The sequence below is a fragment of the Pseudoduganella sp. RAF19 genome (assembly GCF_052114165.1).
Taxonomy (GTDB): domain Bacteria; phylum Pseudomonadota; class Gammaproteobacteria; order Burkholderiales; family Burkholderiaceae_D; genus Rugamonas.
Genome location: NZ_JBFREF010000002.1, coordinates 511529 through 569199, shown reverse-complemented (window position 1 = coordinate 569199; position 57671 = coordinate 511529). Strand labels below are relative to the sequence as shown.

The 57671-nt window shown below is 59.5% G+C and carries 45 protein-coding genes and 1 pseudogene (2 of these 46 running past the window's edge); 30 read left to right on the top strand and 16 right to left on the bottom strand.

Going from position 1 to position 57671, the window contains the following annotated elements:
* From AB4Z19_RS07170 to AB4Z19_RS07150, 5 genes are all read left to right on the top strand, one after another.
* Window positions 1–20: the end of a diiron oxygenase gene (locus tag AB4Z19_RS07170; RefSeq protein WP_442027187.1), read on the top strand. The gene continues 916 nt to the left of window position 1, outside the view; 20 of the gene's 936 nt are visible here — the last part of the coding sequence; the start codon falls outside the window, past its left edge; its stop codon occupies window positions 18–20.
* Window positions 17–793 carry an enoyl-CoA hydratase/isomerase family protein gene (locus AB4Z19_RS07165; protein WP_442027185.1) on the top strand — a complete coding sequence of 259 codons (777 nt, stop codon included), beginning with the start codon at window positions 17–19 and terminating at the stop codon, window positions 791–793. The genes AB4Z19_RS07170 and AB4Z19_RS07165 overlap by 4 nt, the downstream gene beginning before the upstream one ends.
* Window positions 790–1308, top strand: coding sequence for a thioesterase family protein (locus AB4Z19_RS07160; protein ID WP_442027184.1), 519 nt, complete (start codon window positions 790–792; stop codon window positions 1306–1308). Before AB4Z19_RS07165 ends, AB4Z19_RS07160 begins: the two co-directional genes overlap by 4 nt.
* 12 nt (window positions 1309–1320) lie before the next feature.
* Window positions 1321–2583 (top strand): flavin monoamine oxidase family protein, encoded by a 1263-nt coding sequence (locus tag AB4Z19_RS07155; RefSeq protein ID WP_442027183.1) that lies wholly within the window; start codon window positions 1321–1323, stop codon window positions 2581–2583.
* Between the two features lie 76 nt (window positions 2584–2659).
* A complete protein-coding gene (locus tag AB4Z19_RS07150) occupies window positions 2660–5494 on the top strand; it encodes an ATP-binding protein (protein ID WP_442034805.1) in 2835 nt (944 codons plus the stop codon).
* Here AB4Z19_RS07150 and AB4Z19_RS07145 read toward each other — a convergent pair whose 3' ends face one another.
* Window positions 5495–6946: an efflux transporter outer membrane subunit gene (locus AB4Z19_RS07145; RefSeq protein WP_442028985.1), complete on the bottom strand. Its 1452-nt coding sequence runs from the start codon at window positions 6944–6946 to the stop codon at window positions 5495–5497. It lies immediately after the preceding gene.
* Between the two features lie 100 nt (window positions 6947–7046).
* Here AB4Z19_RS07145 and AB4Z19_RS07140 point away from each other — a divergent pair, with 100 nt between their 5' ends.
* The 3 genes from AB4Z19_RS07140 to AB4Z19_RS07130 are packed head-to-tail and all read left to right on the top strand — an operon-like array spanning window position 7047 to window position 10291.
* Entirely contained in the window at window positions 7047–7562 is a 516-nt protein-coding gene (locus AB4Z19_RS07140; protein ID WP_442034803.1) for a winged helix-turn-helix transcriptional regulator, read from the top strand.
* Window positions 7563–7588: 26 nt separating this feature from the next.
* Window positions 7589–8677 (top strand): HlyD family secretion protein, encoded by a 1089-nt coding sequence (locus tag AB4Z19_RS07135; RefSeq protein WP_442026846.1) that lies wholly within the window; start codon window positions 7589–7591, stop codon window positions 8675–8677.
* Window positions 8678–10291, top strand: a complete 1614-nt coding sequence (locus AB4Z19_RS07130; RefSeq protein WP_442026844.1) for a DHA2 family efflux MFS transporter permease subunit — start codon at window positions 8678–8680, stop codon at window positions 10289–10291.
* On the opposite strand, the gene AB4Z19_RS07125 is transcribed toward AB4Z19_RS07130, so the two are convergent.
* Window positions 10292–11287 (bottom strand): alginate lyase family protein, encoded by a 996-nt coding sequence (locus AB4Z19_RS07125; RefSeq protein WP_442026843.1) that lies wholly within the window; start codon window positions 11285–11287, stop codon window positions 10292–10294.
* 96 nt (window positions 11288–11383) lie between these two features.
* Between AB4Z19_RS07125 and AB4Z19_RS07120 the strand changes: the two genes are divergently transcribed.
* The 3 genes from AB4Z19_RS07120 to AB4Z19_RS07110 all read left to right on the top strand — a co-directional run bounded on the left by AB4Z19_RS07120 (window position 11384) and on the right by AB4Z19_RS07110 (window position 15660).
* The gene (locus AB4Z19_RS07120; protein WP_442026841.1) at window positions 11384–12376 is read left to right on the top strand and encodes a LacI family DNA-binding transcriptional regulator; all 993 of its coding nucleotides are present in this window, start codon (window positions 11384–11386) and stop codon (window positions 12374–12376) included.
* 188 nt (window positions 12377–12564) lie between these two features.
* The gene (locus AB4Z19_RS07115; RefSeq protein WP_442034801.1) at window positions 12565–15051 is read left to right on the top strand and encodes a TonB-dependent receptor; all 2487 of its coding nucleotides are present in this window, start codon (window positions 12565–12567) and stop codon (window positions 15049–15051) included.
* Between the two features lie 102 nt (window positions 15052–15153).
* On the top strand, window positions 15154–15660 hold the full coding sequence (locus tag AB4Z19_RS07110) for a DUF4124 domain-containing protein (protein WP_442028003.1): 507 nt from the start codon (window positions 15154–15156) through the stop codon (window positions 15658–15660).
* A gap of 68 nt (window positions 15661–15728) precedes the next feature.
* On the opposite strand, the gene AB4Z19_RS07105 is transcribed toward AB4Z19_RS07110, so the two are convergent.
* A complete protein-coding gene (locus AB4Z19_RS07105) occupies window positions 15729–16778 on the bottom strand; it encodes a hypothetical protein (protein ID WP_442028001.1) in 1050 nt (349 codons plus the stop codon).
* A gap of 140 nt (window positions 16779–16918) precedes the next feature.
* Entirely contained in the window at window positions 16919–17305 is a 387-nt protein-coding gene (locus AB4Z19_RS07100) for a helix-turn-helix domain-containing protein (protein WP_442027999.1), read from the bottom strand.
* A 543-nt stretch (window positions 17306–17848) separates the two neighbouring features.
* Here AB4Z19_RS07100 and AB4Z19_RS07095 point away from each other — a divergent pair.
* The 10 genes from AB4Z19_RS07095 (at window position 17849) to AB4Z19_RS07050 (ending at window position 27987) form a co-directional block, all read left to right on the top strand.
* Window positions 17849–19270, top strand: a complete 1422-nt coding sequence (locus AB4Z19_RS07095) for a replication initiation factor domain-containing protein (protein ID WP_442034800.1) — start codon at window positions 17849–17851, stop codon at window positions 19268–19270.
* Between the two features lie 11 nt (window positions 19271–19281).
* Window positions 19282–19608: a hypothetical protein gene (locus AB4Z19_RS07090; protein WP_442027993.1), complete on the top strand. Its 327-nt coding sequence runs from the start codon at window positions 19282–19284 to the stop codon at window positions 19606–19608.
* The gene (locus tag AB4Z19_RS07085; RefSeq protein ID WP_442027991.1) at window positions 19595–19807 is read left to right on the top strand and encodes a hypothetical protein; all 213 of its coding nucleotides are present in this window, start codon (window positions 19595–19597) and stop codon (window positions 19805–19807) included. The genes AB4Z19_RS07090 and AB4Z19_RS07085 overlap by 14 nt, the downstream gene beginning before the upstream one ends.
* 360 nt (window positions 19808–20167) lie before the next feature.
* The gene (locus tag AB4Z19_RS07080; RefSeq protein ID WP_442027990.1) at window positions 20168–20380 is read left to right on the top strand and encodes a major coat protein; all 213 of its coding nucleotides are present in this window, start codon (window positions 20168–20170) and stop codon (window positions 20378–20380) included.
* Between the two features lie 64 nt (window positions 20381–20444).
* Window positions 20445–21698 carry a hypothetical protein gene (locus AB4Z19_RS07075; protein ID WP_442034798.1) on the top strand — a complete coding sequence of 418 codons (1254 nt, stop codon included), beginning with the start codon at window positions 20445–20447 and terminating at the stop codon, window positions 21696–21698.
* A 12-nt stretch (window positions 21699–21710) separates the two neighbouring features.
* A complete protein-coding gene (locus AB4Z19_RS07070) occupies window positions 21711–22040 on the top strand; it encodes a DUF5455 family protein (RefSeq protein WP_442034796.1) in 330 nt (109 codons plus the stop codon).
* A 132-nt stretch (window positions 22041–22172) separates the two neighbouring features.
* A complete protein-coding gene (locus tag AB4Z19_RS07065; protein WP_442034794.1) occupies window positions 22173–23315 on the top strand; it encodes a zonular occludens toxin domain-containing protein in 1143 nt (380 codons plus the stop codon).
* Entirely contained in the window at window positions 23312–24541 is a 1230-nt protein-coding gene (locus tag AB4Z19_RS07060) for a type II secretion system protein GspD (protein ID WP_442034792.1), read from the top strand. The genes AB4Z19_RS07065 and AB4Z19_RS07060 overlap by 4 nt, the downstream gene beginning before the upstream one ends.
* Before the next feature lie 864 nt (window positions 24542–25405).
* Entirely contained in the window at window positions 25406–26602 is a 1197-nt protein-coding gene (locus tag AB4Z19_RS07055; RefSeq protein WP_442034791.1) for a tyrosine-type recombinase/integrase, read from the top strand.
* Window positions 26599–27987: a tyrosine-type recombinase/integrase gene (locus AB4Z19_RS07050; protein ID WP_442026645.1), complete on the top strand. Its 1389-nt coding sequence runs from the start codon at window positions 26599–26601 to the stop codon at window positions 27985–27987. Before AB4Z19_RS07055 ends, AB4Z19_RS07050 begins: the two co-directional genes overlap by 4 nt.
* Before the next feature lie 19 nt (window positions 27988–28006).
* Here AB4Z19_RS07050 and AB4Z19_RS07045 read toward each other — a convergent pair.
* Together AB4Z19_RS07045 and AB4Z19_RS07040 are read right to left on the bottom strand one after the other, a co-directional pair.
* Window positions 28007–28333: pseudogene (locus AB4Z19_RS07045) on the bottom strand (helix-turn-helix domain-containing protein); the annotation flags it as partial.
* 262 nt (window positions 28334–28595) lie between these two features.
* Entirely contained in the window at window positions 28596–30800 is a 2205-nt protein-coding gene (locus AB4Z19_RS07040; protein WP_442026646.1) for an OsmC domain/YcaO domain-containing protein, read from the bottom strand.
* A 126-nt stretch (window positions 30801–30926) separates the two neighbouring features.
* Between AB4Z19_RS07040 and AB4Z19_RS07035 the strand changes: the two genes are divergently transcribed.
* Together AB4Z19_RS07035 and AB4Z19_RS07030 are read left to right on the top strand one after the other, a co-directional pair.
* Window positions 30927–31292 (top strand): hypothetical protein, encoded by a 366-nt coding sequence (locus tag AB4Z19_RS07035; protein ID WP_442026647.1) that lies wholly within the window; start codon window positions 30927–30929, stop codon window positions 31290–31292.
* Window positions 31293–31474: 182 nt separating this feature from the next.
* The gene (locus tag AB4Z19_RS07030) at window positions 31475–31663 is read left to right on the top strand and encodes a hypothetical protein (RefSeq protein WP_442026648.1); all 189 of its coding nucleotides are present in this window, start codon (window positions 31475–31477) and stop codon (window positions 31661–31663) included.
* A 42-nt stretch (window positions 31664–31705) separates the two neighbouring features.
* Here the strand turns inward: AB4Z19_RS07030 and AB4Z19_RS07025 are convergent, their stop codons facing one another.
* Both AB4Z19_RS07025 and AB4Z19_RS07020 read right to left on the bottom strand, forming a co-directional pair.
* Window positions 31706–32041, bottom strand: coding sequence for a hypothetical protein (locus AB4Z19_RS07025; protein WP_442026649.1), 336 nt, complete (start codon window positions 32039–32041; stop codon window positions 31706–31708).
* A 100-nt stretch (window positions 32042–32141) separates the two neighbouring features.
* Entirely contained in the window at window positions 32142–32426 is a 285-nt protein-coding gene (locus tag AB4Z19_RS07020; protein WP_442026650.1) for a DUF6130 family protein, read from the bottom strand.
* Window positions 32427–32774: 348 nt separating this feature from the next.
* On the opposite strand from AB4Z19_RS07020, the gene AB4Z19_RS07015 reads away from it, so the two are divergent.
* A complete protein-coding gene (locus tag AB4Z19_RS07015) occupies window positions 32775–35990 on the top strand; it encodes a di-heme oxidoredictase family protein (RefSeq protein WP_442034789.1) in 3216 nt (1071 codons plus the stop codon).
* A 148-nt stretch (window positions 35991–36138) separates the two neighbouring features.
* Here AB4Z19_RS07015 and AB4Z19_RS07010 read toward each other — a convergent pair whose 3' ends face one another.
* Together AB4Z19_RS07010 and AB4Z19_RS07005 are read right to left on the bottom strand one after the other, a co-directional pair.
* Window positions 36139–37305: a tetratricopeptide repeat protein gene (locus AB4Z19_RS07010; protein WP_442034787.1), complete on the bottom strand. Its 1167-nt coding sequence runs from the start codon at window positions 37303–37305 to the stop codon at window positions 36139–36141.
* 3 nt (window positions 37306–37308) lie between these two features.
* Complete coding sequence (locus AB4Z19_RS07005) at window positions 37309–39459, bottom strand: TonB-dependent receptor plug domain-containing protein (RefSeq protein ID WP_442034785.1); 2151 nt, start codon at window positions 39457–39459, stop codon at window positions 37309–37311.
* A 128-nt stretch (window positions 39460–39587) separates the two neighbouring features.
* Between AB4Z19_RS07005 and AB4Z19_RS07000 the strand changes: the two genes are divergently transcribed.
* The 6 genes from AB4Z19_RS07000 (at window position 39588) to AB4Z19_RS06975 (ending at window position 51838) form a co-directional block, all read left to right on the top strand.
* Complete coding sequence (locus AB4Z19_RS07000) at window positions 39588–41558, top strand: peptidase U32 family protein (RefSeq protein WP_442034784.1); 1971 nt, start codon at window positions 39588–39590, stop codon at window positions 41556–41558.
* 81 nt (window positions 41559–41639) lie between these two features.
* Window positions 41640–45890, top strand: a complete 4251-nt coding sequence (locus AB4Z19_RS06995) for a CHASE domain-containing protein (RefSeq protein ID WP_442034782.1) — start codon at window positions 41640–41642, stop codon at window positions 45888–45890.
* 10 nt (window positions 45891–45900) lie between these two features.
* On the top strand, window positions 45901–46812 hold the full coding sequence (locus tag AB4Z19_RS06990; protein WP_442026945.1) for a diguanylate cyclase domain-containing protein: 912 nt from the start codon (window positions 45901–45903) through the stop codon (window positions 46810–46812).
* A 6-nt stretch (window positions 46813–46818) separates the two neighbouring features.
* A complete protein-coding gene (locus AB4Z19_RS06985) occupies window positions 46819–48864 on the top strand; it encodes a cache domain-containing protein (RefSeq protein WP_442026943.1) in 2046 nt (681 codons plus the stop codon).
* An 88-nt stretch (window positions 48865–48952) separates the two neighbouring features.
* Window positions 48953–49438: a hypothetical protein gene (locus AB4Z19_RS06980; protein WP_442026942.1), complete on the top strand. Its 486-nt coding sequence runs from the start codon at window positions 48953–48955 to the stop codon at window positions 49436–49438.
* 33 nt (window positions 49439–49471) lie between these two features.
* Entirely contained in the window at window positions 49472–51838 is a 2367-nt protein-coding gene (locus tag AB4Z19_RS06975) for a sensor domain-containing protein (RefSeq protein WP_442034780.1), read from the top strand.
* Window positions 51839–51901: 63 nt separating this feature from the next.
* Here the strand turns inward: AB4Z19_RS06975 and fusA are convergent, their stop codons facing one another.
* From fusA to AB4Z19_RS06945, 6 genes are all read right to left on the bottom strand, one after another.
* Window positions 51902–54019: an elongation factor G gene (fusA, locus tag AB4Z19_RS06970; protein WP_442034778.1), complete on the bottom strand. Its 2118-nt coding sequence runs from the start codon at window positions 54017–54019 to the stop codon at window positions 51902–51904.
* Window positions 54020–54114: 95 nt separating this feature from the next.
* Window positions 54115–55488 (bottom strand): DUF2799 domain-containing protein, encoded by a 1374-nt coding sequence (locus AB4Z19_RS06965; protein WP_442034777.1) that lies wholly within the window; start codon window positions 55486–55488, stop codon window positions 54115–54117.
* A 19-nt stretch (window positions 55489–55507) separates the two neighbouring features.
* Window positions 55508–55702: a hypothetical protein gene (locus AB4Z19_RS06960; RefSeq protein WP_442029148.1), complete on the bottom strand. Its 195-nt coding sequence runs from the start codon at window positions 55700–55702 to the stop codon at window positions 55508–55510.
* A 179-nt stretch (window positions 55703–55881) separates the two neighbouring features.
* Window positions 55882–56784, bottom strand: coding sequence for a methyltransferase domain-containing protein (locus tag AB4Z19_RS06955; RefSeq protein ID WP_442034775.1), 903 nt, complete (start codon window positions 56782–56784; stop codon window positions 55882–55884).
* Between the two features lie 88 nt (window positions 56785–56872).
* Window positions 56873–57583 (bottom strand): ankyrin repeat domain-containing protein, encoded by a 711-nt coding sequence (locus AB4Z19_RS06950; protein ID WP_442027586.1) that lies wholly within the window; start codon window positions 57581–57583, stop codon window positions 56873–56875.
* A protein-coding gene (locus AB4Z19_RS06945) for a TatD family hydrolase (protein ID WP_442027585.1) crosses the window boundary here: on the bottom strand, window positions 57584–57671 show its final stretch. The gene runs 692 nt beyond the window's last position; the window shows 88 of its 780 coding nt (coding positions 693–780); its start codon lies beyond the right edge, outside the window; it ends in the stop codon at window positions 57584–57586.

The following is a 57671-nucleotide window of genomic DNA, read 5'->3' as shown; positions in this document are numbered from 1 at the left end:
TCATCAAGGCATCAGCATGATCGACATCATCCCGCACGAAGGGGACATTACCGAGCTGCGCATCGCCCGGCCTCCCATCAATCTGATCGGCGTGGAGGTGCTGAAGTCGGTACGCGCCGCGCTGGCGGAGGCCAACCGAAGCGGACAACGCGGCATCATTCTGTCAGGCGTACCGGGTGTGTTCTCATCCGGCGTAGACATTCCGGCGCTGCTGGACGGTCCGCGCGCTCAAGTGCGCGAATACTGGGAGCAGGTGTTCCTGCTGGCTTCCGAGATGGCCATGTCGCGCCAGCCGATTTTTGCTGCGATTACCGGCCATTGCATGGCGGCCGGCGCGCTGCTGGCGGCGTTCTGCGACTACCGCATCATAGCGCAGGGGCCGTGGCAGATTGGCCTGAACGAGGTGCGCGTGGGCGTGGCGCTGCCGGAATGCTTCCAGTACGCGGTGCGCCGTGTGGTGGGCGCGTTGAATGCGGAGCGCATGCTGGTGTTCGGCCGCCTGTTGTCGCCGGAACAGGCAATGGACATCAACCTGGTGGACGAGCTGACGGCGCAGGACCAGGTGGTCACCCTGGCGCACGCACGGCTGAAGGAACTGCTGGCGATGCCGTCCCATGCGCTGGTAAGCACGCGCGCAATCGCCCGGCGCGATCTGCGGGATGTCTTTGCCGACGTGGATGCGCTGCCGATCGACGAGTTTGTCGATGCTTTCCTCGAACCGGCCACCCAGCAAGTGCTGCGTCACGTGGCGAGCCGTATTCGCCAGCGCGTAGCGCCCGCCGTTGCGCAATGAATCTGTACTTCCGCCTGTTCTACGTTTGGCTGTCCGCGCTCTTCAAGCCCGTGATCCGCATCGGCGACACAATCGACCTGCGGCTCACGGTGCTGCCCAATGATCTCGATCTGAACGGTCATATGAACAATGGGCGCTACATGACCATCATCGACCTGGCGCTGGTGGAGTACATGACAAGGGCCGGTTTCATGGGGCCAGCCATGCGGCGAGGCTGGCGTCCCATGCTGGGCGGCTCGATCATTGCGTTCCGGCGTGGGTTGAAGCCATTCCGCCGCTACACCCTGCGTTTTCGAGCCGAGTGCTGGGACGCACGCTGGACTTACATCCGGTTTGAGTTTCTGCGCGATGGTGAGGTGATGGCCGTCGGGCATACCAAGGGCGGCATCGTGGGGAGCAAAGGCATTGTCGGCAGTGAGGAGATGTGCGAGGTACTTGGCGTCGACCCATCCTCGCCGGCGTTCCCTGCAGCCGTCAGTGCATGGATCGAAGCCGATCGTCTGATGCGCGCCTGATTTGGAGAAGAAATGAATCGATCGATCGCGATCATCGGCGCGGGCCCGGCCGGGCTGTGTGCGGCGGATACCTTGCGCCAGCTGGGCTACCGCCACATCACCGTATTCGAGCAGGCCGCCCGCGTTGGCGGCAAAGTCTGTTCGATGCGGACACCGGCAGGCATCGTTGAAATGGGCGCCGTCATTGCGGCCGCCGAATGCGAGCTGGTGCTGGGCCTGGCCGATCGCTTGCGCGTGCCTGTTGCCCCGTATCCGGTGGAGCAGCGGTTTCTGGACGAGGAGGGCGTGCGGCATGATGCGATGTCCTTCCTCGCCAGCCGTTACAGCCGCGAAGAAATCCGGGAAGCCATCGCCAATTATGCCGACACGCTGGAGCGCTTTGCGGTCATCAACTACGATACGCTGGCCGGCATGCCGGAAGAGCTGCATTTGCCGTTCGACCGCTTCGCTGCGCTGCACGGCTTCACACCCATCGCGGAACTGGCGCGCGGCGCTTTGATCGGCTTCGGCTACGGTTACTACGAAACGGTGCCGGCGCTGTACTTCATGAAACTGATGCCATGGCTGTTCCTGCCCGACGGAGCGGGAGGTCTGCAAGCGGGCAAGTTCTTCGTCTTCCCGCAAGGCTTCCAATCATTATGGGAAGCGCTGGCGCGCCAGCACGATGTGAGACTTAATGCCGGCGTCACCGCGCTGGAACGGCAAGACGATGGATCGGTCGCGCTGACGATCAATGGCGCTGACCGGCATCGGTTCGATGCCGTCGTTGTGGCGGCGCCGCTGCACACGGTGCGCAACTTCATGTCGCTGGGTGAGGATGGCGACGCACTGTTGCAGCAACTGCGCAGTAAGCGATACTTCGTCAACGCTTTCGCCGCGACTGGCTTGGCCACGGCCGAATTCCTCTTCCTGCATGAGAACGAATTCCCCGAACGCATTGGCCATATGAATGCCTGGGCCAACCGCAATCCCGAGCCGCCGATGTATCTCGGCTGGCAACTGGCAGAACAAGGAACCAGCATCGACGAACTCGAAGCCTTGCTGGTGGACGATGTTGCTGCGCAAGGCGGGCAGCTGCTGCGTGTGGCGCTGCGGCAGGAATGGGATTATTTCCCGCATGTCGATAGCGTAGCCCTCGGCGACGGTTTCTTTGATCGTCTTGATGCGCTGCAGGGCCGCGACAACGTTTATTTCGTGGGCGGAGCGCTGAATTTTGAAACGGTCGAGCACAGCGCACGTCAGGCGAGGGCGCTGATACGGCGTTTCTTCGGCTAAATAAGCCAGGCTTCTTGTTGTGTTATGTGCGGTATCGCGCTTCGCCGGATCGTGATACCGCCTAAGATGTTCCGTCATGAGGAACGAAAACCACGCCATTCCGGCCGGCGAGCCGGGCCAGGGCGGGGCAATTCCGGACAATGAACCGGCGCGGACCCTGTCCGAATACGAAGCCAGTCCAGCCTCGCGCCGTCTTGCGCTGGTCGTTCTGGCGCTGTCGGCGGGGATGTTCCTGGCGCTGTTGCCATTTGCCGGGGCGCCGGTCGGCGTCGCCAACTGGTTCATTCCGCTCTACCAACCCGTCGTCGCCCTCAACGACATCATCACCGCCACACTGCTGTTCGGCTATTTGCGTTTGACACGCAAGTACGCGCTACTCGCGCTGGCCTGCGGCTATCTGTTCTCGGCGGTCATGGCCGTGGTCCACCTTCTGACCTTCCCCGGCATCTTTGCGCCGCAAGGCTTGCTTGGTGGCGGACCGCAAACCACCGGCTATATGCACGTGTTCTGGCATTGCGGATTTCCGATCGCCGTCATTACCTACGCCAGATTGAAGGACCGCGAGCAGCGCATCGAACGCTTTGCGCTCGATGCCGGCAAGGCGGTCCTGATCACGCTGGCCTGCGCGGCAGCGCTCGTTATGCTCAGCACTTATGGACAGAATATCCTGCCGCAAATGCTCAATGGCGCTCACTATTCGTCCAGTTTCAACATCGGACGTTATGGTCAATGGATAATCACGGGTGTGGCGCTGGCGTATCTATTCACGCGACGGTCCACGTCGACCCTGGACTTGTGGATGGTGGTGGTGCTGGCAGCCTGGTTCTTCGAAATCGGTTTGGTTTCGATATTCAACGCCGGCCGCTGGGACGTGGGATTTTATGCGGGGCGCGGCTATGCGCTGGTGGCGTCCAGCTTCGTGCTGGTCATGCTGCTGCTGGAACACGTGCGCATGTATCGCGACCTTGCCGAAGCCCAGAGTACAGCGCGGCTGGCGCGCAAGCTGACGGAAACGCGCGAAGTGCTGCGGCTGGCACTGGTGGCGGGCCGCATGGGAGTCTTCAGCTGGGACCTGCGCACCAATCGGGCATGGTGGAGCCAGGAACTCGAACACATGGTCGGCATGCTGCCAGGGACCATGTCCACCGAGCCGGAAGACTTCTTGCGGTATGTGTATCCCGAAGATCATCAAGCAGTCAACGCGCAGCTGCGCGAATGCATCAAGAGCCAGGGCGAGTGCGAGCTTGAATTCCGCATGAAGGACGCCAAAGGTGAGTTGCTGTGGGCCTTCGCCCGCGCTGAGGCGGATCATGGTGATGATGGCCGCGTGAAGTCTGTGTTCGGCATCATCGGCGACATCACTGAGCGCAAACGTTCGGAAGAGGCGGCAACTGAGCTGGAAGCCCAGTTCCAGACACTGGCCAATGAAATCCCCCAGATCGCATGGATGTCGCGTCCTGATGGCTGGATCTACTGGTTCAATCGCCGCTTGTTCGAGTACACAGGCCTCAGCCAGGCACAGGTGGAGGGCTGGTCTTGGGAACAGGCGATCGATCCAAAGGCATATCGCGAAGTGGAGCAGAACTGGCGCCGCTCGCTGGCCACTGGCGAGCCGTTTGAAATGGTGCTGCCGATACGTGGCGCCGATGGCGTGTATCGTCCTTTCCTGACACGCGCTGTCCCGATGAAGAATTCCGAAGGCCGTATCGTCCACTGGTTTGGGACCAATACCGACATCACGGCGCAGAGCGAAGCCGAGCAGGCACTGAAGCGGGCCGACCAGCTTAAGGACGAGTTCCTGGCCACGCTCGCACACGAGTTGCGCAATCCGCTGGCGCCAATTCGCAATGCCACCGAACTGCTGTCGCGCCTCAAGGATTTGCCGGCGAATGTGGAGCGGGTGCTGGCCATCATCGACCGGCAATCGCGTCATCTCGCTCGTCTGGTTGACGATCTGCTGGAAGTCTCGCGGATCACGCAGGGCAAGGTGGAGCTGCGCAGGAAGACGGTATCGGTGGTGGACTGCCTGTCAGATGCGCTGCACGCGGTTGACGCTGCCCTCAAGTCAGCAGGCCTGGAGGTCACCATTCACCTTCCGGAGGAACCGCTGTACGCGAACGCGGACGCTACGCGCATCGTGCAGTGCTTCGTGAACTTATTGAATAACGCGATCAAGTTTACGCCGCGTGCGGGCTTCATCACCGTGTCGGCAGAACGCACCGGCAGCCAGGCACAAATTATCATCGCCGACAGCGGCATCGGTATCGCGCCGGAAAACCTCGACAAGATCTTCGGGCTGTTCGCCCAGCTCACACCGGCGCTGGAGCGCAGCCACGGTGGCTTGGGTATCGGGCTATCGCTGGTGAAAGGCTTCGTGGAGCTGCATGGTGGCACGGTCAGCGCCAGCAGCGAAGGCTTGGGCAAAGGCAGCTCTTTCACCGTCGAGCTGCCGCTGATGGAAGCTCAAGCCGTGGCGCCCTCGGAGAGGCGTTTTGCCGGTCCGGTTCATAGCCTGGAGCCGCGCCGCGTGCTGGTCGTCGACGACAATCTGGACGCGGCGGCATGCCTGGTGCAACTGCTTGTCTCAGCGGGGCACGACGTGCGAGAAGCGCATGATGGGCCGGAAGGCTTGCGGATGGCCTTCGACTTCGAGCCTGAAGTGATCCTGCTGGACATCGGCATGCCCGGCATGTCCGGACTGGACGTGGCGCGCGAACTGCGGCGCCGCGCCGGCCACCCGCCGCCACGTATCATCGCCGTCACCGGCTGGGGTCAGGAGCGCGACCGCAAGCTTACGCGTGACGCCGGCTTCGACTTCCATCTGACGAAGCCGGTCAATCACACGGAACTCGATGTGCTGATGTCGCTGGGCGCGGAGGCGCCCGGCACAGCGCCTCCGTTACGCCACTAATTACCAGCCACCACCGAGAGCGCGGAAAGTCGCAACGGCTGCGCGGCCATTGTCCGCATGCACGCGTTCCAGCTGATCGCGCGCCGCCAGCAATTGGCGCTCCTCCTCCAGTGCTTCGAACAGACTGACAACGCCGCCTTTGTACGCTTCCTGCGCCGAATCGCGCGCCTGCACGCGGGCCGCGACTTCCTTGCTCAATTCACGGTGCTGCTGTTCGAGCTGGGTCAGATTGATGATCGCATTTTCCACGTCCTCCGTTGCACGAAGCATGGACTGGCGATAGAGCGCCAGCTGTTCCGCTTCGCCGCCTTTGGCTTGCGCGACTTCAGCGTCCACACGGCCAAAGTCGAACAAGCGCCAGCGCAGGCCAGCGCCGACTTGCGGCTGGAAGGCACTGGCGGTGAGCAGGCTGCCGCCGCCCAGGCTGGAAAGTCCAAGCAGCGCGGACAAAGTCAGGTGCGGGTAATACTCGGCGGTCGCCACGCCTATCTTCGCGTGCGATGCGGCCAGGCGGCGTTCGGCGGCAATCACGTCGGGACGGCGGCGCAGCAAGTCCGCCGGGCCGTGATCGACGGCGATGGCAGGCAGCAGTTTATCCACGCCTGGCGCGGACAGTTCCGCCGCGTAGGTCCCCGGTTGCGCGCCCATCAACACGTCCAGGCGATTCAGCTGGGTTTCGCGTTCGATTTTCAGGGGCGGCAACGTGGCATTGGTCTGGTACAGCAGTGCTTCGGCCTGCGCCGCTTCGCGCGCGGTGGCCAGGCCGTCTTTCTGGCGGATGCGCACAAGTTCCAGCAGCCTGGTATCGGTCTTGATTTCCTCTTCAGCCAGTGCGATGCGGCGCTGCGCGCCACGCACACGGAAGTAGGCGTCGGCGGCTTCGGCGGCAATCGAGATGCGCACGCCCATCTGATCCGCTTCGGCCGCTTGTGCCTCCGCGTCCGCTTGCTGCGTGCCGGCTTTCAGACCGCCCGCGAGATCCAGCTCCCAGCTTGCACCGGCGCCGGCATTGAACAAGGATTGATTGCGGTCGTAGCCGGGCAGGTTGCTGGCGATACGGCCGGCCGGGCTGGCCGTTGACTGGCGCTGGCGCGTGGCATCCGCCGTGAAGGTACCGGAAGGCAGTTCGCGCGTGGCTGTGGCGCGTGCCGCTGCACGGGCCTGGTCGACGCGCGCCATTGCCGCCGCCAGATTCAGGTTCTGGTCCAGCGCGCGGCGCACGATGCGTTCCAAAGCGGGATCTTCAAAACCCAGCCACCACTGATCCAGCGACGGCGCCGGCAGCACATTTTGCCGGCCCGCCAGGGCAGGGGCGTTGTGGAAAGCCTCGGGCATGGTGGATGCCGGGCGCTCATAGGCTGGAGTCACCGCACATCCCGCCAGGACCAATGCGGCCAACAGACCAGAAAGGCGCAGCAGCACCGGACGTTTTGTCGAAATTGCCTGTTTCATATCGAATTCTCCTGCACTGGAAAAGTATCTTGCAAATTTGAAGTTACCAGTATATAGTCACTTCAAATTCTGAATCAACCTATTTTTGCGGAGTGATCTAATGCAAAGCAAACAAGTACCTGGAGCGAACTGTCCTATCCTGCGCAGCGTGGAACGAGTCGGCGACTGGTGGACTTTGATGGTTCTGCGCGACTCCCTGTTCTATGGACTCAGCCGTTTTGATGAGTTCCAGAAGAGCCTGAATGTGTCGTCGAACATGCTGACGACGCGCCTGAATCAGCTGGTGGAAGACGGGCTGATGGAAAAGCGGCAATACAACACGCATCCGCCGCGCTATGAATATGTTCCGACAGCGATCGGCCAGGATTTTCGTCCCGTGCTGATTGGCATGCTGGCCTGGGCCAACCGCCATTTCACGCCGGATGGCCTGAGCGTCGTGCTGCAGGATCGCGAAACCGGCGCGCCGGTCGAGCCAATGCTGGTGGATCGCAATAGCGGCATCCCGATTACACCGGAACGCCACCGCTATGTGGCGGGTCCGACGGCGACGGACGCCATGCGCGCCCGCCTCGATCTCATCGAAAGCCGTACGAATCTGAACGACGGCGCCAACTGAATTCCATATCTCGCTGAAAGACCATCATGACTGCACAAGCCACGGCCACCGGCCTTCATTCCGTCCCCGCGCAAGGCCCATCGGGCCGGAAGCGCCTGATTACTACTGCCGTGCTGGCCGCTATTGTGGTTGGCGCGGCAGCTTATAGTGCGCACTGGTGGAACACGGGCCGCTTTATCGAAACCACCGATGACGCCTATGTCGGCGCCAATATCACCCTGATCGCGCCGAAAGTGGCGGGCTACCTGACCGAAGTTGCCGTCACCGATAACCAGGTTGTTCACGCAGGCGACGTGCTGGCCCGCATCGACGACCGCGACTACCGGGCGGCGCTGAACAAGGCGGAAGGCGCAGTCGCTGCGGCCCGTGCGCAGATCGCCAACCTGGATGCGCTGCGTGAGCAGCAGGGCGCTGTTATTAATCAGGCCCGTGCCGGCGTGGCAGCCAGCGATGCCGAGAAATTCCGTGCGCGCGACGACCAGCAGCGCTATCGCGACCTGGTTGCCAAGTCGGCGGTGTCCGTGCAGAGCGAACAAAAGGCCGATACTGCCTTCAAACAGGCCCAGGCCGAAGACCAGAAGGCGCAGGCACAATTGACGGCGGCCCAGCGTGAACTGGACGTGATCGGCACCCGCAAGCAGCAAACTGAAGCCGCCTTGCAGCAGGCGGAAGCCGAGCGCGATCTGGCGAAACTGAATCTCGAATACACGGTGCTGCGCGCCCCGATCGACGGCGTGGTCGGCAATCGGCGCGCACGTACCGGAGCCTATGCGACCGTGGGCAACCAGCTGCTTTCGGTCGTGCCGTCGCAAGGCCTGTGGGTCGATGCCAACTTCAAGGAAGATCAGCTGGCGCATTTCCACGAAGGCCAGCGCGTGACCGTTCGCGCTGACGTGCTGCCAGGCCGTGAGTTTCATGGCCGTCTGGCCAGCCTGGCGCCGGCAACGGGTGCGCAATTCAGTGTGCTGCCGCCGGAAAATGCCACTGGTAACTTCACCAAGATCGTGCAGCGCGTACCGGTGCGTATTCTGCTCGACGAGGCGGATGCCAAACTGGGATTGCTCCGTCCGGGTCTTTCCGTGTTTGCCAGCGTTAATACGCAAGGCGAGAAGTAAATGAGCACCGTTGCCAAGGCCTTACCGGCCGCACCCGCACCAGCAGCAGCCGTTAATCCGGCCGACCTTCTGACGCCAAAGCAGAAGATGCTGGCCTTCGCCACCATGTGCGTGGGCATGTTCATCGCGCTGCTCGATATCCAGATTGTGTCCGCCTCGCTGCGCGACATCGGCGGCGGCCTGTCGGCCGGCGCGGACGATACGGTCTGGGTGCAGACCAGCTATCTGATCGCTGAAATTATCGTCATTCCGCTTTCCGGCTGGCTGGCGCGGGTGATGTCAACGCGCTGGCTGTTTGCAGCCTCCGCGGCCGGCTTCACGATTTCCAGCATGCTGTGCGGCCTGGCGTGGAATATCCAGAGCATGATCGCGTTCCGTGCGCTGCAAGGCTTTCTTGGCGGTTCCATGATTCCCATGGTGTTCACCACGGCGTTCGTGTTCTATCAAGGGAAGCAGCGTGTGATTGCGGCGGCCACGGTCGGCGCGCTGGCCTCGCTGGCGCCGACGCTTGGCCCGACGGTCGGCGGCTGGATCACCGATCACTTTAACTGGCACTGGCTCTTCTACATCAATCTGCTGCCGGGAATCTTCGTCACCTTTACCGTGCCGATGCTGGTGAAGGTCGATCAGCCTAACTGGAAGCTGGTGCGCAATGCCGACTATCTGGGCATGCTGCTGATGGCGCTGTTCCTTGGCTGTCTCGAATACACGCTGGAAGAAGGCCCGCGTCTGGATTGGTTTGGCGACAGCGTTATTTTGTCGACTGCCTGGATTTCCGGCCTGTCTGCGATAGGCTTCATCTGGCGCTCGATGACTTATGCGCATCCTGTGGTCGACCTGCGCGCCCTGAAGGACCGCAACTTCGCGCTGGGCTGCTTCTTTTCCTTCATGACCGGTGTCGGCATCTTTGCGACGATTTATCTGACGCCGCTGTTCCTTGGCCGCGTGCGTGGTTTCAGTGCGCTGGATATCGGCCTGGCCGTGTTTTCGACCGGCGTATTCCAGGTCATGTCCATTCCGTTCTATTCGGCGCTGGCCAACCGCGTCGACCTGCGCTGGCTGATGATGTTTGGTCTGGCGTGCTTCGGCGTGTCGATGTGGTTTTTCTCGCCAATCACCCACGATTGGGGCGCATCGCAGCTGATGCTGCCGCAAGCCTTGCGTGGCATCGGCCAGCAATTCGCCGTGGCGCCGACAGTTACACTCACGCTGGGCAATCTGCCGCCGGAGCGATTGAAGCTGGCATCCGGTTTGTTCAACCTGATGCGCAACCTGGGTGGTGCAATCGGCATCGCGGTGTGCGCCACAATCCTGAACGACCGCACCAACCAGCACTTCATGCGCCTTGCCGAGCACCTGAACACCAGCAATGAAGCCATGAATGATTTGCTGGCCAGTGCCGGCAGCCAGATTTCAGCCTGGGGTGGCGACGCCATTGCGGCGCAGGGCGGGGCGTTGAAGCAGTTATGGGGGCTGACTTTGCGAGAAGCGCAGACCCAGACGTTCTCGGACATCTTCATCGTCATCCTGGTCGCCTTCATGATCACGACCGCGATGGCGCCGCTCATGCGCAAGGTCGCGCCACCACAGGCCCCATCGGCTGACGCGCACTAATCAGGAATTGCCGCCGCAAGCCGCCGGCAGCGGGGTCTGCGGCTTGCCCTGCATGAGCGGGTGCTCCAGCGGATTGGCAAGGTTCAAATCGCCACCGAGCCGCGGCTGCCAGTTGGTCGGCTCGGCTGGCGACCTGGGGCCGCAGGTGTGGCGATCGTAAATGGCTTTCCAGCTGTTCGGCTCGTGCGGACGCTCCTGTTCAAAGCCGGTCTTCGTCTGAATGTAGGACGGATCGGCAATACCATTGAGCGTGAACTTCACCAGCTGGTCCAGCCTGGGAGACTGGATGTCGAGGATGGACGCCATCATCACCAATGGCGTCACCGCGAACAGGTGGTAGTGCAACGCCTTCACTGCCCGGTCCATTTCGCGAGGCAGGGAGCCGTCGGCCGCGACCTGGGACATCGCCTCGTCGAACACTTTGCGCCCCCATGCCAGAAAACGCGCGTCGCCGGTTACTGCACCCGTGGCCGTCACTGCAAGTCCTTCCCAATAGTAGTGATTATTGCGCTCGCCTTTGTAGGCATCGGAGTGGGCAACGGTTTCCTCGGCCAGCAACTTCAGCCAGCTTTCGACGCTGCGCTTCTGCGCTTCGCTTGCCGCTGGTTTCAGTTTTGCGTAGCTCATGGCGAGGCCGCCAAGCGTCCATTTGCGTGTGTAATAGGCCTGGTTGCTCGACATTTTTCCCAGTAAGGCCTTCTGATCGGCCCAGCTCTCCATCCACTTCAGGCCGCACTGCGCGTCCGCCAGCGCTTTGCCTGACGCCGCCTGGTAATTGCTGGCGTCGTGCGCGACGGCGTCCAGGAAGTTGTCGATCGGTTTGACGGAGGCGATGTTTTTCGCCCGCAGCACCGGATCGATGATGGAGTTGTGTTTATCGGTGTAATAGCGGTTGGCTTCGATATCGATGACGGCGGCGGGTGGCGCGCTGCAGGCAAGGGCGTTTCCAGTGCTCAAGGCGAACAACAGGGTCGAAATCCAGTGAGAAGTATTCATAGCCTTATTTTAGGTAATCGTTTAACCTCAGTGTACTGCAATTTGTTAGCAAGTCAACTTGGCAAGTAAAACGCTTTCCCAACTCGCTGGAGCAAAATGACCATCAAGCCACCCACCATCCGCGATGTAGCAAGTACGGCAGGCGTATCGACTTCCACGGTTTCCAAGTACATGAACGGCATTCAGCGCTTCTCGCCGGAGGTGGAGGCGGCGCTGAAATCGGCCATCGAGAAGCTTGGCTACCGCTCCAATCCGCAGGCGCAGGCGATGATCACCGGCCGCACCGGCTCGATCGGGCTGGCCGTGCTGGATATCAGCAACCCGCACTTTACCAGCATTGTGAAAGGCGCCAATCGCGTCGCGCTCGCCCATGGCTATACCCTGCTGCTGGCTGATGTGGATGAGAATCCCAATCGCGAACGGTCCTTGCTCGAAGCGCTTAGCCGGCGGGTGGACGGACTGCTGGTGTACTCACGTCTGCCGGAACAGGAGATGTCGTGGATGATCGCGCTTGGCAAGCCGCTCGTGTTTTTCGGACGGCTGGAGCAGGCCAGGCTGCCCTGCGTGAGCGGCGACGACCGCCGCGCCGGCTTCATGCTGGCGCAGCATCTGGTGGCGACAGGACACAAGCGGATCGCCTATCTCGGCTTCTCCAAGTCAAACCGCAACAGGGAGCGGCTGGACGGCATTCAGAGCTGCCTGGCGTCGCACGAATTCAATCTGGCGATCTTCGACTGTGATGCGCCGACCGCCAAGGCAAGTGAGCTCGCAAGCTCCCTGATCATGCTCGGTGAGCAGCATCCGGACGCCATCGTTTGCTACAACGACCTGATGGCAGTGGGGCTTATGGCGGGAATTCAAAGCCTGGGCTTCAAGGTGCCGCTGCATGTCTCAGTGGCCGGCTTTGACAATATTCCATTCGCCCGCTACACCAGCCCGCCATTGACCACGGTCGACCAGCAGAGCGAGCGGATGGGCGAGGCCGGCATGCACAAGCTGCTGTCCGCCATCGGCGGCGACAACTCCTGCGATGTCACGACGCTGGCGCCTCAGTTGATTGTGCGCTCATCGGTTCTGTCTCGTCGGTAGGTGGTTAAACGCTTACCTTATGGAGCGTTTTAAGCACTCAAAGTGTGGCCTGTTTGCAACTTGAAAGCTAAACTGAACACGATTCTAGTTAAACGCTTACCTAAAATTTGAGTTTCCTGTACTATCCAATAAACAAAGGCTAACTATTCAATCGGAGCAACATTAAACAAATAAGAGGGGAGACAGCAGTGCTTAACGATAACAAACGCATCAATAGCCCGTTAAAGCCAATCACAGCAGTAGTAGCGCTGGCCTTGCTAGGTATGACCGGCATCGCATTGGCCCAGGAAGACGCAACGAAAGCAGGGCAGCTGGAAACGGTGGTTGTGACCGCCAACAAACGTGTTGAAAAGCTCGAATCCGTACCGATGGCAATTTCGGTGCTGAGCGAGGCAGAAATCACCCGTAACAATATCCGCGAAATCGAAGACGTGATCGCGCTGACGCCGTCGCTGACGATGGCAGCGGGCACCACGGCCGCCAACAACGCGCTGTTCATGCGCGGTATCGGTACCGTGTCGGTCGGCATCGGCGTCGAATCCGACGTTTCGGTGATCATCGACGATATTCCGATTGCGGTGCAGTTCCAGGCCTTCCGCGACCTCGCTGACGTGTCGCGCATCGAGGTGCTGAAAGGGCCGCAAAGTACGCTGTTCGGTAAATCGGCAGTTGCCGGCGCGATCAACATCGTGACCAAGCCGATTGGCGGACCAATGGTGTATCGCGGCACCGCTTACTACACGGACGATGGTGAGTGGCGTGCAGGCCTGTCGGCTGGCGGCATGGTGTCGGATACTTTCGGCATCCGCGTGGCAGGCAGCAAGACCCGCATGCCCGGCAACTTCCACAATCTGACCACCGGCCAGGATGTGAACGGCTCGTCCGGCACCACCTTCATGGCCAAGCTGTCCTGGCATCCGATTCCGGACCTGGGTATCGATCTGCTGCCGCACTATAACGACCAGGCCAACTCGCGCGGCGTGACCGCTGTGAATGGCTTCCGCCTGGCTGATGGTTCGCCGGCCAACGTCAGCACCGCCTATTTGAACGGCAATCCGCTGTTGCCTGCATCCGTGGTTTTGGCGGGCATTGATCCGCACGATCAGGGTAACCGCAATGTGCGCCGCGATTTCCCGACCGGTATCGATTCGCGCACCGTCGGCAGCGGCCTGAAGTTCGCATACACCTTGCCGAACGATGCGCAGCTGATGTCGATTACCTCGTACGAGCGCTACACGGCGAACGACTACCGCGACCAGGACTTTACCGATGTGCCAACCCTTGCGCGTCCAGGCGTGCCGGGTCTGACAGTGGGGAATAACCAGTTCGGTACTTACAAGATTCGCGCCAAGACTCAGGAATTCCGCCTGGTGTCGCCGGATCAGGGCAACTTCCGTTATGTGGCAGGCCTGTGGTGGGCGCGCAATGACATCGACCGTCACTTCATTCGCGGCTTCTGCGTGGCGCCGACCGTTTGCAGTGCTTCGTCGACGTCGAGCCCAACCAACTACTACACGGACATCTACAACATCAACAAGGCGGTGTTCGGTCAGGCATCGTGGGAATTCATCCCGAGCTATACGCTGGTGGCCGGCCTGCGCTGGAACCATGAAGAATCGGGCTTCCACTACGCCCGCAACTTCTACACCGACCAACTTGACCCAGCCAGCTTCAAACCTGGTCCGGTGGGCGTCGATCAATTCTCCAGCACCGGTAATACCGACAAGGCCGTCACCGGCAAGTTGAGTATCCAGAAGCAGATCAATCCTGAATGGATGGTCTACGCGATGACCGCGACCGGCCATAAGGGCAAGGCATACGACGTGACCAGCGGCCTGCAGGCAGCGGCGGCATTCCCGGTCGATCCGGAGCGCAGCGAGACTTACGAGCTGGGCGCCAAAGGGAACCTGCTGAATAACCGCATGTCCGTCGCGGCGACTGTGTTCAACACCCGGTTCTATGGCTATCAGCAGAACGTGTCCTTTGTTCTGCCGAATAATCCGACCATCTTCACGCAGCTGAACTCGATCCCGTTCATCCGCACGCATGGTTTCGAGCTGGATACTCACTTCCTGGTCACGCCTGGCTTTGTGCTGAACGGCTCGCTGGCGTACACCCGTCCGACGATCGAACAGTGGGCTAACGGTCCGTGCTACAACGACGCCACCAACGTCGCGATCGGCAATACCGGCCTGGGCGAAAATGGCTCTCTGCCAGGACGCAACCGTACCTGCTTCCCGATCAAGCCAGGTTCGACCACCGGCATCCAGGACCTGAGCGGCGCCGTGTTCCCCGGTACTCCGAAGCTGAAGGCCAATGTCGGCGGCCAGTATGACTTCAAGATTCCGGGCATGTCCTTCGACGCCTTCGTCAACGGCAATGTGCGTTATCAGAGCGATTACCAGACCAATATCGCGAACGATCCGCGCGCCGTGAACACCGCCTACACCATCGCCGATCTGGGCTTCGGTATTCGCGACAACAAGGACCGCTACAAGCTGAGCTTCCGCATCAACAACCTGTTCGATCGCTTCTACATTCCGAACGCGAACGCCAGCGGTCCTTCATTCCGCGCCGGCCCGTCCGGCTCTGCACCGAACATCACGGTTGACAGCTGGGTGCCGCCACGCGATGTGTTCCGCTACTTCAGCGTCCGCCTGGATGTGAAGTATTGATGTCAGAAGGCTGGGTCCCGCAGGGCAGGGGACTCAGCCCTTTTTACGGCAACCGTGACAAAGTGTGAGCCTTTCGCGTCCGCGCTGAAGTATAGTTGCCGTATGAAAACTCTAATTTCCCTTGTGCTTGCATTGACGGCTATCTCAGCGCATGCGCAGCTCTACAAATGGACCGACGCCAATGGCAAGGTCCAATATTCAGACCATCCCCAGGATGGTTCCAATGCCACCGCGCTCGCAACTCCGCGCGCGCAATCGGCTGTGGCGCCAGCAAACGATAACTGGCGAGAACGGGAAATTGCATCACGCGAGAGCCGCATAAAATTGGCTGAAGCCGAACGCCGCCGGGCTGCGGTAGCCGCGGAAGCAGAAAAAAATGCGCCCGAACCATTCAATCCGAGCATGCATCGCTCTGGCAAGGTCATGTCGGAAGACGAACTGTGCACGCGCGATCAGCAGCAGCTTGAATACGCTCAAAAGACCAAAAATCTGGCAATCGGACACGGCGGCGGCCCTGCGGTGACGCTCACCGAAGCCCAACGCCAGCAAGTCATCGCTGAACGTAAAGCCAACCACCAACTGGCCTGCGGCAGCGCGTCGAGACGCTGAAATTTTTCGCACGATCTTTTCGTGGATGCCCAGCCAGGAGCGTCATTTCATGATCGTGCGTACAGTTACTACAGCTTGCAGTGCTTGCCGCCGGACTCGTAACCGCCGCCGTACGGTTCGACGGCATGAGGGTCGAGTGCGAAAGTGCGGTTAATGAGTTCCTCGCGCACGCCATTTTCCCAAGGTACATTCAGCATCGCGCTGCGAACAAACCAGGCCCCCCACGCAATGGCGGGCTTCACGTGGATGTCACTCGCATCGATCCAAACCGTGTCTTCATCCGCGCCTTTGTGACAGCCAGGGTCTTGGGCGGCGTAATCAAGCCACGCATGAACCCCAGTGTTTACCCGTTCCGCGTGGGCGTGCGAGAAGGAATCCTGAACCGTATGAAGAAGGGCGCCTAACGCCAGATTACGAATTTGCGCATCGTCCGTTGGCAGCGAATCACAGGCGGCCGTGCACAAGATATCTGACACATTAGTGAACAGATGGCGGACAGTCCAATTGCGGCGGCGCGAGCCCTCGAAATACTTCGCGAACGCGTAGTTGCCCTGCAAGGTGTAGAGCTGCGCGGATGGATCAATGCGTCCGGTTGCGACGTCATAAGCAAAATGGACCCATTCCACGACGTTGTCGCGTACCTTTACAGGATCGTCGCCACGCCGGCCCATCCCATGCAGGAATTGCATATCGCCGTAGTGGCTACGGTACTCCAGAGGATAAGTTGGATTGATCAAACGCGGATAAGCGCCGGCGGCCTTGAGCCAAAAGAACCAGGTAAATTCCTGGTCGACGCGGAAGAAGTTATTGGGATCGTCGTTCCAGCGCACACCAAACTTCAGGACGTCAATGTCGAAGTGTTTGGCGTTCGTCAGGTCTGTCGCAGGCAGATCGCACCAATCATATTGCTTAGAGGCTTCCGCGCACGCCAGCGTCAATTCGGTAATGCGCTCGTGTGTTGGCGAAGTAAGGCGGGAGAGATAGCGCTGATATTCCGACTTCAGTGAGCGCGTGACAGCGGCAGCATCGTGGCTTGCCGGGTTGATCTCAAAACCCATTGCAAGACCCGAATGCAGGGCAGTCAGCAAAGTAGCTGCAATGATCGTACGCTTGAACATATCCACCTCGGTTTATTGTTGTTCATCAACTATAAACCGTATGGTGACCATGAAAATGCGTGGAAAGTCACGGACATGCCGACTTCGTGAAAGCCGACGCGCTGCACAGCCCAAAGAGGGTTCGGCGCCAATATCGCATTTTACATAATATAAATTGGTTCAACCTGCGGCGCGGAAGAGGGGCTGTAGGTATGGGCTTCGGCGTTGCCGGGTGTCAAAAATCCCGTGACACCTACAGCCAGAACGGCGCTAGCGGCTGCTGCTGCCATCCTCTGTGAAAAGACCGACCATAGAGAGCTTTGCCCAGACCTTTCGGCGCGATCAATATCGGCCGCCATGATGACCCGGAGAGGGTCCACTTCAAGGATAAGCGCGACGGCGAGACACATCTCGTTGTCCATGATGCGCTGACCGCTTTTGTACTGGCTGATTGCGGCTTTGGTGACGTGGAAATGCTCGGCCAGGTCTTTGTCTTGGTGAAGCCCTAGCTTGTCTTTCACTTGGTCGAGATACAGTCCGCTTTTCATTTGCGTTTCCCTATGATTCGTTGCATTTCGGCGTCGCGGCGCTGTTGTGCGCGGCTTCCTTTGTCGCTACTGGTTCTGGCTTGCGTGTCCGGTAGCACTTCGGTCTGTTTGTACGGTGCTTTGCACGGTTCGTTGGTTACCGTCTTATGACCATCGGGTGTTCGACACACTCGTGTTTCAGCGTATGCATCAGTCGATGCAGCAACGATAAGTAGCAAAGCAACTATTTTTCCGCTTGACAATTCACGCTCCGTTAACTATGGTTCACACATCGTGAACTTCACAGTGTGTGAACTGAATGAATCGTATTGGTTTACCGTCAACGGGTCAACAGGGAAATCTCTCCAATTCCCACATTTGCGCTGCCTTTGCGCTCTTTTTTTCCGTCTTGTGGTTTTTGGTGCTATCGGATCAAGTTGAAGCGCACTTTCCGGCAAGCGGTTTCGGCGTTCGCGATCTGCCCGACTGGGTTGAGCTTCAACTCGCTGCGTCTGTCTTACTGATGCTGTACGTGCCTGTTCGAGTTGTCGTCTGGAGCCGCGCATGAAGCTGTCGATCGCTGCTCGTCGTCAGCTCGCTCAGGGCGATGCAGAGACCTATGCCGCTAAATCGGGCGGCTCGCCGTCCCGGCAGGTCAAATCCCAAATTTATGGCCGCGCGAAGGTCGCGGCAGAAGCGGCAGGACGTGCCGCGCAGGCGGCGCGGCCCGCCGCGACAGGCCCGAAGGGCGGGTTTGTGCCGAAAAAGCCGGAGGTAAGCAGCGACCAGCTGCCCCCCATTAATAACATGGGGGAAAACTTGCACAGTGCCGAGGCGTCCGAAATCGGCGGCCATTGGACAAGCCTGTGTGATGAGCATATCGGTGAGGTGAAGCTCGTTTTGTCGGACTCTGGTGAGACGAAAACCGTGATGGTGCGTCGTCCTTCGGATAGCCAAGCGGCCATCATCGACTGGATCAATTTTACGGTCCTCGAAGATACCTTCTTCCGCACGGCTCGGCAGATGCTTGTCAGTGACGATCAGATCATTGAGGAGGCATCCCGCCAGCTTGAAAAAGTGTTCGGCTTTGGCATCACGGAAAAGCGTGATCGCGGTATGAATTTTTATCGTGAGTCGTGGGTTTTGGGCGACAAGATGGGGTTCGTGTGCTTTGGTGGGCAGCGTCAGACCATGCTCATTACGCTGACAGGGCAGGGATGCACGCATGCTTTGCCGGGTTGGGAGCATCGCCTTTACCGCTGGCTCATTGACATTGCGGTTCGTCCATCGATCTCGCGTATCGACATTGCGCATGATGATCTGGAAGGCCAATACCTGTCGGTAGATTGGGCTGATGACCAATGGGCGGCGGGTGGCTTCTCGTTTCAGGCTGGCGGGCGTCCTCCGGAAATTCAGCACCTTGGAAATTGGCGCCGGCCGAGTGGGAAGGGGCGCACGCTGACTATCGGTACGCGGGCTTCTAGCAAGTTCATGCGTTGTTACGAGAAGGGTCGTAAAGAGGGCGATAAGCAAAGTAACTGGTGCCGTGTTGAGGTTGAGTTTAAGAACACGAACATGGTTATCGAGCCTGAGGTTTTGCTCAATCCGTCCAAGTATTTCGTGGGCGCGTATCCGTGCTTGGTGAAGCTGGAAAAAACTATTCAGCCGGAGCGTTTGAAGCTTAAAGAGCGTGCTGCGCAGATTAATCATGACGCAGGTGTCGAAATCACCAAGCGCCAGTACGGTAGGTGGTTGCGCATGCTGCGCGAACTTCACGGCGATCAAGCCACGCTGGATATGGTTTGCTTTGAGGGCGATGACTACTGGCCTAAGCGCCTTCTGCCGATTACTGCGGACGCAACCAGCGGCCCGACTCCAATTCACAAATTAGAGCCTGTCATCGTTCCTTCGATGATGCGTTTCGTTACCGCCGTCCCGTCGTATGGCCTCAACGGGGAAAACGGTTTTAGTAGGCCGCGTGTATAGGAAACCAGCAAATGAAATTCAAATCGACCGTCAAAGTAACCGGCATGAAGTTCAGCAAAGGCCAGATGGACAACGGCACCACTTTCGATAGCACGAAGGTGTACGTCGAAACGGATCTGGACAGCAGCAAGGGAACCGCCATGGGCACCGCGACCGCTGAATACAACCTAGGCAAGGCTGAGGAGTACAAGAAATTTGAGCACTTGGCTGGCGCGTTCCCATTCATGGCCGAAGTGGATATGGAGATCGTCACGAACGGTAACACGCAAAAGACGATCATTTCCGCGCTGCGTCCGCTTGAGGCCGCAAAAGGCGGTGCGAAGAATGCCGCCGCATAACGCAGGCGTCAAGTACATCGTGCAGGACGCGGAAACCGGTCTGTTTTTGATGCCTTACGAGGGTGATGTTGGCTTCACTCCCTGGGTACATGAAGCGGGTCGGTTTGACCTGTACGGCGAAGCTCATGATACGGCTACGTTCAATTGCCATCAGGGCTTCTTCGTTACGGGAGTGGTTGCAGCAGGGGTCATGCAGTGACGGAGGTGACGCCCGAAATGTGGCTTGGTCTGGCGGTTGTTGTGTGCTTCGCGTTGGGTTGGATTGCGGGTGCGCAGCGATGATTCAGTTGCTCAGGGCCCTTTCGCCGATTCTGTTCTTGACTGGCTTATTTGTCGGTGCAGTGTACTTGGTGAAGTACATCATTCATCGCTTGGTAGATCACAAATGAACACGCTCCAAACCATCGCATGCCTGTTGGCAGCTTGGGGGATCGGATACGCCGCAGGGGCGACTCAGCGGATTATCCGGCGCTCAATCGAGATTCTGGATTAGTAGCATTTTGCGCGCTGGCCGCACGCAATCTTATGTAGGCCGTAAACCATGTAAGGGTATAGAGAAATGAAAAACATCTTCAAAAAAGGTCTGGTAGCTGGTGGTGCTGTCGTTGCTTCGGCATCTGCATTCGCTGCTGATCCTGGCATTGACGCCATCACTGCGCTGTCCGGCACGGCACAGGAATACATCACTGCGGCATTCGGCGTGGCCGTGCTGGTGGCTGGTGGCTTCTGGGGTATCAAGATGATGAAGAAAGCCTTCTCGAAGGCTGGCTAATCCTCGCGTAGCTGGCGGGTTAGGGGGCGCGTGCTGTGCCCCCTTTTTTGTTTACGGGGATTGTATGCGCTATTTGCTCATTTTGATTGTTCTGCATCTGCTGCCGCTTGACGTGTTCGCCGCTCGCTATCAGTTGGAGGGGCAAGCATGGTTTTCAAAGCAGGGGATAGATTCGCTTAGCTGCTCCGCGGTGTTGGCACTGTATCCGGACCCGAGCGCTAAAGTGTCGTACTGCAAGGTGCGCGGCGGTGGTCAGGTGTCGGAGCTAACGCCGGACCCAAATATCACTTACGACTATTACACAGAGAAGGATATCAATTACGGGTCGTTTCAGGTTCACTATTGGCCTGATGATTGCCCCACTCCGCGTTATACAGGAAGCGCAGACGTATCGAAGCCGCCTGGGCAGCAATGTCGTCGTGTTGCCTGTCCTGCGGGCGATGATGCTGGCACTTGGAGGATACCCACCGCGTATTACGACAAGACCACTAACAAGGTGGTGCAAGCCATTATCGCTGATGGTGCGCTTATGACTACGAATTTTTGTCCTGATGGATGCTGGGCTAATGCGGATAGTGTCAGCAGCTGCAATGATACCGATACAGGCACTCCCAATATTGCGCTCACAAAGTGCAGTGTGCATATGGTTCAGAACAATGCCGGTCAGTGTTCTTCTAGTCAGGACTTCGCGAACGCTCCGCCATACACCGGTACCGGTACGGGCGGTGGCACCGATCCAGGTTCTGGTACTGATCCTGGCTCTGGTACTGATCCCGGTTCAGGTGGCACTGGTGGTACTGGCGGCACTGGTGGTACTGGTGGCACTGGTGGCACGGGTGGTACTGGTGGTACTGGTGGTACTGGTGGTACTGGTGGTACTGGCGGAGGCACTGATCCCGGCACAGGTACGGGTGGGACAGGTGGTACTGGCGGGACTGGTTCCGGTGGTCAGAACTGCGGTGCGCCGGGTGAGCCTGCTTGCAAGATCGATGAGAGTGGTACACCAAGTTCCGTTGGCACGATGCTTGATGCATTGAACAAGCTGGTTGACGGATTGGGGCCAGGGCGTGATACCGGGCTTGACGACGCGAAGTCTGACGCAGGTAAAGATACGTCGATAGGTTTTGGTCTTAGTTTGCCGGGTGGCGCGTGCACGAATCCAACGGTTGGCCTTCCGCTAATTGGGGGACGTTGGGTCGTAGATATATGTCGATACGTGCCTATTGTTGCTGGCTTCTTTGAATTTTTGTGGGTATTTTTCTTTTGTTTTGCGGTGATGCAGCTTGTAGCCCGCGCCACCTCAAAGCCTGTCGCTTAAGGAGGTCGCACGATGCCTTTACTTGGAACTTTTCTCTTCAATGTCTTCGCTGCGTTTGCCGCGTGGCTTGCGAAATACCTGACGCAGAAAGTCGCTGTGACAGTTGCGATGGCTGGCATTTTGACGGCAATGTTCGCCGCACTTTATCTGGCCGCACGTACCGCGATTGGTCAGGCGCTGTCTGTTGCCGCTGGTTTTGATCCGATGTTCGGCGCTGGCGTAGGTATGGTGATTTCGCCGCATAGTGCTGCGCTTATTTCGGGCTATATCACGTTTTGGTCGCTTGCCGAACTATACAAGTGGAAGGTCAACATTCTTCAATTGTGGAGCCGAACTATATGAGCGCTGGTATTAGGGAGTTGTTGTTGCTACTGACGATCTTTGGCGGCGCTGTCTGGTTCTTGGTCACGAAAATTACATCGGATTTGCCGGACGATTTTCTGGACTTTGTGCGCAAACGCAAGGAGGGCGACGATGGCCGTTTACGCGATCACCGGTAAGCTTGGGAGTGGCAAAGGCAAGGCGGCGATTGACCAGATTCGGCGCTATCTGCGCGCTGGTAAACGTGTTGCTACCAATTGCGATTTGTTCCTTGAGCACCTGATGCCGGAGCGCGATAGATCAAGTGTGATCCGCATTCCTGACAAGCCAAGTGCTGTCGATCTTTACATGATCGGCAGCGGCAATAGGTTCGTGCAGTTTGAGCCGGTGTTGAAGTATGGTCGCGATGCAATCACTGCTACTGCACCATCACCGCTTTTGCTCGATGGATTTGATGAGGCGCATAACGGCGCGCTGGTGCTTGATGAATGCGGCTCCTGGTTGAACACTCGGAATTTTCAGGACAAGGGCAGGGCGGACTTGCTTGAGTGGGCGATTCATGCGCGTAAGTACGGTTGGGATGTGTTTTTCTTGATGCAGAACATCACCCAGGTCGACAAGCAGCTACGGGATAGCCTGCTGGAATATGTTGTGCGATTGAATCGGCTTGATCGCATGAAGGTGCCTGTTGTCAGTGGCGCACTCAAGCTGCTTACCGCTAGTGCTACTGATGGCAATTTGCCGCGCCTGCATATCGGCGTCGTGCGCCTTGGTGCTGGTCCTGATGGTCTTGTTGCTGACCGCTGGGTGTTCCGTGGTGATGACCTAAACCGGGCGTACAGCACCACGCAGGTGTTTTCTGAGAGCTACCCACACGGTACGCATTCGCTGCTGTCGGCGTGGCATTTGTCTGCCAAGGTCGCCGTGCCTTCGGACTTTGTAGGCCCGATCCGGCCCGGAAATCTTGACGCTCAGCTTGTGCGGCCGCGTGCCCTTCCTCCTAAACCGGTTTCGAAACATATGCCTAAATTTCTTACTTTCTCCGTGTTGCTTGGTGCTGTGCTCGGCGCATTCGGTATGAAGTTCTTCGGGCCTGCAGTTGGTGCCGTTGTAGCAGCGGAGCCTGCGCCTGTCTTTTCCGACAAGCTAAAAATAGTCGGGATCATCGAGCAGGGCGCACGGCCAACTTTGGTGTTGTCTGATGGGCGTGTCGTGGTTCCGCTGCGCTTCCGCGTTGGCGTCAACGGCCGTGAGGCTCAGATCAACGCTACTACTTGGGTTCGGGAGGCAGAGTGAAACGATTTATATCAATTCTTTTTCTGGTAGCGGCTCCTGCGTTTGCCAAGTCGCCGGTGAGCTTCGATTTCAATGGAGTGCCGGTGTCCACGTTTGCCCAGGCTACATTTAGGACATTGCTGCATCGTGACTATGTGATGGCGCCGGAATTGGTCGGTGCGGAAAAGCGGATCACAGTGAATGTAGGGGCGCTTGACGAGGCTGAAGTGCCAGCGTTCGTTGAGGGCGTGCTGGCGCAGCAAGGCATTGCTGTCTCTGAAAAGAAGGGCATTTATTACTTGTCCGCTGCAAAGACGGAGCTTCGTACTGGTGACGAATCCACGCCACAGGAGGTAGTAAAGCCAGACGTTGACAGGGTCGAACGTCCACCGTTGGTTGAGGCTGCGCCTGATGCTAAATCGGTGGTCTATAACCCGCAGAATCGATCCAGTGATTTTCTGGTCACCGTGTTGACAAGCGCTTTTGGCACGCGGTCTGCGCATGCTGCTGGTGCCGCTGTTCTGTTGGTCGGGTCGGAAAAGGATCTGGGCAAGATGGTTGAGTTGGTGACTGCTTTGGATTCTATGCCGAAGCGTGTGGACGTCTCGGCGTCTTGGGTCGAGGTCACTGATAGTGGTTCTAGTGGCCGCGGGATTTCTGTGCTTGCATCCGTTTTGGGCGCTAAGTTCGGGGCGCAGTTGGGGCCTGTTTCATCGCCCTCCGCGATTACTCTTAAAAACGCGAATTTCCAGTTGGTGCTCGACGTGCTCAATACTGATTCGCGCTTCAAACAGGTGTCTAATAGCCGTGTTGGTGGCGACGATTACGAGAAATTGACCTTGAGTGTTGGTGATGAGACGCCGACCATTTCCAGCACGGGGAAGGATAACGCGGGCAACGCTGTTCAAAACGTCACTTACAGGCCGTCCGGGGTGATTGTGGACGTTACCCCTAAAGTGTTGGGCAATGGCCGTATACGGCTCGTCGTGGACGGTCAGATCAGCAATTTCAAGGCTACCGTTACTGGCGTGTCGTCTTCGCCGACGCTCATTAAGCGCCAGGTCAAAACTACGGTGACGGTTGGTGATGGTGAGGTGCTGTTGATCGGTGGCCTGAACGACTCCCAGAAAGCGGACACGGTGAATCGCTTGCCGTTTCTTCCTGCTAGCTGGACTGGCAGTTCCGCTTCGTCTTCCAATTCGGATTTGGTTCTGGTGTTGAGCGCAAAGGTTGCCGTCACCGAGTAGCGCGGAATCAGGGGACTTCTGTGATCCCCAAGACTCTGAGTCCCGATAATGATGCATGTCCACGGAAATACTGAGTGTTGCTTCCCTCTAGCGCGCGGATTTGCTCTCGAAGAATCGAAACGGCTTCTGTTTCGTCGGGCTTGTCTTTTTGCTCGCGAAAAATCGCACGTTCAACGTTGTTGCGATCTGCATAGCGGATGCACCAGATGGTCATTTTGTGTCGGGGTATTCAGGCAATCAATGTGTTTATTCTATAACACGCCGATATGCGCACGATTGACAGTGGCGGGGTCTGGGCTGCAAGGCCCAGGTAGACAATGTGAGCATGTCTGGCCTGTGGCGTTTGGACGCGGCCTCGGGGGCGGTGCTGTGTTGGCTGTGCGTGCGCCATGCCAAACAGTCCGGCGCTGGCGAAGTGGTGTCGTCTGCATAAGAACGTTGCAGTCGATATAATTGCCTGAATGCAATTAGAGTTATTTCCCTTTGATGTTCTTACGCAACAGGAGCGGAAGACAATTTACGGCACGATTCGGCAGGCGTATTGGCATCTGCGGAATCAACGGGGCGGGAGGTTCGGTCAGGCCAAGGCTCGTCGGTTGTATCGCGCTGTGGCCGAGCAGAAAAAACGCCTGCAATTAGCAGGCGTATCGAAGCGTGAAATTCTCGACTTTTTAGCTTGTTGCAGGCTCCAGTGTCCGGCGCGAAAACAGCCGTTCAAACCATGCATTTATTGCGGCGCGTAGGGCAGTTTTCCTCCGGCGACGATTTGACATAATATAAATTATGCGATCTTAGTGCAGTTTCCTATCTGTTGCATTATCCGTTTGAACTTACGCAACACGTGCACAGATTTTGTGCAGTAACATGTTGCGTATCATGCTGATTAAAGTTCCGCACTACGGCTATGTACTTACCGATGCCCAGAACCTTCCGCGATTCTGGGCAGCTGCATGGGCTTTGCTTATCGGCGGATCCTTGGCGCCTTCGACGCTTAAGCAACGATTGCAACACATCGAGGCCTTCTACAGACACGCTGAGGACGGACGCCCCCTTGGCATGCTCGACGACGCGATTGCTGACCAGAATTTGGGGATCCTTGAGGAATTTCTTGAGTCCTACTTCATCACACTGAGAAACGTTCCTGACGTCAGTTCGGGAGCTGAACAACGATGGCGCGATGCGGTTGAGTTTGTCCGTGCGATCTCCGAGCGGCTTTTGAGGACCCCCGACGTGAGTGCCAGACTCACGGATATCACTCTCCGGCTCGAGCGATTAGATCGGCTGTATGGCCAGCTGAGGGTTGGCAAGAATAACGCGCCTCATTTCGTTCGTGCGCTGCCCGCAGCCGTATTGTCTGAGCTCTTCGAGTTGGTTGTACCTGGTGCCGAGACTAACCCGTTCAAGGCACCGGCCACACAGTGGCGAGTGTATTGCACATTCCTGCTTCTGCTTAACGTAGGTCTACGACGCGGAGAGACGTTGACCTTACGGGCAGATTTCTTGAAAACTGAGAATTCTCCCTCTGGTCGGCAATTTTGGCTTAATGTTCAAACTAGCCAGGATGAAAGTGAGGATCCACGACATTCGAGCCCGAGCATCAAAACCGTGTCGTCAATTCGTCAAATCCCAATTAGTCGAGTTGTGGCGGAGGCCTTTTACACCTACTCTGAAAACTATCGCGGGCGCCAAAAACACCCGTATTTTTTGAGCAGCATGCGAGGTCAACCGTTGTCCGCCGAGGGGGTAAATCATTTCTTTAAGATTCTGACCGCGTCGCTTTCATCAACCACAATCAAGACCTTGCACGACCGGACAGGCATGTCGGCGATATCTCCGCACGACTTGCGCCATACTGCGGCGGTGATAAGGATGAAACAGCTTCTGACGCGCGGCGATCCAATGCCAGAAGTAATGCAGAAGATGCGCAGCTATTTTGGTTGGGCGGCGACCTCGTCTATGCCGCTACTTTATGCGAAAGCGGCTTTTGAGGAGAGATTGAACGCTGTCTGGGGTGATCAATTCGATGATCGCGTTGCTATGCTTATGGAGTTACCACAATGACTCAGCATCTCTCTCCGTCTATCCCTGCCCATAGGCCTCGCGCTCTTCTAGTAGACGTCCCTCCTCTGCCTTCCATAGTCAGATACGTCGATGATTATACCGACGAAGATTACAGTGTCACTGATCTGTCGGCGCTAAGATGGATCATTTCAATAAATGGTACAAAACGTAGGTTGCGATTCGACCGTTACGAGCGCGACTGGGCGCTGAAGGGCCTACTGCAAGCTTTTATCGCCGATCGATTGACGCGTGGCGCACCTTCAACTGCACAGAAGAACCTTAGTAGCCTTGTTCATGTTGAACTTGATGACCTGATCACGATAATCGAATGCTCGCCCGTTGATGCAAGGTCGATTTGGGATAGGCTGAGATCTAAGATTGAGTACGTTGATGTTTTTACTGGGCTTAAAGCCCTGCTGGTTTTTCTTGCAGAGCGAAAAATCGGCAAATGGAGACCGGCGTATCTACCTTTCATTTCCTCCGCCCTTCCATTGCCGCCGGCGGACAAATTTTCACGCGTCCGCAGAAGAGATGTTTTCATATCGATAGAAGACGAAGCCCGGCTGGTTCGGTGGATAGAAGAACATGCGGTTGCAGCAAAAAAAGAGTCCCTGGCATCCCTGGTCGACACGGCGCTCATAATTTGCAGCTACCAGTTTGCGATGCGCCCGAAACAGATTGGGATACTTCGACGTCGCGATTGCCGAATTATTTCGCCACCAGGTGGTAGTTGCTCTGTCCATTTGACCTTTCGGATGATCAAGCAGCGTGATGACTCCATGAAGCGGATGCCGCTGGTACGGCGGGTCAAGCGCGAATGGGCGATTATTTTTAGCGAGATTTTTACCAGAACTGAGCACCGCCCGGGAAGTGACTATTTTCTAGGCTACACCGACGCGGCCTCGATTTCTGTTCGCATCCGAGAGTTGCTGCTTGAGGTGACTGGCGTCGCGTGGTCCGCAAGAGACCTACGACACTCTGGTGCCATGCGCATGGTTGATGCTGGTGCCAGCGCCGAAGAACTCGCCGAATACATGGGCCATTCCAGCCTGGAGTCAGGGCAGGTTTACTACGCTACATCGGCCACGCAAGTTGAGCGAGTTAATCAAGCACTGGGCATTTCAGATACATATCGCCAAGTGGCACATATGGGTACGACGGGCTTTATTCATCCTGAGGAACTGAGAAAGCTGAAGGGAGAGCAGCAGGTCGCGGGTGTCCCGCACGGCATACCAATCGCAGGAATAGGTGCGTGCACTACGGGGCAGCCTTCCTGCCCATTCAATCCGGTGACCGCATGCTACGGATGCCCGAAATTTCTTCCCATCTCCGATCAGTCAATACATCAAGAAGTACTGCGTGTGTTCGTTTGCTCGCCGAATTGACCCTGTCCGATTGACCCGCCTTCCACTGCCTGGCGAACGCCGCCACGCGGTCGTATGACCCCTCGTAACCCAGCTCTTTCAGGTCTTCGTGGATCTGCTTCAAATTGCGTCGCTGCTTGCGCGGCTTGACCGTCTCAGCCTTGAGCCAGCCCGACAATTGCAAAGAGTATTTGTCCAGCGCGCTGGACGCTCGCCGCTCCGCATAGGAGGGCTCTGTGATTTCCGAGCGCAGATAGCGTCGGACGGTGTTCCTCGAGATGCCCAGTCGCCTGGCGATCTCCCTGAGGGGGACCTGGTCACGCAAGTGCCAGCGTCGAATTATGCCTAGCAATGCCACGTCTATCACTCCGTTCTCCTGCCGATGAGACAGGTGGATTGTGCTTCAAACGTGGGTCAGATTCATTTGCAAATTACTGGGGGAAACGGGTCAATTTTCGGCGCAAATCAACAAAAAGATGCTTTAGAGATTGCGCAGCCGTTCCGCTGTCGCGGCCACGTCACGGACTACCCCGGGAGTTCGAAAACTAGGGAAAACGGACATTTCAACTTTGCCCGGGACCGGACATTTCAACTTGGCCTTGACATACGCATATCGGCGCCACAGTGCCTTAGCTGGCCTTGGCGGCGGCTTTGGCGCGGGCTGCGTGTAGTTTCCTGTAGCTGTCGATCTTGCGCTGGTGCCGGTCGATGCCTTCCAGTTTCATGCTGGTTGGCGTCAGGCCATGGAATCGCACGCTGCCGTTCACGGAGCCCAGGACGGCGTCCATTCTTTCGCCGCCGAACATGCGGCGGAAATTGGCTTCGTAATCTCCCATTTCCAGATCGTCGTCGAGGATCACTTCCAGGACCACGTTCATGGCCTGATAGAACAGTCCACGCTCAACCGAGTTGTCGTTGTACTGCAGGAAGGCTTCAACCAGTTCCTTCGCCTCTTCAAACTGCTCCAGTGCCAGATGAATCAGCAGCTTCAGCTCAAGGATCGTTAGCAGCGCCCAGACCGTGTTCTCGTCGAACTCGATACCGATCAAAGAACCGATTTCGGTGTAATCGTCCGAGTCGCTGTCTTCCAGGCGCTCCAGCAGCGCCTCCAGGTGCTCGTCGTCCAGTTGGTGAATGTTCAGGATGTCTTCACGGAACGCCAGTGCCTTGTTGCTGTTATCCCAGATCAGGTCTTCCACCAGATAGATTTCGGAGTAACCGGGCACCAGAATCCGGCATGCCGTCGCGCCCAATTCGTCGTACACAGCCACATAGACTTCTTTGCCCATGTCTTTGAGGATGCCGAACAAAGTGGCAGCTTCCTGAGCATTGGAGTTTTCACCGTGGCCGGAAAAGTCCCACTCAACGAAGTCGTAATCGGCTTTGGCGCTGAAGAAGCGCCACGACACGACGCCGCTGGAGTCGATGAAGTGTTCAACGAAGTTATTTGGCTCGGTGACGGCGTTGCTGACGAAGGTCGGCCGAGGCAGATCGTTCAGGCCTTCAAAACTGCGTCCCTGCAGAAGTTCCGTCAGGCTGCGTTCCAATGCCACTTCCAGGCTTGGATGAGCGCCAAACGAGGCAAACACGCCACCGGTTCTCGGATTCATCAAAGTGACACACATGACAGGGTACTTACCACCCAGCGACGCATCTTTCACCAGCACCGGGAAACCCTGTTCTTCCAGGCCCTTGATGCCGGCCACAATGCCCGGATATTTCGCGATCACTTCCTGCGGCACATCCGGCAGTGCGATTTCGCCTTCCAGAATTTCGCGTTTAACCGCCCTTTCGAAAATCTCCGACAAACATTGGACCTGGGCTTCAGCCAGCGTGTTACCGGCGCTCATGCCGTTGCTAACGAACAGGTTTTCGATCAGGTTGGATGGGAAATACACCGTCTGGCCGTCCGACTGGCGCACAAACGGCAGCGAACAGATGCCGCGTGCGACGTTGCCGGAATTAGTGTCGTACAGATGCGATCCACGCAGTTCGCCGTCAGGATCGTAGATATTGCGGCTGTACTCGTCCAGAATTTCGGCCGGCAGCGCGTCTTTGCGGCCCGGCTTGAACCAGCGCTCGTTCGGGTAATGCACGAACGGTGCGTTGGCGAGTTCTTCGCCCCAGAATTGGCCTGCGTAGAAGTGATTGCAGCTTACGCGTTCAATGTACTCGCCCAAGGCAGACGCCAGCGCGCTTTCTTTGGTCGCGCCTTTGCCGTTGGTGAAGCACATTGGCGAGTGCGCGTCGCGGATGTGCAGCGACCAGACATTCGGAACGATATTGCGCCAGGACGCGATTTCGATCTTGATGCCGAGGTCCGCCAGCAGTCCGGACATATTGGCGATGGTCTGCTCCAGCGGCAGGTCCTTGCCCAGGATATAAGTGCTTGCCTCGGAATCCGCCTTCAGCGTCAGCAATGCCTGCGCATCAGCGTCCAGATTTTCGACTTCTTCAATGACGAAGTCCGGGCCGGCCTGAACTACTTTCTTCACTGTGCAGCGGTCGATGGAGCGCAGGATGCCTTCGCGGTCTTTGGCGGAAATATCCGGCGGCAGCTCGACCTGGATCTTGAAGATCTGCTGATAGCGGTTTTCCGGATCGACGATATTGTTCTGCGACAGGCGGATATTTTCGGTCGGAATATTGCGCGTATTGCAGTACAACTTCACGAAGTAAGCGGCGCACAAGGCCGATGAAGCCAAAAAGTAGTCGAACGGACCCGGCGCCGAGCCGTCGCCCTTATAGCGAATCGGCTGATCGGCGATCACCGTGAAGTCGTCGAACTTGGCTTCCAGGCGAAGCTTGTCGAGGAAGTTGACCTTAATTTCCATGAGAGTTCCAAATAGTGCTCAAAATGATTTGGCCGCTATTATCGGCTCTTTTGCGCTCACGGCATAGGCTGTGCGCCGCCAATCTTGGCAGTTCGATATCATTATCATCAATGATAAGGAGCTGCTATGAGCAAGTCTGTCAGGTGGCGAAAGAAGCCCAGAAAGAAGGATTATCTGTCAGCGCAGTCCTACCTGAGCCTCTTGTTTGGCTCACGCTCGGCAATCCGGCTGGTCAAGGGCCTGCGTCGGGCGCACATCAGGGAAATCCCGGCGCGGGACATTCTGCGGGCCTCGCATACACCCATGGCCGAGGTGCACGCCTTTGACTGGGCTAGCCAACATAAGGATATCAAGAAAGGCCGCCCGTTCTCGCCCATCCTGCTGGTGTGCGGCAAACACGGCGACGAACTCGTGATCGCGGACGGCTTCCATCGCCTGTGCGCAGCTTTTGCCAAAGACCAGGACGCCATCGTTTCCTTTAAATTGGCCTGATGTCGCTCGGCGCCAAACAGTCTCAGCCCGAAGTTGGACGCGAACCGACAAGTTTGGCTGCGCGCGCGGCTGGATCGCCTCTGTGAGCAGGATTTTTGATGCCTGGCATCGGTTTTGCTGAATGGAGATCGGGAAGTTGAAAAACATCTCGTCCATCCAAACCCGACCCGAAAGGAAGCATCATGAACATCCAAAAACATATGGAAGCGATCTTCATCTCTGTGCTGACGATTATTGGCCTCGGCACGCTCGCGACTGAAAACCTGCCCAAGGTCTTTGAAAAGGCACCGGTTGCCGCCAGCACCATGGCGTCGCCGTCCAATGTGGCAGTGGTCGTGATTCGCGCGCCCCGTCCATCGGGTCGTACTTGAACGCGCTGCGATGGCCCGGCGCTACTGCCGGGCCACGGCTTTTCAGAAGCTGCTGATTTCGTAGCGCTCCGGCGAACGCGGCAGCATGCCGATCGCCTCGCAACGTCCAAAGAATGCATTTCGCACCAGCTTGCTCAGCGACGGCCGAGCGCGCGTGCGGCGCAAGAAATCGTATTGACAGCGGAATACGAAGCCATCCTGGAAAGCGATCTCGAAACTGAATTCCGTGTGCTCCTTGGGCGCCCCTTCCATCCAGCGCTGCAGCAGACGGTCCGCTTCGCGAAACTCCCCTACCCTGGCGACATGGCTGCCCGATTGCATTCGGATGTGGGCCACGTCAATTCGTTCCACCTCACAGACATCGCATTTGCTTGCCATGATTCCCTCGCTGACTGCCGGACTTCGTTAATCTGTGTCTCGATTCTAGTCAGCAAGCACGCTTTCGTAACTTATACTTCGGTATGAAAGCGCCCTGCTTTCAATGGTCGTGCGGCTTCCCTGCCCTGGTATCCGGCACCGTCACCGTAACCGTAACCGCTTCGCCGGTCAGAATCTTGTGGCTCGGATCGGCCAGCTTCAGCAGGACTTTGTGTGGACCTGGGTCCAGGCTCACGATAATCACTGGATTACCGCTGGTATGCGGCCCGGCCGGCTCGGAAGCGACCGGAATTACGGCGGGCGGACTATCGGCCCGGGCCATGGCAAGAGCGCTAAGTAAGGCGCCCGCGCCGCCTGCTGCCGATCGGATGGTAATCGTTTCCATGACGCTGCCTTTCAAGTAGCAAGCTTATGGCCGTCATTTCTCAATTTCGTTCTGCGGCCCAGCTTTGTCAAGCTGCAAATGTCTAACTTTCGGCCTGTGGCAAAGCCGCAAATTTGTCTTAAATCGTAACGAATCGTGTTCGTTTGTCGGGTACGCTTGACAGCGATAGTTAGTCACGGTAACGTTTCCAAATATTTCCATTCGGCAATGAATCGAATGGAACCTCGGGTGCAAACCGCAAGGCCGCCGTCAAACCGCGGCTTTTAATTGGCAAGTAATTATGATGAGTATCATCTTATTACTGGTCGATAACGAAATAGCAACGCATCAAGAATATAGGGAGGTACCATGAGAAAGACGCCTTCAGGGCATCGATCGAACCTAAAGCGGCTACGCAAGATAACACTCCAGGGCTTACCTCTCGCCCTGGCAGCCTTGCTGGCCGCATGCGGTGGCAGTAGTGAAGATTCCGGCAGCCAGGCCCAGGGTGGGCTGCGGCTGGCGGCATCGGTGGCACGCGCGTCGGCCGAAATGGCGCTGACGCCGGTTGCGGCGACGGCCAGTTCGTCCGAACGCGGCGATCTGAACGCAGCGGCGGCCATCGACCACAATCCAGGCACGCGCTGGGGCAGCGGATTCACAGACAATGAATTCCTGACCCTGGACTACGGCAAGTCCGTGAACATCACGCGCGTTCACATCGACTGGGAAAACGCGCACGCAACCCAGTACGACCTGCAAGTCTCCGACGACAACGCCAACTGGACCACGATCAAATCCGTGACCAACAGCCAGGGCGGTTCGGAAGACCTCACGGATCTGAACGGCAACGGCCGCTACCTGCGCATGAAAGGTATCAAGCGCTCGACCGGCTATGGCTATTCGATCTTCGAGATCCAGGCCTTCACCGGTTCGCCGGTAGTGGAGCCACCTCCTCCGCCGCCGCCACAAGACCCGATCGATCCGAGCAAGCCGGGTGTCAGCATCAAGCCGGTGGCTGCAACCTCGTCGGCACTGGAAAACAACGGCAACAATGCCATGCAGGCGATTGATGGCCAGATGAACACCCGTTGGGCCAGCTCCTTCGAAGATGGCGCCTGGATTCAATTCGACTTCGGCGCCAAAACCCAGGTCGGCTACATGAAGCTGGTGTGGGAAAACGCGTACGGCAAGCAGTACAACCTGCTGATTTCCGACGACGGCCAGAACTGGACCCAGATCCGCGCCGTGACCAATGGCCAGGGCGGCACCGAGGAGTTCTTCAACCTCGGCGTGAACGCACGCTACATCCGCATGCAGGGCGTGGCGCGCGCGACCAACTACGGCTACTCGCTGTTCGAAGTCGAGTTCAAGACGCCGGGCAGCGACAACACCCTGCCTTCCGCGGCGACCACCGCCGTGAAGTATCCAGCCAGCGGCACCGGCTATGTACCGCTGCCAACCCAGGCCGACCCAATCGAAACCATCCAGTTCTCGCTGGCTGACGGCACCCTGATCACCCGCTTCGGCGCACGTGGTCTGGCGCGTCACGGCCGTGAGCGTGGCGAGGAATGGAATGAAATCGGCTACGGTCCGAACGAAACGGTGGACCCGGCAACCGGCCTGCCGGTCGATAAAGGTCCGGGCAACTACCTGACCTTCGTGCCGCAATACTTCAAGAACCGCACCTGGGGCGTGGAGATCATCGACAACAGCCGTGTTGCTGGCGTCACCAAGCCGCAGCTGATCGTCAATCAGTACACCACGGTCGACTTCCTGAAGGGTGGCATCGCCTTCTTCCGCGCCATCGACCGGCCGGGCGTCACCGGCTACGGCTGGATGGCTCCGGGCCAGCTGGTGGACGACAATGTGCCGATCTGCCATCCGGTGGCCTACCCTGCCAACGGCAAGATGAATACGGCGACCGGCATCAACAACGGCTGCTCCATCCTGGTCAAGGAATACCCGGGCATGGACGGTCTGGGCGCCGACGGCTTCCCGAATGGCACGCATATCAATGCGCGTCCGCTGGTGCAGGGTGATGTGATCGAAGTCTCGCCGTCGATGTTCTCGACCACGGACTCGATGATGTCCAAGGGTGACAACGGCGGTATCCGCTACTACTCCTACGAGTGGACCTATGTAGTGGGTGCGGGCCTGAAGCCATGGTACGGCACCCAGCCGCGCCTGAACTCGACGCCGCTGCCGGTTGATACGCTGTCGGGTGGTCTGGGTTCGGTGTCCTACAACTACTCGGACAACGGCCTGTTCATGTTCCAGCAGCCGCATAACAATATCGGTATGCAGAACATGCAGCGCTTCGTGGAAGGCCGCCGCCTGGTGCACACCAACTTCACCACCGGTATGCACAACGAACCTGGCAACGACCGCTACGATCCGGCTGTCGGTGTGCAGGGCCAGCGCTTCAACCAGTCCGCATGTATCGGCTGCCACGTGAACAACGGCCGCAGCCCGGCGCCGATCGCCGTCAACCAGCGCCTGGATACGATGGCTGTGCGCGTGGCGTCCACCGACGCTTCGGGCCAGCAGCTGCCGCATCCGCAGTATGGTCTGGCTGTCGCGATGAATGCAGTATCGTCGTCTGGCGCACCGCAGAACTGGGGCACTGGTGTGCGCGTTTCCGGCTTCGATACCACTACCTCCAAGCTGGCCGACGGCACCGCTGTCGAACTGCGCAAGCCGAAAGTGGCCTTCGAAGGTCCGGTACCGGATACCTTCTCGCTGCGCGCTGCACAGCCGATGATTGGCGCCGGCCTGCTGGAAGCAATTCCGGAAGCGGACATCCTGGCGCGCGTTCGCAGCACGCCTGATGCGGACGGCGTAAAAGGCGTGGCCAACTACGTCTTCGATCCGGAAAGCGGTGCGGTACGTATGGGCCGCTTCGGCTGGAAGGCGTCGAAGGTTTCGCTGCGCCATCAGGCTGCATCGGCGCTGCTGCTCGATATGGCGGTGACCTCGCCGGTATATCCGAACCGCAGCTGCACCACCGATCCGGCAGGCTGCCGCGCCGCCGCGCCGCAGAAAGGCATTTCGGAAGCCGATCTGCAGTCGATCGCGCAGTACCTGTCGCTGGTAGCCGTACCTGCCCAGCGTAGCCTGCCGAGCGGCTTCCCGAAAGGCGTGGCGCCGCTGGACGAGCACCGTGTCGATCCGGCGCAAGTGGCTGCAGGCTCCAAGCTGTTCCAGGGCATGCGCTGCCAGGCTTGCCACACCGTCGAGATGAGGACCGGTTCCGGCCACCTGTTCGCAGAGCTGCGTAACCAGACCATCAAGCCGTACACCGACCTGCTGCTGCACGATATGGGTCCAGGTCTGGCCGACAAGCTGACCGAAGGCCAGGCGCAAGGCGGCATGTGGCGTACGTCCGCGCTGTGGGGCATCGGCTACACCGATAAGGTGATGGGCAACAGCGCCAACGTGGGTTACCTGCACGATGGCCGCGCACGTAACCTGACCGAAGCGATCATGTGGCACGGCGGTGAAGCCAACACTTCCCGCCAGCGCTTCGAGCAGCTGTCCAAGTCCGACCGCGACGCCGTTATCGCGTTCCTGAAGTCGCTGTAATCGCTTCAGCCCAAGCCGCCGGTGCAGATCCCCTGCCCGGCGGCTTTTTTACTGGGGGCAGATTTGAGTCCTTGTTTGCGTTGACGGGATTCGGCGGCGAGTTTGGCGAGCCGTTCGGCGCAGCGGCCGCCATCCAGTAGGACTGCCCCTACTGAGGCATCAGGTGATAGCGGTCGATAAAGGCCTTGGCGCCCTGCGGTTCCTCCGCGAGCCATGCGTCAAGCTCGGTGCGATAGGACTCACGGTAGGTCAACAACAACATCGCGGCCTTCAGCTGTCCATCGGTGTACAACTGACGCATTGTCTTCAAGGCGGGATCGTAAATCTTGCCGCCGTTCTTTTGTTCAATTTCGGCGGCGACCTTAAAGCCATTTAACCACGCCTCGTATTCGCGGGCGAACGGACTGCCCTCTGTAGCGTTGGCCTTGCTGAGTGCATAGCCGACCCAGATGCCGAAATCCAGGTTATCGGAAGCCAGCTTGGACAGGCTTTCCGCAAGCTCCACCTTCGGCTTGCCATCCTTGTCCTTGCTCACGCCCGTGGCCATGATGCGCAGCCCCAGCGCTTGCAGAGGCGTGCCCTCTGCCTGCTCATACGCCTGCACCCGGTCCCAGTTCGCTTTCTGTCCTGGATGCGCGGCGACAGCGCGCACCGCAGTCAGTCCGGCTTCGCGGCGCTTTCCCTGGCGCGCGAGGGCGTCAACCAGGAAGCGCCAACCCATCGAGTCGCGCGGGTCGATTTCGACAGCCTTGCGGAAATGCTTTTCGGCTTCGGCCCACTGCTGCCGAAAGAAGAAGCAATCGCCTGCGTAAATCCAGGCCCGTGCGAAACGCGGATCGGCAGCGATGGCCGCCATGTACTTGGCGTAAGCCTCATCGAATTTATGCTGATTGAACAGCACTTCCGCCTCAATCTGCAATTTCGCCGCTTCGGGGACTGGCTGATACTGCCAGGCCAATGGTTCGCCCGACAATCGCCTGAGCACCTCATGCGCCAGCGGGTCATTTGACCACAGGCCCAGTGCTTGCTGGGCCATGCCCCTGCTCTGGTCATAGCATTCCTTCTGCTGCTCGGTCTTACGCAGGCCGCAATCATCGTAAAGCAGCGTCGCTATCGACGAAATTGGAAAGGAAGCCTCCGGCGACAATTTTGCCGCCTCTTTGAACTTTTCAAGAGCTTCACTGCGCTTTCCTTGAACAGACAAGGTATAGCCTTGCTCGATCAGTGCCTTGCTCTCGGCACTGCCGTAAGGCGACGACTCTGCGGCGGCATTGCCGCAGACCGCCAGTGCAAAAACAAGGGCGCGAATTTTCATTGGTCAGAATTTGAGCTCAAGATTGGCCTGGAAGCGCGGCGAGTCGTAGCTGCGGCTCCAACTTTCGCTGGTGCCATTGATGTCCGAGTAGCGCGAGTAGCCGCGTGTATCCTCGCCCAGGGCATTGTTCACCGCCAGACGTACCTGCACGCCGGGCCTGAATTTGTAGAGCAGGTACATTTCCAGTTCGCGCCAGCGGAACAGCTGGGTGCTCTGCTGCTCGGACACCCGCACCGCACCGCCGCCGCGATAGTTGAAGTTCGCGCCGGCGCTATATTTGTCAGTGCGATAGTCGACGCCGATATTCGCGCTGAGCGGGATCTGGCCGTCGAGGCGATTATGCGGGCCAGGAACCTCGTCCACCGTGGACCAGTTCTTGTTGAAGTTCGTCCGGAACTCGAGCGGCAAGGCATCCGGCACCAGCGTCTTGAGCGGGAACTTCAGCTCGAAGTCGAGCGTGCGCACCATCGCGCTGCCATCGTTCAGCGGCTGGTTCAGCCACAGGCCGCGGCTGTCCTGAGTCAGCCTGGTGCGGATATAGTCGGTGATGTGACGCTGCGACGTGCCGATCGAGAACACGGCGCCCGGCGCCCAGAAGTGCTCGTACGTCAGGTCGATGCCGGTTGCCAGTTCCGGCTTCAGGTCAGGATTGCCGCTGCTGTCCGGATTGAAGCGCGTATTCTCATCCGAGAAATAACGGCGCGCCGTCAGCTGGTTGGTGGCCGGCGCCTTGTAGGTTCGCGTCAGCGCCATGCGGAACTGGCGGCCGCTCTTGTCCGGGAATTTGTACAGCGTCTGCGCGACCGGGCTTAGCACATGACTGTTGGACTGTGTATTCATCAGGCCCGTGCCTTCACTGTCGGTACGGATCGTCTCCCAGCGCGCGCCCAGATACACGGACCAGCTCTTGGTCACATTCCATTCATCCTGGCCATACACCGCATAGCGCGTGATGCGGGGATTGAACTGCTCGGGAATCACGACCGGCGTGGTGCCGATCACGCCTTCAACACGCACCACATCATCATCGTTCTGTTGACGATTGATTTCCCAGCCAGCCGCCAGGGAATGGCCATCGAACAGGGTTTGCGTGTATTTGCCGATGCTGCTGTAAGTCGTGTAGCGGCTGACCGTGTCCGCATCGCGTCGCAATACATTCGACTGATCCGCGGTGCTCGACAGCGAGAAGCTCTCCGAGTGATTGTGATTGCTGTTGGCCGATACCTTGGCATCCAGCTTGCCGCCCGCGATCTTGCCCACCCAATTGAGCTCGCCGCCGATGAAGTGGCCACTGCTGTTCGAGGTGTTATCCGCGTTGGTGTAGTCGGGTGAGCCGAAGCTGCCGATCTGGTTCGTCTTGACGCTGTGATAGTCGCTGTTGTTGCGGAAGAAGGCCAGGTTGCCGTTGAAATTGAGCTGGTCGTCGTTCGGCAGTTTCAGATTCAGGCGCGGATTCAGGCCCACAAAACTGCCGGCGTTGCGGTTGCGGCGCAACCAGTCGCGTTCCTGCGTTACCTGTCCACTCGGCGTGATGAACTGGTCCGCGCCGATCGAGCCGGCGTCGCGCAGATTGCGGCCGAAGTAAGGGTTCAGGTAATAGGACAGATTGTCGACCTTGTCTGCAATTGTCGCCACGGCGAACAGGTTGCGCTGCTGGTCTGAGCGGCTGGTGTTCAGGCGGAAGTCGCGCTGGGGCTTGCTCACCACTTTTTTCAGGACGATGTTGATCGTGCCGGCAATCGCCTGCATGGAATGCTCGGCCGTCGCCGCCCGCACCACTTCGATGCGCTCGATCTGCTCCGGTGGCAGCGTGGTCAGCTGAAATCCGGGAGGCGGACGCTCGCCATTCACCAGAATCTGCGTGTACCCGTTGCCCAGACCGCGCATGCGGATCGAATCGCCGATCACGGTCACGCCGGGCGCGCGCTTCAGCACGTCGTACACATTGGTGTCGCCGTACTTGATGATCTCTTCGTGGTTGATGACGGTCTTGCTGGCTGTATCGTCGCGGCGCGGGTCGTAATCTTCGGCCGCGCCCYTGATTTCCACTTTCTGCATCGGTTCCGCCTTCATGGGCGGCTCCTTGCTTTGCTGCTGTGCCAACGCGGCGGCGCTCAACCCGAGCAGTGCCAGAGGGGTAAGTCGGTTTTTCATTGCAGATCTTGAAATTGCAAATCCTGCAATTATGCCTGATGCTTCACGGAAATACTCAAAAATTGACGAAAAAATCATGGCCGTGAGCGGTATAATTTTGGCCTTCATTCGACCGAAAGCCGCCCGCCATGTCCTTGCTTGATCATCAATTAGAACTGCTGTCGCCTGCCAAGACTGCCGAAATCGGCCGCGAGGCCATTCTGCATGGCGCGGACGCGGTTTATATTGGCGGCCCGGCCTTCGGTGCGCGCCACAACGCCAGCAATCCGCTGGAGGACATCGCGGCGCTGGTGAAGTTCGCCCACAGCTACCGCGCGCGCATCTTCGTGACCATGAACACCATCATGCACGACTCGGAACTGGAACTGGCGCGCAAGCAGATCTGGCAGCTGTATGAAGCTGGTGTCGACGCGCTGATCGTGCAGGATATGGGTCTGCTCGAAATGGACCTGCCGCCGATCCAGCTGCACGCCAGTACCCAGTGCGATATCCGCACCGTGGAAAAGGCCAAGTTCCTTGGCGATGTCGGCTTCTCCCAGCTGGTGCTGGCACGTGAACTGACGCTCGACAAAATCAGGCAAATCCGCGACGCGGTCGATACGCCGCTTGAATACTTCGTCCACGGCGCTCTGTGCGTGGCCTTCTCCGGCCAATGCTATATCTCGCACGCCGATACCGGCCGCAGCGCGAACCGCGGCGACTGTTCGCAAGCCTGCCGCCTGCCTTACACACTGTCCGATAGCCAGGGGCGCGTGGTCGCATTCGAAAAGCACCTGCTGTCGATGAAAGACAACGACCAGAGCCGCAATATGGAAGCGCTGATCGACGCCGGCATCCGCTCCTTCAAGATTGAAGGCCGCTACAAGGACATGGGCTATGTAAAAAACATCACGGCTAATTACCGCCTGCTGCTGGACGAGATTCTGGAACGCCGCCCCGAGTACGCGCGCGCATCCAGCGGCCGCACCGAAGTGTTCTTCACACCGGACGCGGACAAGACCTTCCACCGCGGCCACACCGACTACTTCGCCAACGGCCGCCAGGACGATATCGGCGCTTTCGATTCGCCGAAATTCGTCGGCGTGGAGCTGGGTTCGGTCATCAAGATCGGCAAGGACCACATCGACCTGTCGACCAACGCCGCCATGGAAAACGGCGATGGCTTGAACTACATGAACAAGCGCGAAACCGTCGGCATCCTGGCCAACAAGGCCGAGAAGCTCGGCGAGGACGAGGAAGGCCAGCGCTGGCGCGTTTTCCCTAACGAGCAGCTGTCCGCCCTGCCCGGCTTGAAAGTTGGCACGATCGTCAACCGCAACAAGGACCATCACTGGGAAGCGTCGCTGACCAAGAAGTCGTCCGAGCGCAAGGTCCAGCTGCACCTTAGCCTGAGCGAATCCGACGGCGGTCTGCGTCTGACTGCCATCGACGAAGATGGCATCACCTCCGTCACCGAGGCAGCGATTGCCCTGCAGCCTGCGCAACAGGCGGCGCAAGCGGAAAGCAGCCTGCGCACCAGCATCGCCAAGCTGGGTAACACCATGTTCGAGCCGGGCGAAGTGAAGCTGGACCTGTCGCAGCCATGGTTCGTGCCTTCCGCCGCCATCAATGGCCTGCGCCGCGATGCTGTCGCCGCACACGAGGCGGCACGTCTGGCGGCATGGGAGCGTCCTGAGCGCAAGGCGTCGGTGCAGCCGCCCGCCACCTACCCGGACACGCAACTGAGCTACCTGGCCAACGTCTACAACGAAAAGGCGCGCGCCTTCTACCAGAAACACGGCGTGCAAATGATCGATGCGGCCTACGAGTCGCACGAGGAGCCGGGCGAAGTGTCGCTGATGATCACCAAGCACTGCCTGCGCTTCTCCTTCAACCTGTGCCCGAAACAGGCCAAGGGCGTGCAAGGCGTGCAGGGCCAGGTGAAGGCCGAGCCGATGACCCTTGTCAGCGGCAATGAAAAGTACACCTTGCGTTTCGACTGCAAACCTTGTGAGATGCACGTGGTTGGCGCCATGAAGCCTGGCATTTTCAATAGCGCGCCGCCGTCGGCCGTACCATACAGCCCGCTCGTGTTCCACCGCCAGCGTCCGCGCGCATAACTAAACAGAGCCAGCGACTCGTGCTGGCATCGGCCTGCCGGCCATGTTAGTCTGTGATTTAGGCAACCTTACCTAAATTGCATGGCTGAAGTTTTACGCGCTGCCCCGCCGCCCCGCTCTGCCCTGCATACCCTGCTTGGCATGGCGCTGGCCACGGCCGTTTATTACGCGCTTGCCCGCGTAGGCTTGCTATTGGCGGTCGGCCAAAGCAATGCCACCGCGATCTGGCCGCCTTCCGGCTTCGCATTGGCGCTCGCACTGCACTATGGCTGGCGTGCTTCGCCAAGCATCTTCATCGGCGCCGCGCTGGCCAATCTGACTGTCTTCGCCCAGAACCAGGCCGCCACTCCGGCGGTGATCGGCGCGGTATCGCTGGGAATCGCGGCCGGCAACACGCTCGAAGCCCTGCTCGGCGCCTGGCTGGTGCAGCGCTTTCTCAATGGTGAATTGCGCATGGCCACGCCGCGCAATGTCTATCTCTTCGTGTTCGCCATCGGCGCAGCGGCCCTGGTGGCCTGCGTCAATGGCACGGCCGAGCTCTGGATAAGCGGCATTATTCAAGGTGGTTTGGCGGGCAAGGTCGCCACTGTCTGGTGGATCGGCGACCTGCTCGGCATGCTCGTCGTGGCGCCCATGGCGCTGATGCTGATGCAAAGCTGGCGCGGGCTCCTTGCCCGGCCACGGCCTGCCGAACTGCTGGTCCTGGCCGTTACTGCCACCAGCGCATGCGCCGTGTTCTTCGACGACTTCATCCCGGAAGGCATGCACATCCCGCCCTACGTTCTGCTGCTGCCGATGGCCTGGGCCGCGGTCTGGCACCGGCGCGGTGTCATGTATCTGGCCCTGGCGATAGTTGTCGCCGTCGCGGTGCCGGCAACCGCGATGGGTTATGGTCCTTTTGACTCGGGCCTGTTGCAGCATTCGGTGCTGGACCTATGCCTCTTCCTCGCCATCACCACTGTCATTGCCTTGGTGCTGGCCACCGACAACGGCAGCCAGCCGCGCTTCTCGCCGGTGCCGCTTCTGGCGCTGGCCGTGTGCATGACCTTGAGCGTCATCACCTGGGAATGGGGCAAGGCCAGCATCTCGCGTGACGCCCAGGAGCGCTTCGACCATTCAGCGCAAGTGGTGCGCGACACGCTGTACGAGCGCATGGAGGCATACGAATCGCTGCTGCGCGCCGGTTCCGCGCTGTATGAGGCGTCCAATAGCGTCGAGCACCATGAATGGCGGAATTTCGTGACGGGACTGGAATTGCCCGGCCAATTTCCGGGTGTGATGGGGCTGGGCTTTGCAAACTTTCTGTCCGCGCAGGACCTGGATCATGCCGTCAGCGCAATCCGCCGCGACGATCGGCCCAGCTTCCGGATTCGGCCTGAAGGCAAACGCGAATTCTATGCGCCGATCACGCTGCTGGAACCCGAGACGGCACGTAATCTGTCTGTGATCGGCTTCGACATGCTGGCCGAACCCACGCGGCAACGCGCGCTGCTGGCCTCGATGCAGAATGGCCGCATGACGATCACGGCTCCGCTCATTCTGGCGCAGAACACCAGCGAAGACAGGAGCCTGGGCTTTCTGATGGTGAATCCGGCTTACGGGCCGGCAGAAGATGGTGTATCGGCGCGGCACCTGCTCGGCTTTGTCTACGCCCCTTTCCGCGTCAAGGAACTGATGACGGGCATCTTTGGCACCCAATTGCGCGAAGTGCGGCTCGAAGTGTTTTTTGATCGGCAGAACAACAAGCCGATGTACGTCAGCGAACTGCCCGAACAGGGCGGCAGCTATCTGCACCTTGAGAATGTGCAGACGCTTTTGGTCGGCAATAACGGCCAGCAGTGGATTCTGCGCGTGACGCCAACCGCAGTGTTCGACGCGACTATTGACCAGGATAAGCCTTTCCTGCTGCTGATGCTCGGCACTACCATCAGCCTGCTGTTCTTTGGCGTCAGCCGCAATCTGGTGCGCGAACGGCAGTTGGCGCAAATGGAAACCGACGCCTCGGCTGTGCGCATCCGCGAGCAGCAGGCGATTCTGCACCTGTCCGAAACCCGCTTCCAGTTGCTGACGTCGGCAATCAAGAACCACGCCATCATCCTGCTTGGGCCGGACGGCACCATCTCGACCTGGAATGAAGGTGCGCACAAGATTTTCGGCTACGACGAGCACGAAATCGTCGGCCAGCACGTGGTTCGTCTGCATGTGGATTCCACCGAGCGCGAGGCGGTCGGCCTGGAACTGGCTTTGCAGCGTGGCCAGTATGAAAACATGGGCCTTCGCCGCCGCCGCGACGGCAGCACTTTCCTTGGCCTGGCGCAGACCTTCCCGATCCGCGACGACAAAGGCCAGTGCATCGGCTTTGCCAAGATCGTGCGCGACGTGACCGATGAGAAAGCGGCGGAAAAGGAACTGAATGACGCCAAGACGCAAGCGGAAGCCGCCAGCGCGGCCAAGAGCGCCTTTGTCGCCAATATCAGCCACGAGCTGCGAACGCCTATGAACGCAGTGCTGGGACTGGCCCAGGTGCTGGCGCGCACGCCGCTCAGCGCCGACCAGCGTCAATATCTGGACATGATCAGCGGCGCGGGCAAATCCCTGCTGGCGCTGCTCAACGACGTGCTGGACTTTTCAAAAATCGAGGCCAACCGTCTCGACCTGGAAAACGAGGATTATCTGCTGGACGATGTGATCGATGCCATCGGTTCTTTCATGACCATCAGCGGCGGCGACAAGCATCTGGACATGGCGATCCGCGTCGATGCCGAAGTGCCGGCCTGCCTGCACGGCGATGCCCAGCGCGTGCAGCAGGTGCTGCTCAATCTTGTCAGCAATGCGATGAAATTTACCGAACAAGGCAGCGTATGCGTACATGTGCGGCTCGATCCTGTACGGCCCGGCCATGTGCGCTTTGACGTGGCCGATACCGGCATCGGCATCGAACCGGGCCAGATGGAGCGACTGTTCACGCCATTCAGCCAGGGCGACGCTTCGATGGCGCGCAAGTTCGGCGGTACGGGTCTCGGATTGGCCATCTCGAAGCGCTTTGCCGCCATGATGGATGGCGTGATTGAAGTGCAGAGCCGTCCCGGCGCCGGTACCACCTTCAGTTTCAGCATGCCGCTGAATGCCGGCATGCTGCCCGATAAATACCAGCTGCCGCATACCATGCGCGGGGTACGCATCCTGTACGCCGATCCGCGGCAGGCGGCACGGGCTGCAATGACCGAAATGGCCAAGCGCTGGAATAGCCCGTGCGACTTTGTCACCACCGCCGACGAGCTGGCGCTAGCCTTGTCCGTCTCCCGCAAATATGGGCTGATTCTCTGCGACGTCAGCCTCGCATTGGGCGCCGCAAAGCTGGTGCCGGCCGGCGCCATGTTCGCCACGGTGGGGCGCGGCACACAGGCCGAGGCAGAGCTGCACCAGCCGCTCACACGCGTCGCGATCTGGCACTTCCTGGCCGGCTGCGAAGTGAATGCCAGCGACGCTCATGGCAACGCACCAGCCGAACCGGCACAAGCACCGGCCACCGATGCCACGCTCGCCGGCTTGCTGCTCCTGCTCGCGGAAGACAATCCGCTCAACCAGGTGGTGGCCAAGAGCCTGCTGGAAAGCGCTGGCGCGCGGGTGGAGCTGGCGAATACGGGCGAGGAAGCACTGACCGCCCTGCGCCGCGACGCCTCCCGCTTTGACCTGGTGCTGATGGATGTCCAGATGCCGGTGATGGACGGCTTCACTGCCACCCGACACATTCGTCAGGACCTGGGCCTCAAGCTGCCCATCATCGCCATGAGCGCCGGTGTGACCCTCGATGAACGTGCTGCTTGCCAGGCGGCTGGCATGGACGATTTCGTCGCCAAGCCTGTGGACCGTGCGACGCTGTTTTCAGCCATCGTCCGTCACGTGCGACGCGCCAGTACGGTAACACCGCCGCCACCAGCACGCGCACCGGAAGCAGACCCCGATGTGGTCTTCAATGTGCGCCATCTGGAAGACCTCGCGACACGCGGTCTGGGCAGCCAATCTGCGCTGGTGGACATGGTGACGCGCGCCTTGCAGCACGCCGGCGATACTGCACGCCAGGTCCGTGACGATGTGGCGGCTGGCGAATACACGAAGGCAGCGCGCGGGCTGCACAATTTGCGCGGCACCTTTGGTACGCTTGGCGCGAGACGCGTGGTGCAGGCCACGCAAGCCGCCGAACTACCCTTGCTGGCCGATCCGCCACGGGTGCCTGAGCCGGAGCTGACCCAGGTCTGGCAAGAGATGACACAAACCGAATCCCTCGCCCGCGCATGGCTTGCGCGGCAGACGAGCATGAATAACCAGTGACAGGTGAGATGTGAGCAGCGAACCAAAACAACATATCCTGATCGTAGACGACAGTCCCGAAGTGATCCGCTTTTTGTCGATGCTGTTGTCGGACCAGGCAGGCATCAATTTCGCCACGCGCGGCGAAGAAGGACTTGCGCTGGCGCGCAAGCTGCGGCCCGACCTGATTCTGCTGGACGTGAGCCTGCCCGACATCGACGGTTTTGAAATCTGCCGCCGCCTCAAGTCAGACATGGACACGGCCAATATTCCCGTGCTGTTCGTCACGGCAGGTAGTGACGTCGCGTCCGAAGTCATGGGGCTTGAAATCGGCGCGGTGGACTTCATCGCCAAACCGCTCAATCCCCCCATCGTGCGTGCCCGCATCCGCACCCAGCTCGCCTTGCGCGCGCAAACGCAGCAGCTGGAGGCGATGGTCAACAAGGATGGACTGACCGGCATCTTCAACCGGCGTTATCTGGACCACCAACTGGCTGCGGAAGTAGCGCGGCATCGCCGCCAGCGTTTGTCGATGGCGGTGGCGCTGATGGATGTTGATCACTTCAAGCGCTATAACGATTCGCTGGGTCACCAGCGCGGTGACGAGTGTCTCCAAGCAGTGGCGCGTGCGCTCGAATCAACGGCACGGCGTCCCGGCGAGACGGTGGCGCGCTATGGCGGCGAGGAGTTCGTGGTGCTCATGCCCGCCTGTGGCGCGCCGGATGCGGACCGTTATGGCCATTGGGTTCGTGAGCGGATCGCTGCGCTGGAACTGCTGCATCCGGACTCCCCTACTTCGCCGCAGGTGACGATCAGCGTCGGCATTGCGGCCGGTGTGCCGGATGCGTCGCACGACACGGCGGCGATTCTGTCGCTGGCAGATCAGGCGCTGTATATGGCCAAGAAGGACGGCCGCAATACACATCGTCTCAGCACCTGGTAGACGGCCATGCGCAAAGTTCCGCATCGCCTCGTTTCTGCCGCCGTCGTTGCCACGGTGCTGCTGGCGATGATTGCGGCGCTGGCATACTTCGCTGAGCAAATCCTGGAGCGTAATATGGCCGATGCGCTGGGCCGGCAGGAGTATCTGCGCGCCAGACTCTCGGCGGAGCGCTATGACGGACTGCTGGCGGCGCGCAGCATGTCGCTCGCCGTGCTGGCTGAGGCCTTGCCGGCGCCGGGCGCGCGTAACACGGAATCGATGAAGAAGGCCTTGGCGGAACAGAGTTCCCTGGCTGGAGCCTTTCTCAATGTGGCCTTGTTTGCGAAATCGGGCGATCTCGTTTTCAGCGCGCGTCCGCCGGTGTCGCGCCTGTTTGCTGCGGGTACGCGGCCTTATTTCATCGAGGCTGTTTTGCAGAAGCGCGGATTGTTGTCGCAACCCTTTACCAGCGCGCTGACCGGGACGCCGGTGGTCGTCCTCGCGCATCCGCTGCTCGATCCGCAAGGCCAGGTGGAGTATGTGCTGGTGGCCAGCCTGGCACTGGCCGAGCCGCCCATCGCCGCGCTGGCGGAAGGCGGCGGACGGATTGCTTACGTGACCACAGCCGATGGCTACCTGGTCAGCTATCCGCTACGCGCGAAGATCACGCATCACGTGCACGAGATTTCTGAACTGGATCAGGATGCGGCGCTTGGTTTGCAGGGATTCGAAGGATGGCGCTTGAACGAGTCGGCGGGCACGGTCCACGCGTTTGCGCGGCTTAAGCAGGCGCCATGGATTGTGGGTTTGCAGGTGCCGGGCGATACCGTCTTCGCGCCCTTGACCAAGGCCCGCGAGCGTATCGCCCTCTTCGCCGCGGCGCTCGCCGTGATCGCAGTGGCGATCTCCTGGCCCCTCAGCCGCTTCATTGCCACCCCGCCCGCACGCACGCCCGCGCCAGCCCCCGCCGCAGCCACCTCGGCCAGCCCCGCAGCGCCCGCCGAATCCACTGGCGCCGCTGCCGCAAGCCCTGCCGCGTCCAACGGCTCGACTCGCGCCGCTGCTCCAAGCCCTGCCGCGTCCGCTGAATCGACTGGCGCAGCGCCCGCAAGCTCCGCCCCGCCCGCCGTATCCACCGGCGACACCACCGTAAGCCCCGTCACGCCCACCGTGTCCACCGGCACCACCGGCGCCACCTTCGCAGGCCACGCCGCGTCGGCACAGTCCACTGGTGCCATCTCCGGCGCGCCGGTCGCACCGGCCCATTCCGCGCGCCACGCCGGCTCGACCCGGCCCGCGTCCGAAAGCCGCGCTGAATCCACCGGCCCCGCCGGCTCGACCGACCCCGCATCCGGAAGCCGCGCTGAATTCGCCGCGACCGCCAGCTCCAGCGACGCAACTGCGCCAGTGACAGCGCCTTCCCGACTCGCGCCAGCGGCGGCGGCGCTGCCTGAAGCATCGCATGCCTCACGCGCCCATGAATCCCCGGCCGCCGCGGTCGCGTCGTCCGCCGCGGAAGCCGTTTCCGCAGAACTCGATCTGGACGCTTTCATGCAGACGAATTTCACAACCGATGAGCAGCGCCGCAGCTTCATCTCGACCATCACAGCGAGTATCCGCAAGCTGCCGACCGAAGTGGCAGCCGTCAGCAGCGCGCTGCAGGCCGCACCTGCGCAAGCGACAACAGCATTGCACACGCTAAAAGGCGCCTGGGGCTCGCTCGGCGCGCGCAGCTTCGCGCAAGCTGCCGCTGAGCTGGAAGGCGCAGTCAAGGCAAAGCAGGCGACCGCGAGCCTGCATGCAGAATTCGAGCGCGAAGGGACCGCGCTGTACGCGGCAGTCAACGCCTGGCTGGCGAAGGACGCGAACAACGAGGCGCACGACGAAGCGCCACCAGCCGGGCAGCTCCTGCCCCTGCTGAGAGAGCGCAACATCAGTGCCGCAGTGCTATACGAGACGTCGCGCGGTTACTGGGACAGGCAATTGGGTGCTCAAGCACACGCATTTTCCGCCGCCATGGACGCCCTGGATTTCGACACTGCCGAACGCATCCTGGCCAGCGCGCGGAGCTAACAAATTCTCACGCATTTTCACAGCAGTGCAGGGTAGGCACGGCTATAATTCATCCATCAAGATTGTTTAAGCGATAAGGAAATATTGAATGTACAAGAAGCTCCTCGGCAGCCTGCTGGGGCTGGCCATGGCGGGCGCCGCTCAGGCCAATCCGTTCGAAACCATCGAAAACAAGCCATTGAACGAGCTGTGGCTCAACGCAGGGTTCTATTCCTGGCATTTCCAGGAAGATCGTGGATTCGATAACACCAACCCGGGCTGGGGCGCCGAGTACCGCTTCAACACCGTCGCATCGGCCACCGTGGGACGCTTCCATAACAGCGACCGCGCCCTGTCCGATTACGCCGGTGTGTACTATCAGCCCTGGTCGCTGGGACCATTCCGCCTGGGCGCAGTCGTCGGCGGCTTCAACGGCTACCCGAATATGCGCAACGGCGGCTGGTTCCTGGCAGCCATTCCTGTTGCCAGCATCGAGTACAAGCGCGTCGGCGCGAACTTTGCTATCGTACCTAACTACAAGGACCGTCTGCATGGCGCCTTCTCGATCCAGTTAAAGATTAAACTGTTTGACTGATCGCAGCTGGCCCCACGCCGTAATGCAGAAACCATGAATAAGATTGCCTCCAAAGAACAACTGCAAACGGCGCCTGAGGACGCGCTGGCCGATCTGGCACGCCTGGCGTCCTTCATCTGTGGCGTGCCAGTGCCGCCGCCGGCTTTGCGCGACGGCCAGGAGCTTTTCTCGTTCCTGCCGAAAGGCCATACCGCTGCGCAACGCCATGCTTTAGCCGATCTGTTGCGTGCTGCCGAAACACAGACCGCGCTGCGCCAGGACCTGTCGCGCGCCCAGGGCTTCCTCTCCGGCTTTGCCGAACACTCCCCATCGCCGCTGTGGATCAAGGACAACGAGGGCAATTACGTGATGGGCAATGCCGCCGTCAACAGCTTCCTCGGCGTCGAACAGCACAGCATCGTCGGCAAGGACGACAGCCACTTCTGGCCTGAAGACCGCCGTCAGAGCATGGAAGACCAGGACCGCGCCGTGCTGGAAAGCCGTGAAGTCATCAAGACCATGGAGACCACCCACGAAGGTGCGCGCCATTGGCTGGTGCACAAATTCCCCATCGACGTGGACGGCGAAGCCTTCCTCGGCGGCTCGGCCATCGACATGACCACCGAAGTGGAAAAGGAGCGTGCCCTGATCCGCCACGACAATTTCTATGTGCTGCTGTCGCGCCTGAGCGCCATCATTCCGCGTGCGCGCAGTGTGGAGCAACTGTGCCTGGACGTATGCCGCGCCGCCGCGCATCAGGCAGGTCTGGAGCTGGTGGACATCAGCCGCGTCATGGCGGATGGCAGCCTCGCCATGGTGTCGTCGGCCGGACGCGATGGCACGGAACAGCATTGGCCAAGCGAAGAAGTTTCGCGGCATGCGGAATGGTTTGTAATCGCTTTGGCGGAGAAGACCGTCAGCACCGGCAAGATGCAGTTTTCGAACGACCTTCCGGACGGCTGCAAAAAGCGGAAGATCGCATCCTGCATGGCCATTCCGCTATTTGTGAATAACAAGTGCTGGGGTGTGGTCTGCTTCTACTCGCAGCGTCCGCAGTTCTTCGATCACTTCTATCGCGAACGCGCCGGTGAGTTGAGCAATGAACTGAGCTACGGATTGGAGCGCCTGATCAACGCACAGGAAATGCACCGCCTGGCGCGCACCAATACCCTGTCCGGACTGCCAAGCCGCCTGCAGTTCGAGGAAGACATTGCCCGTCTGGCAGCCAGCGGCGCACACGGTACGGTGCTGCTGGTGAACATCAACCGTTTCGACGAAATCAGCTCCGCCTACGGTAACGCTGCGGCAGTTGGCCTGCTGCGCGCCATCGCCCAGCGTTTGCGCGAAGTGGTGACGCCGCAAATGCTGCTGGCCCACGTTGGCGTAGGACGTTTTGCCCTATTCCTGCCGGACGGCTCGCATGAAAAGCCGGCGGAGTTTGTGCGTAACACCATCGCGCCAATGCTACAGGGGGCCTATCAGGTCAAGGAAAACAAGATCTGGTGCACCATCAATGCCGGCGGCGCCATGCTGCCGGAAGATGGCTCAACCGCCGATGAACTGTTGATCAAGGCCTGGGATGCGCTGGCCGCCGCACGCGATGTCGAAGCCCGTTTCGGCTTGTACGACCGCGACGCCGATCGCGTGATGGCGCGCCAGATCAGCCTTGAAGTGGAATTGCGCGACGCGCTTGAGCGCCGCGAATTCATCAACTACTACCAGCCTAAAGTCGATCTGCGTACCGGCAAGCTGGCGGGCGCGGAAGCGCTGGTGCGCTGGCACCATCCGGTACGGGGCATTATTGAACCAAGCGAATTCGTGCCGGTGCTGGAACGCACAGGGCTGGTGATCGCGGTAGGCCGTCAGGTTATGCAGCGCGCGATGGAAGACTGGCGCTCGTGGCACGACAGCGGCCTGGAACCGCCGCAGATTGCCGTCAATGTGGCGCCGGCCCAGTTCCGCTGCGATTCGCTGTTCGGCGATATCGAACGGGCGCTGAACACGGCGGGCGCGCATTTGCAGCCGCTGTCGATCGAGATTACGGAATCCAGTCTGGTGTCCGATCATGCGCGCGTCATCGATGTGCTCACGCGCGTGCGCGCGCTGGACGTGCCGGTGGCAATCGACGATTTCGGCACCGGCTATTCTTCGCTCGCCTATCTGGTTACGCTGCCGGTGGATGTGATGAAGATCGACCGTTCCTTTGTGATGAAGATGTCGCAGGATGCGGGGTATATGGGGTTGGTGAGCACGGTGGTTACGCTGGCGCATAACCTCGATCTCAAGGTTGTCGCCGAGGGCATAGAAACGGAAGAGGAAGCCAAGCTGCTCAAGCTGCTCAGATGTGAACAGGGACAGGGCTTCCTGTACAGCCGCCCTGTCCCCGCCGATCAATTTGCTACTTTGCTGCGGACGCATTAAGAACCCAAGCCGGAATCAGGTGGCAGGCACGATGTGCCTGCCACCAGGGTTGGGCCGTGGGTTTTAATCCTTCTTCGCCTGCGCCTTGGCTGTCGCGATCTGGTCAAGGATGTGCTTCGGCACCGCAGCGTAGTGCTGGAACTCCATGGTATAAGTCGCCCTGCCCTGCGTCAGCGAACGCAGGGTGGTCGAGTAGCCGAACATCTCGGCCAGCGGCACGGAAGCCTTAACCAGCTTACCGCCGCCGCCAGGGATCTCGTCCATGCCCTGCACCAGGCCACGCCGCGTGGTCAGATCGCCCATCACATTGCCCATGAACTCCTCGGGCGTTTCCACCTCGACGTGCATCATCGGCTCCAGCAGCTGCGGATCGGCCTTGCGCATGCCGTCCTTGAAGGCCATCGAACCGGCCATGCGGAAGGCATTTTCGTTCGAGTCCACGTCGTGGTAGGAACCGAAGGTCAGCGTGACACGCACGTCGACCACCGGATAGCCCGCCAGCACGCCGGCCTGCAGGGTTTCGGTCACGCCCTTATTCACCGCCGGGATGAACTCGCGCGGCACCACACCGCCCTTGATGGCGTCCACAAACTCGTAGCCCTTGCCCGCTTCCACCGGCTCCAGCTTCAGCACCACGTGGCCGTACTGGCCCTTACCGCCGGACTGCTTGACGAATTTGCCTTCGATGTCCGATACGGCGCGGGTGATCGTTTCGCGATACGCCACCTGCGGTTTGCCGACAGTGGCTTCCACGCCGAACTCGCGCTTCATGCGATCCACCAGAATTTCGAGGTGCAGCTCGCCCATGCCGGACATGATGGTCTGGCCGGATTCCTCGTCGGTGTGCACCTTGAACGAAGGATCTTCCTGCGCCAGACGGTTCAGGGCAATGCCCATCTTCTCCTGGTCGGCCTTGGTCTTCGGTTCCACCGCCTGCGAAATCACAGGCTCGGGGAAGATCATCTTTTCCAGCACGATCACATGATCCGGCGCGCTCAGCGTGTCGCCCGTGGTCACGTTCTTCAGACCCACTGCCGCCGCGATATCACCCGCGAACACTTCCTTGATTTCCTTGCGTTCGTTGGCATGCATTTGCAGGATGCGGCCCAGACGTTCCTTCTGCTGCTTGGTCGGGTTGTACACCGTGTCGCCCGAATTCACCACGCCGGAATACACGCGGAAGAACGTCAGCTGGCCAACAAACGGGTCGGTCATGATTTTGAAGGCGAGCGCGGAAAACGGCTCATCATCGTTCGGATGGCGCTCGATTTCATTGTCGTCTTCATCGTGGCCCGCGATAGCGGGAACGTCCACCGGCGATGGCAGATACTCGATTACCGCATCCAGCATGGCCTGCACGCCACGGTTTTTGAAGGCGCTACCCGCCAGCATCGGCACGATCTCGTTACGGATGGTGCGCGTACGCAGGCCGGCCTTGATCTCTTCTTCCGTCAAGGGCTCGCCATTCAGATACTTCTCGGTCAGCTCATGCGAGGCTTCGGCCGCGGCTTCCACCATGTGATCGTGCCATGACTGGGCCAATTCCTTCAGGTTCGCAGGAATATCCTCGTAAGTGAACTTCACGCCCAGCGTGGCGTCGTCCCACATGATGGCGCGCATCTTCACCAGGTCGACCACGCCATGGAAGTTCTCTTCCGCGCCGATGGGAATCTGGATAGGCACAGCCACGCCCTTCAGGCGATCCTTGATCTGGGCCTGCACACGGAAGAAGTCCGCGCCGACGCGGTCCATCTTGTTGACGAAGGCGATGCGCGGCACCTTGTATTTGTTCGCCTGGCGCCACACGGTTTCCGATTGCGGTTGCACGCCGCCGACGGAGTCGTACACCATCACCGCGCCATCCAGCACGCGCATAGAGCGTTCGACTTCGATGGTGAAGTCCACGTGGCCGGGGGTGTCGATGATGTTGATGCGGTGCTCGGGGAAGTTACCGCCCATGCCCTTCCAGAAGGCCGTGGTCGCGGCCGAGGTGATCGTGATGCCGCGTTCCTGTTCCTGCTCCATCCAGTCCATGGTGGCAGCACCGTTGTGCACCTCACCCAACTTGTGGTTGACGCCAGTGTAAAAGAGGATGCGTTCCGTGGTCGTGGTTTTACCCGCGTCGATATGGGCGCTGATGCCGATATTGCGGTAACGCTCGATAGGTGTCTTGCGGCTCATCACAATTCTCCTTGACCGATGCCATGAAGGCATCATTGATTCTAGCAGTAATGGAGCTACAAGGTTGGGTGAGCCTGCAAGAATTCAAGGGCTGGTCAGTGCAGTAAGGCGTCCCGTTTCAGCATGTCCATATCGTAGCGGTGGCGGTCGGCACTGCGGCGTGCCTCATCGCGCTCATGTTCGGCGCGGCGCATATCGCCCTCGGCGTCACGGCGCTCACCTTCCAGACGGCGCAAATTATCCTCACTTGGAGCGCGGTCTTTGCGCTCACGTTCGGCGCGGATATCGCGTTCGGCCCGATCCATGCGCTTGCGGGCATCGCGCGCCTTGCGCTGGAAGTCTTCCGCGCGGTCACTGGCCCGGTCGTAGCGCAGGGACGCTTGCAGATAGGCGCCGCCGTTCAGGTAGGCGCGGCGCAGGAAATCCTGCTGCGGCGGTGCACAGACTTCGACGGCCATCGGCTGGCTGGTGCGGCCCCATTCGAAGGCATTGGCCGGGGTGCAGTATCGTGCGTTGGCGGCATCCCAGGCTTCCCGGTACAGGGCACGCGAGTTGTGGATCACGAATACCCCATCACGGCCGGCATTCGCCACGCGCTGCTCCAGCATGTAGGGATGGCCGAAGCCATCCTGATCGCCGGTCTGGCGCCAGTATTGGGCCAGGCGGGCTTCCCAGGCGTCCAGGTAATCGCGCTCCAGCACCTTGAGGCCGCGCTGATTGGCTTCGCGCTTGCGGATGCCGAATTCCTTGCCGCTGGTGGCGTCCTGGGTGCCGAGGTTGCGCCAGTAATTGATCAGTTCTGCGTTCCACGCCTTGCGGTAGGCTTCTTCCTGGACTTGAACGCCAGCCGCCCTGGCTTTGGCGGCGCGGGTTTTGAATTCCGCATCCGGGATGCCGCTGCGGGCGTCGGAATATCCGACGTCTTCCCAGAAGGTGCGGTTGCCTGCTTGCCAGCCATTGCCGTAAGCGATGTCGTCGTAGCGGATATTCAGTTCAGTGGCACGCACCCTCGCCTGCTCGCGCGCGGTCAGCGGCTGGCCAGCGGTGCCCTCTTTGCGGCCCAGATCCTGCCAGTAATCGGTATTGCCTTGCAACCAGCCGGCCTCGTAGGCGGGCTGGGACAAGGGCGTGCTCTTTTTGCGGACTTCTTCGCTGGCAGTCCGGCGTTCCCAGCCGGCCGTCAGCGGTATGGCCGCGTGTCCGTCCACCTGTCCGCGGCTGGACCAGAACTCGGCATTGCCGGACGCCCAACCGGCGGCATAGCTGGTGGCTGCGTCAGCGCCGCCTCGCTTGTCGTAGCTTTCGCAGAAGTCTTTGCGATCGGAGAACTCGGATTTTTCGCCGGCGGCGCCGTCCTTTTGCCCGATTGCGCGCCAGTCGCCGGCTTTGCAGTCGGCGATACGTTGCATGGTGGACTGGCAGCCGGCCAGGGTCAGGGTGAGGAAAAGGAAGAGTGGGACGAGTCGCAAGATTTGGTTTTTATGGTTGTTATCGGCCGCCGCCCAGAACGCGGGCCGGCAGCATTACGATGGCACGCAGCAGTTCGAACACGGCTTCCACGCCAATGCCGAGCAGGCGGAATGGCAGCAGCATCAGCCAGACCAGAGGATACAGGACCAGGGCCAGCAAGGCGAGCGGCCAGCAGATGAACAGAAGCAATAACCACAACAGAAAGCCCAGCATGATGAAGTCCCCCGGTTTATTGTTGTCCAGACTTTAAAGCGGACGTCCGGGGCGGACAATCGCCGTGCGACCAACTGCAAAATGGGGCGATGAATGGCGAAAAATCAGGGCCGAAGCGCGGCTCAGCCCGTGTCTCATTTGGCGCCTGACCCCAAATGGTACACGGGCGGGGCTGTTGTTCAGGCGAACACGGCGGTGGCGACCGGTGCCAGTTCGGCGCGCATGGCTGCTTGCAGGGACTGGATGGAGCCGCCTGCGCGGTAGGCAAAGCTGACCTGGACCACGTCGCCGGCTCGCACCGCCAACGGTTCGGCCAATGGCAAGGTCATGTAATGGTTGAGCCAGTCGATGGTCGAGGACCGCTCCTGCACCACGGCCAGTATGTTCTTGGTGACAAAACGCAGCGCGTTCAGCGTGCCGTCACGTTCGATGGCGAATTTGCCTTCCCAGCGATACGTCAGCTCGTTTGGCTGGGTGAAATCGATCAGGGAATAGACGGCCGGCTGGCCCAGTTCCAGCGTGCCGGGATGCAGCACGCCTGGCTGCTGGAATTGCACGATGGGCGCGTAAAAACCTTCGAAATCATACTCCTGCTGCACCGGCTGCACCGCCATCAGGACGGCTTCGGGCAGGAACACCGGCAGCGGACCGCCAAACTGGCGCAGATAGCGCTGCTTGAAATTCTCGATCACTTCGACCTGCTTTTCGCGCAGCATGGCAACGTGGATCATCTCGCAGATCACCACGTCCACCGGCTCCGGCGGCAGGTATTCGAAAGCGTCGGCGTGGATCACTTCGACCTTTTCGCCACCCTCATTCATGGCGAGGAAGCGGGTCGCCTCGCGGACCATGTCGGGATTAAACTCCACGCAATAGACTTTGTCCGCCTTGCGCGCGGCAAAGCAGGACAGCACGCCGGTGCCACCGCCCAGCTCCAGCACCTTCATGCCCGGCTTGACTGCGTAGTCGATGGCTGCCTTGAAATTGACCATCCGGTTGGCGTCCATCAGCATATTGTGATGGTAGTGGACGGGGATGAATTGGCCGAGATAGCAGGCTTCGATTTCGCGTTCGTTCAGCATGGTGGTTCCGGATGGTTTGCGACAAGGCTATTGTCATGCCATCACGGCGTCCGCCATGCGGGGATTTCAGCGGGGAAAACGTCCCAGTTCAGCGTTTCGCGTCGAGGTGCTTGCGAATGGCCGCGGAGATCCAGGGCTTGTCCGCACGGTCGGCAAACTCGGCGGCTGTGGATTTGAAGCCATGATCCTTCAGGGTGGCATCCGCGCCCTCAGCCAGCAGGAGCTGAACGGCTTCCTCTTTGCCTTCCCTGGCGGCGATCATCAGGGGCGTCACGCCGGAAGGCGATTCGGCGTCGATATAGGCGTGCTGATCAAGCAGGATGCGCATAATGGCGGTGTCGCCTGCGGCAGCGGCATAGTGCAGCGCGGTCCAGCCCGGACGATTGACCTGGGCGCCTTTCTCCAGCAGCGCCAGAACGGCGGGTTTGTTGCCTTTGAAGGCTGCCATCATCAGGGCCGTGTTGCCGTTTTCGGCTTTCTCTTCCAGCCGGATATTCGGCTGGGACAGCAGCAGCTTGAAAACCTTCATCGAATCGTAGCGCAGCGCCACGATCAGCCCGGTTTCGCCGCGCTCCGGTTCGTGCACATTCGGGTTCAAACCACGCGCCAGAATCGGTTTGATGCGGCCAGTGTCGTCCAGCTGGGCGGCACGGAAGAAAGTGACGGCGTCTTCACCTTGCGCCGGCAGTTCCGGCGCGCCATGCGCAAGACCAAGGATTGATGCCAGCGTGACTGCCAGGGCCGCCGTACGTGCTTTCAAGCGGCGGCGAACAAAGCGCACACGCATCATCAATCCCATTTATGCCTCGACGTTAAACAGTTTGAAGAAATTCGCCGTTGTCTGCTCTGCAACCTGTTCCACCGGAATGCCGCGCAGCTTGGCAATG

What these genes read in the sequence shown, in the direction of transcription:
- AB4Z19_RS07165 (WP_442027185.1), top strand. Translation starts at nt 17, where the DNA reads ATGATCGACATCATCCCGCACGAAGGGGACATTACCGAGCTGCGCATC.
- AB4Z19_RS07160 (WP_442027184.1), top strand. Translation starts at nt 790, where the DNA reads ATGAATCTGTACTTCCGCCTGTTCTACGTTTGGCTGTCCGCGCTCTTC.
- AB4Z19_RS07155 (WP_442027183.1), top strand. Translation starts at nt 1,321, where the DNA reads ATGAATCGATCGATCGCGATCATCGGCGCGGGCCCGGCCGGGCTGTGT.
- AB4Z19_RS07150 (WP_442034805.1), top strand. Translation starts at nt 2,660, where the DNA reads ATGAGGAACGAAAACCACGCCATTCCGGCCGGCGAGCCGGGCCAGGGC.
- AB4Z19_RS07145 (WP_442028985.1), bottom strand. Translation starts at nt 6,946, where the DNA reads ATGAAACAGGCAATTTCGACAAAACGTCCGGTGCTGCTGCGCCTTTCT.
- AB4Z19_RS07140 (WP_442034803.1), top strand. Translation starts at nt 7,047, where the DNA reads ATGCAAAGCAAACAAGTACCTGGAGCGAACTGTCCTATCCTGCGCAGC.
- AB4Z19_RS07135 (WP_442026846.1), top strand. Translation starts at nt 7,589, where the DNA reads ATGACTGCACAAGCCACGGCCACCGGCCTTCATTCCGTCCCCGCGCAA.
- AB4Z19_RS07130 (WP_442026844.1), top strand. Translation starts at nt 8,678, where the DNA reads ATGAGCACCGTTGCCAAGGCCTTACCGGCCGCACCCGCACCAGCAGCA.
- AB4Z19_RS07125 (WP_442026843.1), bottom strand. Translation starts at nt 11,287, where the DNA reads ATGAATACTTCTCACTGGATTTCGACCCTGTTGTTCGCCTTGAGCACT.
- AB4Z19_RS07120 (WP_442026841.1), top strand. Translation starts at nt 11,384, where the DNA reads ATGACCATCAAGCCACCCACCATCCGCGATGTAGCAAGTACGGCAGGC.
- AB4Z19_RS07110 (WP_442028003.1), top strand. Translation starts at nt 15,154, where the DNA reads ATGAAAACTCTAATTTCCCTTGTGCTTGCATTGACGGCTATCTCAGCG.
- AB4Z19_RS07105 (WP_442028001.1), bottom strand. Translation starts at nt 16,778, where the DNA reads ATGTTCAAGCGTACGATCATTGCAGCTACTTTGCTGACTGCCCTGCAT.
- AB4Z19_RS07100 (WP_442027999.1), bottom strand. Translation starts at nt 17,305, where the DNA reads ATGAAAAGCGGACTGTATCTCGACCAAGTGAAAGACAAGCTAGGGCTT.
- AB4Z19_RS07095 (WP_442034800.1), top strand. Translation starts at nt 17,849, where the DNA reads ATGAAGCTGTCGATCGCTGCTCGTCGTCAGCTCGCTCAGGGCGATGCA.
- AB4Z19_RS07090 (WP_442027993.1), top strand. Translation starts at nt 19,282, where the DNA reads ATGAAATTCAAATCGACCGTCAAAGTAACCGGCATGAAGTTCAGCAAA.
- AB4Z19_RS07085 (WP_442027991.1), top strand. Translation starts at nt 19,595, where the DNA reads ATGCCGCCGCATAACGCAGGCGTCAAGTACATCGTGCAGGACGCGGAA.
- AB4Z19_RS07080 (WP_442027990.1), top strand. Translation starts at nt 20,168, where the DNA reads ATGAAAAACATCTTCAAAAAAGGTCTGGTAGCTGGTGGTGCTGTCGTT.
- AB4Z19_RS07075 (WP_442034798.1), top strand. Translation starts at nt 20,445, where the DNA reads ATGCGCTATTTGCTCATTTTGATTGTTCTGCATCTGCTGCCGCTTGAC.
- AB4Z19_RS07070 (WP_442034796.1), top strand. Translation starts at nt 21,711, where the DNA reads ATGCCTTTACTTGGAACTTTTCTCTTCAATGTCTTCGCTGCGTTTGCC.
- AB4Z19_RS07065 (WP_442034794.1), top strand. Translation starts at nt 22,173, where the DNA reads ATGGCCGTTTACGCGATCACCGGTAAGCTTGGGAGTGGCAAAGGCAAG.
- AB4Z19_RS07055 (WP_442034791.1), top strand. Translation starts at nt 25,406, where the DNA reads ATGTTGCGTATCATGCTGATTAAAGTTCCGCACTACGGCTATGTACTT.
- AB4Z19_RS07050 (WP_442026645.1), top strand. Translation starts at nt 26,599, where the DNA reads ATGACTCAGCATCTCTCTCCGTCTATCCCTGCCCATAGGCCTCGCGCT.
- AB4Z19_RS07040 (WP_442026646.1), bottom strand. Translation starts at nt 30,800, where the DNA reads ATGGAAATTAAGGTCAACTTCCTCGACAAGCTTCGCCTGGAAGCCAAG.
- AB4Z19_RS07035 (WP_442026647.1), top strand. Translation starts at nt 30,927, where the DNA reads ATGAGCAAGTCTGTCAGGTGGCGAAAGAAGCCCAGAAAGAAGGATTAT.
- AB4Z19_RS07030 (WP_442026648.1), top strand. Translation starts at nt 31,475, where the DNA reads ATGAACATCCAAAAACATATGGAAGCGATCTTCATCTCTGTGCTGACG.
- AB4Z19_RS07025 (WP_442026649.1), bottom strand. Translation starts at nt 32,041, where the DNA reads ATGGCAAGCAAATGCGATGTCTGTGAGGTGGAACGAATTGACGTGGCC.
- AB4Z19_RS07020 (WP_442026650.1), bottom strand. Translation starts at nt 32,426, where the DNA reads ATGGAAACGATTACCATCCGATCGGCAGCAGGCGGCGCGGGCGCCTTA.
- AB4Z19_RS07015 (WP_442034789.1), top strand. Translation starts at nt 32,775, where the DNA reads ATGAGAAAGACGCCTTCAGGGCATCGATCGAACCTAAAGCGGCTACGC.
- AB4Z19_RS07010 (WP_442034787.1), bottom strand. Translation starts at nt 37,305, where the DNA reads ATGAAAATTCGCGCCCTTGTTTTTGCACTGGCGGTCTGCGGCAATGCC.
- AB4Z19_RS07000 (WP_442034784.1), top strand. Translation starts at nt 39,588, where the DNA reads ATGTCCTTGCTTGATCATCAATTAGAACTGCTGTCGCCTGCCAAGACT.
- AB4Z19_RS06995 (WP_442034782.1), top strand. Translation starts at nt 41,640, where the DNA reads ATGGCTGAAGTTTTACGCGCTGCCCCGCCGCCCCGCTCTGCCCTGCAT.
- AB4Z19_RS06985 (WP_442026943.1), top strand. Translation starts at nt 46,819, where the DNA reads ATGCGCAAAGTTCCGCATCGCCTCGTTTCTGCCGCCGTCGTTGCCACG.
- AB4Z19_RS06980 (WP_442026942.1), top strand. Translation starts at nt 48,953, where the DNA reads ATGTACAAGAAGCTCCTCGGCAGCCTGCTGGGGCTGGCCATGGCGGGC.
- AB4Z19_RS06975 (WP_442034780.1), top strand. Translation starts at nt 49,472, where the DNA reads ATGAATAAGATTGCCTCCAAAGAACAACTGCAAACGGCGCCTGAGGAC.
- fusA (WP_442034778.1), bottom strand. Translation starts at nt 54,019, where the DNA reads ATGAGCCGCAAGACACCTATCGAGCGTTACCGCAATATCGGCATCAGC.
- AB4Z19_RS06960 (WP_442029148.1), bottom strand. Translation starts at nt 55,702, where the DNA reads ATGCTGGGCTTTCTGTTGTGGTTATTGCTTCTGTTCATCTGCTGGCCG.
- AB4Z19_RS06955 (WP_442034775.1), bottom strand. Translation starts at nt 56,784, where the DNA reads ATGCTGAACGAACGCGAAATCGAAGCCTGCTATCTCGGCCAATTCATC.
- AB4Z19_RS06950 (WP_442027586.1), bottom strand. Translation starts at nt 57,583, where the DNA reads ATGGGATTGATGATGCGTGTGCGCTTTGTTCGCCGCCGCTTGAAAGCA.